The organism is Bacillota bacterium, from assembly GCA_012839765.1.
Taxonomy (GTDB): domain Bacteria; phylum Bacillota; class Limnochordia; order DUMW01; family DUMW01; genus DUMW01.
In genome coordinates this window covers 1-44,832 of record DUMW01000098.1, presented here as the reverse complement: position 1 = coordinate 44,832, position 44,832 = coordinate 1, and the positions used below count along the sequence as shown (strand labels likewise).

Annotated in this window: 39 protein-coding genes and 1 other annotated feature; of the genes, 32 read left to right on the top strand and 7 right to left on the bottom strand. The window is 55.4% G+C overall.

All coding sequences use genetic code 11. The features are described 5' to 3' along the window. The 19 genes from GXX57_09850 to GXX57_09760 form a co-directional block, all read left to right on the top strand. A partial coding sequence (locus GXX57_09850) for a hypothetical protein (GenBank protein ID HHV44951.1) occupies positions 1–705 on the top strand: 705 nt, incomplete at its 5' end. 688 nt (positions 706–1,393) lie between these two features. Further along, positions 1,394–2,965, top strand: coding sequence for a HAMP domain-containing protein (locus GXX57_09845; GenBank protein HHV44950.1), 1,572 nt, complete (start codon positions 1,394–1,396; stop codon positions 2,963–2,965). Positions 2,966–3,165: 200 nt separating this feature from the next. Next, positions 3,166–3,936 (top strand): GntR family transcriptional regulator, encoded by a 771-nt coding sequence (locus GXX57_09840; protein ID HHV44949.1) that lies wholly within the window; start codon positions 3,166–3,168, stop codon positions 3,934–3,936. A gap of 128 nt (positions 3,937–4,064) precedes the next feature. Beyond that, positions 4,065–4,318 (top strand) — a binding site (T-box leader). An 86-nt stretch (positions 4,319–4,404) separates the two neighbouring features. After that, positions 4,405–6,081: a biosynthetic-type acetolactate synthase large subunit gene (ilvB, locus tag GXX57_09835; GenBank protein HHV44948.1), complete on the top strand. Its 1,677-nt coding sequence runs from the start codon at positions 4,405–4,407 to the stop codon at positions 6,079–6,081. 2 nt (positions 6,082–6,083) lie between these two features. Continuing rightward, positions 6,084–6,560: an acetolactate synthase small subunit gene (gene ilvN, locus GXX57_09830; protein ID HHV44947.1), complete on the top strand. Its 477-nt coding sequence runs from the start codon at positions 6,084–6,086 to the stop codon at positions 6,558–6,560. A gap of 45 nt (positions 6,561–6,605) precedes the next feature. Further along, a complete protein-coding gene (ilvC, locus tag GXX57_09825) occupies positions 6,606–7,607 on the top strand; it encodes a ketol-acid reductoisomerase (GenBank protein HHV44946.1) in 1,002 nt (333 codons plus the stop codon). Positions 7,608–7,681: 74 nt separating this feature from the next. Continuing rightward, on the top strand, positions 7,682–8,830 hold the full coding sequence (locus GXX57_09820; GenBank protein HHV44945.1) for an alanine--glyoxylate aminotransferase family protein: 1,149 nt from the start codon (positions 7,682–7,684) through the stop codon (positions 8,828–8,830). Beyond that, on the top strand, positions 8,824–10,416 hold the full coding sequence (locus tag GXX57_09815; protein HHV44944.1) for a phosphoglycerate dehydrogenase: 1,593 nt from the start codon (positions 8,824–8,826) through the stop codon (positions 10,414–10,416). The genes GXX57_09820 and GXX57_09815 overlap by 7 nt, the downstream gene beginning before the upstream one ends. A gap of 28 nt (positions 10,417–10,444) precedes the next feature. Continuing rightward, positions 10,445–11,992 carry a 2-isopropylmalate synthase gene (locus GXX57_09810; GenBank protein HHV44943.1) on the top strand — a complete coding sequence of 516 codons (1,548 nt, stop codon included), beginning with the start codon at positions 10,445–10,447 and terminating at the stop codon, positions 11,990–11,992. 5 nt (positions 11,993–11,997) lie between these two features. Beyond that, positions 11,998–13,263 (top strand): 3-isopropylmalate dehydratase large subunit, encoded by a 1,266-nt coding sequence (gene leuC / locus GXX57_09805; protein ID HHV44942.1) that lies wholly within the window; start codon positions 11,998–12,000, stop codon positions 13,261–13,263. Positions 13,264–13,275: 12 nt separating this feature from the next. Beyond that, on the top strand, positions 13,276–13,770 hold the full coding sequence (locus tag GXX57_09800) for a 3-isopropylmalate dehydratase small subunit (GenBank protein ID HHV44941.1): 495 nt from the start codon (positions 13,276–13,278) through the stop codon (positions 13,768–13,770). 24 nt (positions 13,771–13,794) lie between these two features. After that, on the top strand, positions 13,795–15,369 hold the full coding sequence (locus GXX57_09795) for a citramalate synthase (GenBank protein HHV44940.1): 1,575 nt from the start codon (positions 13,795–13,797) through the stop codon (positions 15,367–15,369). 342 nt (positions 15,370–15,711) lie between these two features. Further along, complete coding sequence (locus GXX57_09790; GenBank protein ID HHV44939.1) at positions 15,712–17,061, top strand: phosphoglucosamine mutase; 1,350 nt, start codon at positions 15,712–15,714, stop codon at positions 17,059–17,061. Positions 17,062–17,086: 25 nt separating this feature from the next. Next, a complete protein-coding gene (gene acpS / locus GXX57_09785) occupies positions 17,087–17,464 on the top strand; it encodes a holo-ACP synthase (protein ID HHV44938.1) in 378 nt (125 codons plus the stop codon). Positions 17,465–17,475: 11 nt separating this feature from the next. Beyond that, a complete protein-coding gene (locus tag GXX57_09780) occupies positions 17,476–19,056 on the top strand; it encodes an NAD(P)H-hydrate dehydratase (GenBank protein ID HHV44937.1) in 1,581 nt (526 codons plus the stop codon). Continuing rightward, a complete protein-coding gene (locus GXX57_09775; GenBank protein ID HHV44936.1) occupies positions 19,037–20,173 on the top strand; it encodes an alanine racemase in 1,137 nt (378 codons plus the stop codon). The genes GXX57_09780 and GXX57_09775 overlap by 20 nt, the downstream gene beginning before the upstream one ends. 86 nt (positions 20,174–20,259) lie before the next feature. Continuing rightward, positions 20,260–21,570, top strand: a complete 1,311-nt coding sequence (locus GXX57_09770; GenBank protein HHV44935.1) for a glycosyltransferase family 4 protein — start codon at positions 20,260–20,262, stop codon at positions 21,568–21,570. Positions 21,571–22,235: 665 nt separating this feature from the next. Beyond that, entirely contained in the window at positions 22,236–22,769 is a 534-nt protein-coding gene (locus GXX57_09765; protein ID HHV44934.1) for an accessory gene regulator B family protein, read from the top strand. Further along, entirely contained in the window at positions 22,697–23,401 is a 705-nt protein-coding gene (locus tag GXX57_09760; GenBank protein HHV44933.1) for a GHKL domain-containing protein, read from the top strand. The genes GXX57_09765 and GXX57_09760 overlap by 73 nt, the downstream gene beginning before the upstream one ends. A 2-nt stretch (positions 23,402–23,403) precedes the next feature. Here GXX57_09760 and GXX57_09755 read toward each other — a convergent pair whose 3' ends face one another. The 4 genes from GXX57_09755 to GXX57_09740 form a co-directional block, all read right to left on the bottom strand. After that, complete coding sequence (locus GXX57_09755; protein ID HHV44932.1) at positions 23,404–25,017, bottom strand: DUF1957 domain-containing protein; 1,614 nt, start codon at positions 25,015–25,017, stop codon at positions 23,404–23,406. A gap of 17 nt (positions 25,018–25,034) precedes the next feature. Continuing rightward, positions 25,035–25,862 carry a DUF4912 domain-containing protein gene (locus GXX57_09750; protein ID HHV44931.1) on the bottom strand — a complete coding sequence of 276 codons (828 nt, stop codon included), beginning with the start codon at positions 25,860–25,862 and terminating at the stop codon, positions 25,035–25,037. 152 nt (positions 25,863–26,014) lie between these two features. After that, on the bottom strand, positions 26,015–26,779 hold the full coding sequence (locus tag GXX57_09745; GenBank protein HHV44930.1) for a sporulation protein: 765 nt from the start codon (positions 26,777–26,779) through the stop codon (positions 26,015–26,017). 191 nt (positions 26,780–26,970) lie between these two features. Next, complete coding sequence (locus GXX57_09740) at positions 26,971–27,255, bottom strand: response regulator transcription factor (GenBank protein HHV44929.1); 285 nt, start codon at positions 27,253–27,255, stop codon at positions 26,971–26,973. Between the two features lie 91 nt (positions 27,256–27,346). Here GXX57_09740 and GXX57_09735 point away from each other — a divergent pair, with 91 nt between their 5' ends. The 5 genes from GXX57_09735 (at position 27,347) to GXX57_09715 (ending at position 33,788) form a co-directional block, all read left to right on the top strand. Further along, positions 27,347–27,811: a SpoVA/SpoVAEb family sporulation membrane protein gene (locus GXX57_09735; protein ID HHV44928.1), complete on the top strand. Its 465-nt coding sequence runs from the start codon at positions 27,347–27,349 to the stop codon at positions 27,809–27,811. Between the two features lie 21 nt (positions 27,812–27,832). Next, the gene (spoVAD, locus tag GXX57_09730; protein HHV44927.1) at positions 27,833–28,843 is read left to right on the top strand and encodes a stage V sporulation protein AD; all 1,011 of its coding nucleotides are present in this window, start codon (positions 27,833–27,835) and stop codon (positions 28,841–28,843) included. Continuing rightward, positions 28,840–29,190: a SpoVA/SpoVAEb family sporulation membrane protein gene (locus tag GXX57_09725; GenBank protein HHV44926.1), complete on the top strand. Its 351-nt coding sequence runs from the start codon at positions 28,840–28,842 to the stop codon at positions 29,188–29,190. Before spoVAD ends, GXX57_09725 begins: the two co-directional genes overlap by 4 nt. A gap of 335 nt (positions 29,191–29,525) precedes the next feature. After that, positions 29,526–31,949 carry a DUF3794 domain-containing protein gene (locus GXX57_09720; protein ID HHV44925.1) on the top strand — a complete coding sequence of 808 codons (2,424 nt, stop codon included), beginning with the start codon at positions 29,526–29,528 and terminating at the stop codon, positions 31,947–31,949. 498 nt (positions 31,950–32,447) lie between these two features. Next, positions 32,448–33,788, top strand: coding sequence for a DUF3794 domain-containing protein (locus tag GXX57_09715; GenBank protein HHV44924.1), 1,341 nt, complete (start codon positions 32,448–32,450; stop codon positions 33,786–33,788). A 387-nt stretch (positions 33,789–34,175) separates the two neighbouring features. Here the strand turns inward: GXX57_09715 and GXX57_09710 are convergent, their stop codons facing one another. From GXX57_09710 to GXX57_09700, 3 genes are all read right to left on the bottom strand, one after another. Then, on the bottom strand, positions 34,176–35,288 hold the full coding sequence (locus GXX57_09710; GenBank protein ID HHV44923.1) for an O-antigen ligase family protein: 1,113 nt from the start codon (positions 35,286–35,288) through the stop codon (positions 34,176–34,178). 84 nt (positions 35,289–35,372) lie between these two features. Next, entirely contained in the window at positions 35,373–36,338 is a 966-nt protein-coding gene (locus tag GXX57_09705; protein ID HHV44922.1) for a glycosyltransferase family 4 protein, read from the bottom strand. A gap of 426 nt (positions 36,339–36,764) precedes the next feature. After that, positions 36,765–37,169: a hypothetical protein gene (locus tag GXX57_09700; protein HHV44921.1), complete on the bottom strand. Its 405-nt coding sequence runs from the start codon at positions 37,167–37,169 to the stop codon at positions 36,765–36,767. A gap of 276 nt (positions 37,170–37,445) precedes the next feature. Between GXX57_09700 and GXX57_09695 the strand changes: the two genes are divergently transcribed. From GXX57_09695 to whiA, 8 genes are all read left to right on the top strand, one after another. Further along, complete coding sequence (locus tag GXX57_09695; protein ID HHV44920.1) at positions 37,446–38,549, top strand: glycosyltransferase family 1 protein; 1,104 nt, start codon at positions 37,446–37,448, stop codon at positions 38,547–38,549. 61 nt (positions 38,550–38,610) lie between these two features. Continuing rightward, positions 38,611–39,576 carry a hypothetical protein gene (locus tag GXX57_09690; protein HHV44919.1) on the top strand — a complete coding sequence of 322 codons (966 nt, stop codon included), beginning with the start codon at positions 38,611–38,613 and terminating at the stop codon, positions 39,574–39,576. Between the two features lie 30 nt (positions 39,577–39,606). Next, entirely contained in the window at positions 39,607–40,338 is a 732-nt protein-coding gene (locus GXX57_09685; GenBank protein HHV44918.1) for a PHP domain-containing protein, read from the top strand. 61 nt (positions 40,339–40,399) lie between these two features. Then, a complete protein-coding gene (gene rapZ / locus GXX57_09680; protein HHV44917.1) occupies positions 40,400–41,266 on the top strand; it encodes an RNase adapter RapZ in 867 nt (288 codons plus the stop codon). Between the two features lie 20 nt (positions 41,267–41,286). After that, positions 41,287–42,570 carry a YvcK family protein gene (locus GXX57_09675; protein ID HHV44916.1) on the top strand — a complete coding sequence of 428 codons (1,284 nt, stop codon included), beginning with the start codon at positions 41,287–41,289 and terminating at the stop codon, positions 42,568–42,570. 39 nt (positions 42,571–42,609) lie between these two features. Then, a complete protein-coding gene (locus GXX57_09670; GenBank protein ID HHV44915.1) occupies positions 42,610–43,029 on the top strand; it encodes a protease complex subunit PrcB family protein in 420 nt (139 codons plus the stop codon). An 18-nt stretch (positions 43,030–43,047) separates the two neighbouring features. Continuing rightward, positions 43,048–43,896, top strand: a complete 849-nt coding sequence (locus GXX57_09665) for a hypothetical protein (GenBank protein HHV44914.1) — start codon at positions 43,048–43,050, stop codon at positions 43,894–43,896. Between the two features lie 11 nt (positions 43,897–43,907). Beyond that, positions 43,908–44,819: a DNA-binding protein WhiA gene (gene whiA / locus GXX57_09660; protein HHV44913.1), complete on the top strand. Its 912-nt coding sequence runs from the start codon at positions 43,908–43,910 to the stop codon at positions 44,817–44,819. Positions 44,820–44,832: the final 13 nt, after the last annotated feature.

Below are 44,832 nucleotides of genomic sequence, written 5' to 3'. Positions count from 1 at the left end.
TTTGTGGTGAATCTGCCCGCCGGTGAGTACCGGATTCGGATGCTGGACACCGAAGGAAACCTGGTGCCGGATAGTGAGCGGAAGTTGGTTGTTTACAGCCATCGGCGGACCGGGTTGGGCTATCAGACAATCCCTGAACCGGCGGATAGCCGAAGTTCAGTGGACGATGACGATGCAGGGTACCAAGTCTACGACGACTTCGAAAGTAGCAACAGCCTGTGGACTACATGGGACAATGCCACTTGGGAAATCGCTAATGGCCAGTTGCAGTTAAGGACCCCGGGGGAGACGGTCACCTTGGTGGCCACGGAAGTGATTGACGGTGAGGATTATACAATTGAAGCACGCCTGTTACACCTAAGTGCCGGCCAGGCATTTCTCGGATTGCAACATACGGCATCGGGGGCCTATGTTCGCTTCTGTGTGACGGACACCGGTGCGGTTTACGTGGACACCACCGCCGACGGGTATTTTGATCGCTTCTTTATTGGCAATAACGTGGTGGTTCCCGGAAGACCGGTTACCATGAAGCTCAGCCGCACAGGCTCCCTGTTTCGTAGCTATGTGGATGACAGTCTAGTCACAGAGCGGGACATCGAAAGCTTCCCCTTGGGTGCGGTACGGATATTCCTACAAACCTGGGCGCCAGCGGGTTCTACATCAACCAGTACGTGGGACTGGGTGCGGACGAGCACCGGGTTCTAACAACGGTTATCTACTCACCGCAGCTTCGTTAGCGAGCTGCGGTGAGTCCTATTTCTGGGGGGAGCCTGTGGGGGAGAGGATTATTGGCTTGGAACCCGTCCAAATCCTAACAACCCAGAATCGATATAGTACCCATTGACGTTACCGATAACCGCCTGCCGTCCGTTGACACCGGGTCCGTTGACCGTTGGTCCTTTTGTCCTAGAAACCGGTCGTTTGGGCTATCGAACAGAATAGAGCCCTTTTATTAAAGTGCTTCAAAGGCATATACAGTTAACCCGGTCCCATGGTTTCCACAGACGAGGACCTTCCACCACCATGATGCTTCATCTTCGCCACGCCTTAAACACTTCTCACCCCATTACCGACAATATAAATATGGGCTGCTTCCCTTTGTCATGCTTTCCTGTCTTTTGCCATCAACCGTTGCTTTTACGATATGGAAAGTTTTCCTGTCCGGGAAAAGGGGAAAACCGTATTCTTGGGATCGGGAAGTACACTAAAAGCGGTATTCATAGTGGTCGTATACCGTGCCTAATCTACACTGCAACTTTCTTTCCCCCTCCAAAGGACGGCTACCTGTTTTAGGAAACGATGTAAATTCCTGCGCTCCAAGCAGGAGTTTGACATCTTTTCCCGAATGCCATTCAAAATCACTGATAGCCTATGCGCAAGAAGGGAGATCTCTATGAGGTGGGCGAATTTGAAGATCGGGACGAAGATTGGTTTGAGTTTTTCACTTATCTTAGGCCTGTTGCTGGCTTTAAGCATATTCAACTTCATTGGCGTCAGTAGGGTCTACCGCAGTGGTCGGGAAGTATTGAATACGGGGAACCTGATGAACACCCTCACCCTCAGGGAGATCGATCATCTGCTTTGGTCCGAGCGCCTGAACGAACTTGTGGACTTGGGGGATCCCAGTGAATTTGATCTGGAGCTAGATCCCACCCGCTGCCGCTTGGGTCAGTGGCTGAATAGCGAAGAGCGGCGGCAGGTGGAAGAGCTGTCCCCGGAACTGGCGAAAACCCTCCAAGAACTGTCGGAGCACCATGTCCACATGCATGGTACCGCCGCCCGGATCAGGGACGTCTTGGAGACTGCCCAGGCCAAGCAGATCTTTTGGAACGAGACGAAGCCTGCTTTGGAAGAATTAAGGGCGCGGCTTACGAAAACCCGGACCTTGCTTGAGGAATACCGGTTAGCAGCCGCAGACCAAATGAGCCACTTTACCCAGCAATCCCGGGACCGGAGTATCTATCTTCCGGTAATCGCTTTAGTACTAGGAGTGGTGTTCTCCGCCATCATTGGCCGGGGGATAACCAAACCCATTGGCCTACTTACCGCCACCATGGCCAAAGCAGCTGCCGGGGATCTTACCGTCTCCGTGGATTACCAGGGCCAGGATGAGATCGGTGTGATGGTAGACTCCTTCAATAGGATGTTGGGGGCACTTAAAGAGGTGGTGGCTGCTTCCCGAAAGGCGGTGGCGGAAACGGTCTCCGCCAGTCAGATGGTGGCCACTGCCAATGAGGAGCTCAGCGCATCGATTGACCAGATCGCGTGTAGCGCCACCGAGTTTGCCGATAGCTCCGTGCGGATCAGCCAAAAGATCATGAACATCAATCAGGCGGCCCAAGAGACCGGGGAATTGGCTCGTACCGGTTCGGCGAAGATTAATTCTTGCCTCGAATCCATCCAAAGCATCGAGGGCGCTTCCGAAGAGACTGTCACCGCGATGCACCAGCTACGGGAGGCGGCCAAAGAGATTGTCACCGTGGTTAACGTGATCAGTGAGATTGCGGACCAGACCAATCTGCTCTCACTGAATGCCGCCATTGAAGCGGCCAACGCGGGTGAATACGGACAGGGCTTTGCGGTGGTGGCGGATCAGATCCGCAAACTGGCGGTCCAGACCAAGGCGAGCCTGGAGAAGGTGGATGATCTGGTCAGCAATCTGCATGCCTTGATGGATGTGGCGGCAAACTCCACCAATCTCAGCCGGGAAAAGGTAGCCCAAGGGGCCATCACCGTCAAAGAGTCCACCGAATCCCTCAATGCCATCGTGGCCCGGGTGGCGGAGATTATTGACCAGGTGCAAACCATTGCGGAAATGACCCAGCAACAGGCGGCCACCAGCCAGCAGATCGCCGCGGCCACCCAGGAACAGTCGGCCCTGACCCAAGGATTAGCCGATTCTTCCCACCAGTTGGCCAACATTGCCCAGCGCCTGGAGGAGATTATCAGCCAGCTGTCGGTATAGCTTACTTTCCATGGGTCGGTGGATGTTTCACCGACCCATGGGTTCCCCGTCTCCTATCAACCGGCCTAAACCAGCTAGGCGGATCCTAAGCTTGCCCGTGCACGAGAAAACATTGATATCTCGTGGAAACTCCCCTTGACAAGCCCACTGTGGCCTGCTAAAATCCTGGTATATACCGGTATACACGGAGGCTGATGTTGGTGGGAAGCTCATACCTCTATATGCGGGTGGCCCAATATATCCTGGACCTGATAGAGTCCCAGGAGCTCAAACCCGGAGACCAACTGGATTCGGAGCGGAACCTCAGTGCCCGGCTAGGAGTGAATCGCCTGACGGTGCGCAAGGGAATCGAGATGCTGGTGGCCCAAGGGGTGCTCCGCCGGGTGCCCAGCAAGGGGACCTTTGTGGCGGATCCCAAGATCGATCAGCGGGCGGACCAGGTATTGGGCTTTTCGGACCAGGTGCTCAGCAGCGGGTTGCAACCGGGAGCAAAGGTCTTGGATGTGGTGGTGGTTCCCGCCACAAAGCAGATTAGCCGGGAACTGAAAGTGGAGGTGGGCACACCCCTTTGGTGTATCCAGCGTTTGCGCTTTGCCAACGGGGAGGCGGTCTGTATTGAACATAGCCATTATCCCACCAGTGTGTGTCCGGGTATCAACGAACATGATTTATCCCAATCCCTTTACCGGATCTTCAAGGACAAGTACAATTTCGAGATCAAGTATGTCCGCCAGACCTTGGAGGCGGTGGCTGCAACCCACACCGAGGCGGAGCTTTTGCGGGTGAATGTGAAGGATCCCCTGATGCTGGTGGTCCGGGTGGGATATGACCAAGCCGGTCAACCGGTGGAGTTTGCCAACGAGTGGTATCGGGGGGATCGGTGTCGGTTTGTGATCCTCGGGGAGGGACCGGCGGATACCCAGCCCTCCCGAGATGCTTTTGTAGCCAAGGATTTCCTTCGCAAGTACTAGACAAGTCCCTGGGGTCGGTGCCTCCCCAGACCGAGTTTGTCCCGTTCGAGAACCGCCGGCCGAAATTAGGTATTGTAGGTTCTTGACACAGGGGGTAAACTCAGGTATATTTATGGCAATATAATTCCAGAAAGGCGATGAAAGGGAGTAGTAGAACGGCTTTAAGGCTCCAGAGAGTTACCGGGTGGTGGGAGGTAACGCCGATGTCGTTCGAACTCGCCCTGAAGCCGTGTTGCCGAAAGACCAGTAGGCAGCACCGGGTTGGCCCTTAAAGGGTGCATCCGTTATCGTGCAGATCTTATCCACGCATAAGATCATTCGAGGGCAGCCCTTGGGCTGCTGAAGCTGGGTGGTACCACGGGAGAATCCTCTCGTCCCAATCGCGGGATGGGAGGTTTTTTTTCAAGTGGTAACAGTTTCCGAGGGAAGGGAGTGAAAGCGTCGTACTTCGGGTATGGACGCACGACTATGAAGATGACCGGCGCACAAGCACTAATTGAATGTTTTATCAGGAAAGGTGTGGAAGTAGTCTTCGGCTATCCCGGCGGAGCAGTATTGCCCATCTATGACGTACTCTATGATGCTCCGATCAGGCACGTTCTCACCCGCCACGAGCAAGGAGCGGTCCATGCGGCCGATGGTTACGCGCGGGTGACGGGAAAGCCGGGGGTCTGTATTGCCACCTCGGGACCCGGTGCCACTAATCTGGTGACGGGCCTGGCCAATGCTTACATGGATTCGATTCCCATTGTTGCTGTCACCGGTCAGGTGGCCACCAACCTCATTGGCCGCGATTCCTTCCAGGAGGCGGACATTACCGGGATCACTACCCCGATTACCAAGCATAATTACTTGGTCAAAGACGTACGGGATCTGCCTCGGATTATCAGTGAAGCGTTCTATATCGCTACCACCGGCCGGCCTGGCCCTGTGCTCATCGACTTGCCGCGGGATGTATCCTCCGCCGAGTTTGATTTCGTTTACACCGATAAGGTGGACCTGGTGGGGTATAAACCCACCTATAAGGGTCACGTGAAGCAGATCGAGGAGGCCGCCGCGGCCATCAACGGGTCCCGCCGGCCAGTGCTTTACGTGGGGGGTGGAGTCATTTCCTCCGGAGCCCATCGGGAGCTTTTTGCGTTGGCGACTAAGGCCAACGTGCCTGTCACCACCACCTTAATGGGTCTAGGGGCTTTCCCGGGGAATCATCCCTTGTCCTTGGGGATGCTGGGCATGCACGGCACCGCCTATGCCAACTACGCTGTGATGAACAGTGATCTCCTCATCGCGGTGGGTGCCCGCTTTGACGATCGGGTAACGGGCAAACTAGATGTCTTTGCCCCTCAGGCCAAGGTGATCCACATCGATATCGATCCGGCGGAAATCGGAAAGAATGTGGATGTGGATATCCCCATCGTGGGTGATGCCAGGAACGTGCTTTCCTCCTTGGTGGAGCGGGTTCAGCATGTGGAGCGGACCGAGTGGTTTGAAAAGATCGCCGGGTGGAAACGGGACTATCCCCTCGCCTATGAGGAGAGGGACGATGAGATCGCACCCCAGTACGTGGTGGAACAGATTTACGAGATCACCAAGGGCCAAGCGATCATCGCCACCGAGGTGGGACAGCATCAGATGTGGGCGGCCCAGTATTACCGGTTCGACGAGCCCCGGTGCTTCGTCAGTTCTGGGGGCCTTGGCACCATGGGTTACGGTTTCCCCGCGGCCATCGGTGCCCAGGTGGGACGGCCCGATCGCACGGTGATCGATATCGCTGGGGACGGAAGCTTTCAGATGAACATCCAGGAGCTGGGGACTGTCGCCAGTAACCGGATTCCCGTGAAGGTGGTCATCTTGAACAATGGGTGTTTGGGCATGGTGCGGCAATGGCAGCAGTTGTTCTACAAGGAACGCTACTCCTACATCGATCTCCGGGATAACCCGGACTTCGTCCAGATTGCCGCCGCCTATGGCATTAAAGGTCGACGCATCACCAAGCGGGAGGAGGTCCGCCCGGTGCTGGAGGAAATGCTGGCCTTGCCTGAACCGGTGGTCATTGATGTGCAGGTCTGCCGGGGGGCTAACGTCTATCCCATGGTGCCGGCGGGCGGAGCCCTCGATAAGATGCTTGGTCTAGGGAGGGAATAGCCGTGAAGCATACCTTGGCAGTACTAGTCCACAATCGTTCTGGTGTCTTGGCCCGGGTGGCGGGACTGTTCAGTCGTCGGGGCTACAATATCCACAGCTTAAGCGTGGGGATCACCGAGGATCCCAACGTGTCTCGCATGACCATTGTGGTGGAAGGCGATGCGGACATCATCGAGCAGGTGAGTAAGCAACTGCACAAGTTGGTGGACGTGATTAAGATCAGCGATATCACCAGTGATCAGGTGGTGGCCCGAGAATTGGCCTTGGTGAAGGTGACGGCTACCTCCGCTAACCGTTCGGAGATTTTAGAAGTGGTGAACATCTTCCGGGCCCAGATCGTGGATGTGCATCCTAAGTCCCTGGTCATCGAGGTCACCGGCGATGCCGACAAAATTGATGCCATGGTGAACATGCTCCGGCCCTACGGGATTAAGGAGATGGTCAGAACCGGGCGCATTGCCATGTCCCGAGGCAGCTGAGCAGGAAAGTCTATAGAGCATACAAGCCAGAAAGGGGTAAGACAGATGGGAGTAAAGATTTATTACGATCATGATGCAAATCTCGATGCACTGAAGGGAAAAACCGTGGCGGTAATTGGGTACGGCAGCCAAGGGCATGCCCAGGCCCAAAACCTACGGGATAGCGGTGTCAACGTCATCGTTTCCAACCGGCCCGGCAGTGCAAACTATCAGCGGGCAGTGGCCGACGGGTTCACGCCGGTGAGTGCCGAGGAAGCGGCCCAACAGGCCGATGTGATCCAGATGTTGGTGCCCGACGAGGTCGCGGCGAAGGTATACAAAACCTCCATTGAAAAGCACCTGACCCCAGGGAAGGCCCTTGTCTTTTCCCACGGCTTCAATATTCACTTCGGGCAAATCGTGCCGCCGAAGGATGTGGACGTCTTCATGGTGGCCCCAAAGAGCCCTGGTCATCTGGTCCGCCGGATGTATGTGGAGGGCAAAGGGGTTCCTGGGCTTATTGCCATCCACCAGGATGCCACCGGCAACGCCCGGGATCTGGGCTTGGCCTACGCGAAGGGTATCGGCTGTACCCGGGCCGGGGTGATCGAGACCACCTTTGCCGAGGAGACGGAGACGGACCTGTTTGGTGAGCAGGTAGTGCTGTGCGGTGGGCTCACGGAGCTCATCCGGGCGGGCTTTGATACCCTAGTGGAAGCAGGATACGCGCCTGAGATTGCCTACTTCGAATGCCTGCACGAGATCAAGCTCATCGTGGACCTGATCTACGAGGGTGGCATTTCCCATATGCGCTACTCCATCAGTGACACTGCCGAATATGGTGATGTCACCGTTGGAAAGAAGATTATCACCGAGGAGACCCGCCAGGAGATGAAACGTGTGCTGGCGCGGATCCAAAACGGTGAGTTTGCCAAGGAATGGTTGCTGGAGAACCAGGCCAACCGGCCCGTCTTCAACGCCATCCGCAAACGGGAGCAGAACCACTTGATTGAGCAGGTGGGCAAGACGCTCCGCAGCATGATGCCCTGGATCAAGAAAGAAGACTAAGGAAGAGTACATCCGCAGCCTTCCGGTCCCCCCAAGCCGGGACTGCGGTGGAAACTGCTATCGAGGTGATGATCATGTACGACGAGAAGAAAGCACTGTTGATCCCCGGCCCGAGCCCTGTACCTTCCCGGGTGATGCGGGCCATGGCAAGACCCATGATCGGGCATCGGAGCAGCGATTTCATGGCGTTGTTCTCCGAGGTTGCGGCCCGGTTGAAACCTTTGTTTGGCACCGAGGAAGACGTGATGGTGATTACCGGCTCCGGAACGGCGGCCATGGAAGCGGCGGTGGCCAATACGGTTTCCGCCGGGGATAAGGTCCTGGTCTGTGTCGGCGGCAAGTTTGGCGAACGGTGGGCGGAACTAGCCCAAAGCTATGGGGCGGAGGTCATCGCCTACAGCTATGATTGGTCCACCCCGGCGGATCCCCAGGTGATTGCTAATTATCTGGAGAAACATCCGGATATCAAGGTGATTTTCGCGACCCAAAACGAGACTTCTTCCACCGTACTTAATGACATTCCCGGTATCAGCAAGGCCCGGGGCAATTCCTCTGCTTTGCTGGTGGTGGACGCAGTCAGTTCCCTGGGCGGTGTGGAATTTGCGATGGACGCCTGGGGTGTAGATATCGTGGTTACCGGTTCTCAGAAATGTTTAATGCTGCCGCCGGGTCTGGCTTTCATTGCCTGCAGCCAGCGGGCCTGGGAGGTTATTGAAAAGAACACCTCACCCCGGTATTATTTCGATCTTCGCGCCTACCGGAAGGGGCTCCCCAAAGGTCAGACGCCCTTCACACCCAACGTACAGTTGATCTTTGGGTTGGAGACGGCGTTAGATCAGATTGAGGTGGAGGGCTTAGCCAATGTCTTGAAACGGCACCGGGTGATGCAGAAGATGACCAGGGATGCTTTTACCGCCTTGGGACTGGAGCTGTTTGTGAAGGATGAGGCCTATGCTTCACCCACGGTAACCGCGGTGTTGGGTGAAGGTAAGTTTGATGTGGAGAACTACCGTAAGGTCTTGAACAAGGATTTTGGCGTGGTGGTGGCCGGTGGCCAGGACCACCTGAAAGGCAAGATCTTCCGGATCGGTCACATGGGGCAATGGACTCCTGTGGATATGTTAGGTGTGATCGCCACCATGGAAGTGGCTTTGGTCAAAGTGGGTTGTGACATTCCCCTTGGTGCGGGAGTCCGGGCTGCCCAGGAGGTGTTGGTATCATGAAGGTTTTGGTCAGCGACAAACTGAGCAAAGAGGGTATCGACAAACTCCTGGAAGCGGGTATTGCCGTCGATGAGCGGCTAGATCTTTCGGAAGATGAATTGGTGGAGATCATCGGTGATTATGACGGCCTTTTGGTCCGCAGTGGCACCCAGGTGACCAAACGGATAATCGAGGCGGGGCGGAAGCTGAAGGTCATTGGCCGGGCCGGCGTCGGGGTGGATAATATCGATCTGGCGGCAGCAAGCCAGCGGGGAATTGTGGTCATTAATGCCCCCGAAGGCAATACCCTGGCGGCTGCAGAGCACACCATTGCAATGCTTCTAGCTTTGGCTCGGAACATCCCCCAGGCCCATCTTTGTTTGACGGTGCAGCGGAAATGGGACCGGAAGAATTTCATGGGTGTGCAAGTGGAGGGAAAGACCCTTGGCGTGATCGGACTGGGGCGGATTGGGAAACTGGTGGCCGAGCGGGCCCGGGCCCTGAAGATGCAGGTGGTGGGTTACGATCCCTATCTGTCCGCCGAGGTGGCCAAGAAACTTGGGGTAGAGCTTTTGGATTTTGAGCGGGTCCTGGAACGGGCGGATTTTCTCACCTTCCATATCCCCAAGACCAAGTCCACCGAGAATATGATTGGGCCCCGGGAATTTGGCCTGATGAAGCAGGGTGTGCGGATCGTTAACTGCGCCCGGGGTGGGATCATTGACGAAGATGCGCTTTACGAGGCGATTCGAAGTGGCAAGGTGGCCGGTGCTGCCCTGGACGTGTTCTGCTGTGAACCGCCGGAATTGGATCATCCGCTTTTCAGTTGCAGCCAAGTGGTGGTTACACCGCACCTGGGTGCTTCCACCTCGGAAGCCCAGGTACATGTGGCGGTGGATGTGGCAGAGCAAGCCATCCGCGTGCTGAAGGGGGAGCCATTCAAGAACGCGGTGAATTTACCCGAATTCCGTCCCGAACTAATGGAAAAATTGGCTCCTTATATGGATTTGGCCGAGCGGTTGGGCAGTGTCTACACCAATTTGGTGGGGGGCAACCATCAGAATATTGAGGTGGTTTATCGGGGCAGTATTGCCAATTCTGAAGTGGGTCCCTTGACTACGGCGGTGTTGAAGGGTATGCTGGAACCCATCCTCCATGGCGAGGTTAATTATGTGAACGCTCCGCTTTTGGCCAAGGAGCGGGGGATCCGGGTTGCCGAGGTCCGGGAGGCGGAGAAGAACGGCGAGCACGGGGTGATCGTGATTCGGAATACCACCGCTGGAGATAAGGAAGGGCGGATGGTGGCAGGGAATCTCACCCTCAATGGCGTGCCACAGCTGACCAGGATCGACGGTTACCCAGTGAATGTGTTGCCCGCGGATCACCTGTTGGTGGTATACCATATCGATAAGCCCGGGATTATTGGGCAGGTGGGTACCTTGCTTGGTCAGCGGGAGATCAATATTGCCGCGATGCAGGTGGGCCGCACTGCCATCTCGGGCAACGCGGTGATGGTCCTCAGTGTGGATTGTCCTGTTCCTGAGGATGTGCTCGCCGAGATTATGAAACTTCAATATGTCACCGAGGTTTATATCGCCCAGTGGTAAAGAGAAGGTCTTTTAGGGGGGAGACGCCATGCAGAGAGTAATTCAGTTCTTTGACACTACCCTGCGTGACGGAGAACAAACGCCGGGAGTAAGTTTGAACGTACAAGAAAAAGTGGAGATCGCCAAACAATTGGCCCGGCTGGGCGTGGACGTAATCGAAGCGGGATTTCCCATTGCATCTCCCGGGGATTTCGCCGCGGTGCAAGCCATTGCCGAGCAGGTGGAGGGTCCAGTGATTGCCGCCTTGGCTCGGGCCTTGCCGAAGGATATCGATCGGGCCTATGAGGCCTTGAAGGCTGGAAAACGGGTCCGCATCCATACATTCCTGGCCACGTCCAAAATTCATATGGAGCATAAACTCCGTAAGACTCCGGATGAAGTGTTGAAGATGACCGCCGAAGCCATCCGCTATGCCAAGGGTTTGGTGCAGGATGTGGAGTTTTCCGCGGAGGATGCCACCCGCAGTGATCCGGCCTTCTTGGCCGAGGTCTTTGCCACGGCTATCGAGGCCGGTGCTACGGTGATCAATATTCCCGATACCGTGGGCTATGCCATGCCTAGGGAGTTCGGACGCCTGATTCAGTACCTGTTTGACCATACCCCCGGCATTGACAAGGTCACTGTCAGCGTCCACTGTCACAATGACCTGGGTCTGGCGGTGGCAAACTCCCTAGCGGCGGTAGAGCAGGGCGTCACCCAAGTGGAATGCACCATTAACGGTTTGGGAGAACGGGCGGGGAACGCAGCCCTGGAGGAGTTGGTCATGGCGCTGCAGACGCGGTCCGACTATTTCAACGTCCAAACCAACATCAATACCAGGCAGATCTACCGTACCTCCCGGCTGGTGTCGAGCCTCACCGGGGTGAATGTCCAGCCCAACAAGGCCATTGTGGGCGAGAATGCCTTTGCCCATGAGTCGGGGATCCATCAGGATGGTGTCTTGAAGGAACGGACCACCTACGAGATCATGACCCCCGAATCCATTGGGCTGAGCCAAAGCCGGCTGGTCCTGGGGAAACACTCCGGTCGTCATGCCTTCAAGGCCCGACTGGCGGAGCTTGGCTACTCCTTGAGCGACGAGGAGATCGAACGGGTCTTCCAGCAGTTCATTGAGCTGGCCGATAAGAAGAAGAATGTCTCCGACCGGGACATTGAAGCCATCATTGAGAATGAGATCATTGATACTCCCGAAGTGTTCCAGTTGGAGTATCTCCATGTGACCGGTGGCAGCAGTGCCGTACCCACCGCCACGGTGCGGGTCCGCAAGGACGGTGTGGTGCAGGAGGAAGCCGCCTGTTGCGGTGGCGGGCCCGTGGATGCGGTGTACAAAGCCATCGACCGGGCTTGTAATGTGGCGGTGAAACTGGCTGGGTATTCCCTCGAAGCCGTCACCGAAGGCAAGGATGCCATTGGTGAGGTGACGGTGCGGATCGAGGATGAGAATGGTGCCATTTATCTGGGGCGGGGGATGTCTGTGGATGTCATCGAGGCCAGTGCCAAGGCCTATATCCATGCCCTGAATAAGTGGGCATATGAACAGAGTAGGTTTCTCAACAAGACACAAAGTGAGGGGTGAGTAAGATGGGCATGACCATTACGGAGAAGATCCTGGCGAAAGCCTCGGGGCGCAAAGGGGTAAAGCCCGGAGATCTAGTCTTTGCCAAGATCGATGTGGCTTTAGCCAATGACGTTACCGCTCCGGTGGCGATTAAGGAATTTGCCAAGATGGGCGCAGAAAAGGTTTTTGACCGGGAACGGGTGGTTTTGGTCCCGGATCACTTTACACCTAATAAGGATATTGCTTCCGCCGAGCAGGTGAAGCTCATTCGGGAATTTGCTAGGAAGCAGGAGCTGGTCAACTACTTCGAAGTGGGCCGGATGGGGATCGAGCACTGCCTGCTTCCGGAGCAGGGTCTGGTCCTGCCCGGTGATGTGGTGATCGGTGCCGACTCCCATACCTGTACCTACGGTGCCCTAGGGGCCTTTGCCACCGGTGTGGGCAGTACCGATCTGGGGGCCGGCATGGCTACGGGGGAGGCTTGGTTTAGGATTCCGGAGACCATCAAGTTTGTCTACCGGGGCGAGCTGCAACCGTGGGTAACGGGCAAGGATCTGATCCTTTATACCATTGGACAGATCGGCGTGGACGGAGCCCGCTATTGTGCCATGGAATTCACCGGCGAAGTGATCGCTAATTTGGATATGGATGGCCGCTTCACCATGGCTAATATGGCCATTGAAGCCGGCGCCAAGAACGGGATCTTTGCCCCGGACGAGAAGACCGTCGCCTATGTGCAGGATCGGGCCAAACGGGACTATGAACTGGTGGAAAGCGATCCCGACGCCAACTATGCTAAGGTTTACGAGTGGGATGTCAGCAACCTGGAGCCCCAGGTGGCGTTCCCCCATCTGCCGGAAAACACCCGGCCTCTTAGTGCAGTGGGAGAGGTCCCCATTGATCAAGTGGTGATCGGATCCTGTACCAACGGTCGCCTGGAGGACCTACGCCTGGCGGCAAAGGTGCTACAGGGACGCAAAGTGCATCCCCATGTGCGGGTGATCGTAATCCCCGGTACCCAAAGGATTTACCAACAGGCCATGGCCGAAGGACTCATTGATATCTTCCTTGATGCGGAATGTGCGGTAAGCACGCCCACCTGTGGTCCCTGTCTTGGTGGCCATATGGGGATTCTGGCCAGCGGTGAGCGGGCCGTATCCACCACCAACCGGAACTTCGTGGGGCGGATGGGCCATCCAAAGAGTGAGGTTTATCTAGCCAGTCCTGCGGTGGCAGCGGCCTCTGCGGTCTTGGGCCGGATTGCAGGACCTCGGGATCTTGGTTTGTAAGGGAGGATAACCATGATTATTGAAGGTAGGGTGTGGACCTTTGGTGACGATGTGGATACCGACGCGATCATCCCGGCACGGTATTTGAATACATCGGATCCGCAAGCCTTGGCTGAACACTGTATGGAAGATGCGGATCCCGATTTCCCCAATAAGGTGCAGCCGGGAGATATTATCGTGGCAGGCAAGAACTTCGGTTGTGGTAGCTCCCGGGAACATGCACCTATTGCCATTAAAGCCGCAGGGGTTAGCTGTGTGGTGGCACCTTCCTTTGCCCGGATCTTCTTCCGCAACGCGATTAACATCGGGTTGCCCATTTTCGAGTGTCCGGACATCGAAGCCAAGGAAGGGGACATTCTCCGGATCGACATGAATAGCGGCGTGATTGAGAACACCACGCAGAACAAGACCTTCCAGGCGGTGCCTTTCCCGGAGTTCATGCAGGAGTTTATCCGCCTAGGAGGGCTTACCCCCTTTATTCGCAAGCGATTGGGGGAAAGCGGCTAAATTTAGGTGGAGAGGAGTGGTTCTGTGCGGCAGATCGAGATCTATGACACGACCCTGCGGGATGGGACGCAGCGGGAAGGTATTTCCTTTTCGGTGGAGGATAAGATCCGCATTGTGCGGAAACTAGATGAACTGGGCTTTCACTTTGTGGAAGGAGGCTGGCCTGGCTCCAACCCGAAGGATATCGAGTTCTTTGAGCGGATGCAGAAGATTCCCCTGAAACGGACCGTGCTCACCGCCTTCGGTAGTACCCGGCGGGCGGGAATCACCGCAAAAGACGACCAAAACGTCCAGGCCATCATAAGATCAGGAGTGAAAGTGGCCACCATTTTCGGGAAAGCCTGGGACTTTCACGTAACCGACGCGCTGCGGACCACCTTGGAGGAAAACCTCAACATGATTTACGACACCGTCTCCTATTTGGTTTCCCAGGGTCTACAGGTCAACTTCGATGCAGAACACTTCTTTGATGGATACAAGCGCAATCCCGATTATGCTTTGGCGACATTGCGAGCCGCGGCCCGGGCCGGAGCCCGGTGCTTGGTCTTGTGTGACACCAACGGGGGGACGCTGCCCCACGAGGTACAGCGGATTACGAAAAACGTGATTGACCAGTTTGACCTCCCCATTGGTATTCATGCCCACAATGACTCGGGGGTAGCGGTGGCCAACAGTCTGCTGGCGGTGGAAGCAGGGGCCAGTCAGGTTCAGGGTACCATCAATGGCTATGGAGAGCGCGCGGGTAATGCGGACCTATGTGTGATCATTCCTAGCCTACAGCTGAAGATGGGTTTCCAGGTCCTGACCGATGAGGATCTGGGGCAACTTACCCAGATGTCCCATTACGTTAGCGAGCAGGCCAACATTGTCCCCGACGATCATCAACCCTACGTGGGACGCAGTGCCTTTGCCCACAAAGGTGGGATCCATGTCAGTGCCCTTTTGCGCCATCCCCAGACCTACGAGCATATCTTGCCGGAGCTGGTGGGGAACCGGCGTCGGGTTCTGATTTCGGAGTTGGCGGGAGCAAGCAATATCATCTACAAGGCGCGGGAATGTGGTATTGAGCTGGATAAAGACTCCGACAAGATGCGGGAGATCCTCAGCACCATCAAACAACTGGAACACGATGGTTACTATTTCGAAGGGGCGGAAGCTTCCTTTGAAATGTTGCTCAACAGAGTATTGGGGCTATATGAGCCCTTCTTTGAACTGGTGGGCTTCCGGTTGATCACCGATCGGGCTAACGGCGATCTAGAGGCCCGCTCCGAGGCTACCATCAAGATCAAAGTCCATGATCGAATCTACCATACGGCCGCGGAAGGAAACGGACCGGTGAATGCCTTGGACGGTGCCCTCCGTAAGGCCTTGATCGAGGTCTATCCTCAGGTGGAACAGATTAAGCTCAGCGACTACAAGGTGCGGGTCCTTGACGAACAGTCCGGCACCGCCGCGAAGGTGCGGGTCTTGATTCAGTCCACCGATGATGGGATGAGCTGGGGTACCGTAGGAGTCTCTCCGAATATTATCGAGGCCAGCTGGATCGCTTTGGTCGACAGTATTGAATACGGACTGCTTAAGGCGAAAGCAGGACAGTAGTTCCTTTGCCCCGGGTTTTCCCCGGGGTTTTTTCCTGTCCTCTGGTTCCTGAGCAGAAGGGTTCGGGCACGTATTCCTTCGGTTCCTAGCTACACGTCCGGCGACTGTCACAAATCCCCCCGGCAGGCAAACCACCATAGCTACGATAGCATTCCCGAACAAATATTCACCTTCCCTGGTCTTGATGTACCCATAATCTTCGCTATCTCCCCCTGGCGCAGGGGTGATATCTAAACCCCAGTATCCCCAAATCTGGGTGAAGGGATCCGTCAGACTGATCACGAATTTATCCTGTATTACCTGTTCCTAGATGGGTGAGCTTGCAAAGGAGTGTGATCGCCTTTGGGTAGACTATTTGGTACCGATGGTGTGCGGGGCATTGCAAATCAGGAGTTGACTCCCCTTTTGGCCTTCTACTTGGGCCGGGCGGCGGCCGCGGTCTTGGGTAAGGGACAAAAGGGTGTGGCAATTCTGGGACGGGATACGCGTCTTTCGGGTTCTATGCTGGCCGCGGCCTTGACCGCGGGCGTTACCTCCACCGGCTGTGACCTTTTGGATGCCGGTGTTATCCCTACGCCTGGGATTGCTTATCTGACAAGAAACCTTGGGGCCACCTTCGGGGTGGTGATTTCCGCTTCCCATAATCCCTTTGACGATAATGGCATCAAGTTCTTCTCCCAAGAGGGAACAAAGCTTCCCGATGAGGTGGAGGACGAGATCGAAGCTTTGGTCTTGACTGCCTTGGCGGGTCAAGTGGCAGACTTCCCCACGGCTACCGGGAGGGAAATCGGCCGGGCGGAATCACTGGCCGACGCCCATGAGCGCTGGATGGGTTTTCTCACCGGTACTGCCACCGAAGATTTGAGTGGGCTACGGATCGTGGTGGACTGCGCCAACGGGGCCGCAAGTTCCGTTGCTCCCCAGGTGTATCGCCGGTTGGGGGCTGAGGTGATCACCATTAACGCAGAGCCCGATGGGGTGAATATTAATGCCCAGTGCGGTTCAACCCATCCCGCCGCCCTTTGTCAAGCGGTGGTGGCCCACCAAGCCACGGTGGGGTTGGCCCATGATGGGGATGCGGACCGGGTTATTGCGGTTGATGAGCAGGGCCGGATCGTCGATGGTGACGGGATCATGGCCATCTGTGCCCTGGACTTGTTGGAGAAGGGAAAACTGGCCAAGGGGACCTTAGTGGCCACCCAGTATAGCAATATGGGGCTGGCTGACCTGCTAAAAAGACAAGGGGCCCAACTACTTTTTGTGGAAAACGGGGATAGATATGTGTGGGAAGCGATGGTCCAGAACAGACTAAACCTGGGAGGGGAAAAATCCGGGCATATTATCTTTGCCGATCACAGTACCACTGGTGATGGTATCCTGACGGCCATCCAGTTACTCAGTGTGCTCAAGAAGAAGGGAGTACCCCTGTCCCAGCTTGCCTCGGTGCTGCAGTTCTACCCCCAGAAACTAGTCAATGTGCCGGTGAAGGATAAGAACTTCGCCCAAAACCTGGAGGTAAGCGGTGCCATCGCACGGGCCCAAGGCCTCTTGGGTGAGGAAGGCCGGATCTTTGTGCGGGCCTCGGGTACCGAGCCTTTGATTCGGGTGATGGCCGAGGCCAAGGACGAACAGGTACTGGAAGAAGTGGTGAGCCTGGTGGCGGAGGTTATCGCGGCCCAACTGGGCGCGTAAGTTGTAAGTTTGGAGATGAAGGCCATTGGTGAAGGGTGTGGGTATAGATATCGTGGAGAACCAAAGGATCCGGCGGGCCTATGCCCGGTTTGGCCAGCGTTTTCTGGAACGCATTTTCTCCCCGGCGGAACTGGCCCAGTTGGGGGTATCGCCGCCGCTTAACCGGCTGGCCGCTCGTTTTGCGGGCAAAGAAGCGGTTTATAAGGCTTTGGGCCCAACGGCCTTCGGAATCCGCTGGCAAGAGATCGAGATTCTAAGGTGTCCCGCGGGGCAGCCGGAGGTCCACTTGAGTGGACAAACGGAGCAGTGGGCCCAGGCCCGGGGGATCACCCAGGTGCATCTTAGCCTGACCCATGAAGTCAATTACGCGGCGGCTTGTGCTGTGGCCGTCGGTGAATCATAGGAGGGATGAGTATGTGGGTGGTCACCGCCAAGGAAATGCAGACCATTGATCGTCGAGCCATCGCCGAGTACGGGATTCCAGGGATTGTGTTGATGGAAAATGCTGGCCTGGCCGTTGTTCAGCAGGTGAAGAAGATGTTTCCCGACCTCAAAGGGAAGCGGATCAACATCTTCGCGGGGCCGGGAAACAATGGCGGTGATGGTTTTGTGGTGGCTCGCCATCTCCATCAACTAGGAGCGCGGGTGCGGGTCTACTTGACCTGTGCCCCGGAGAAGATCACCCAGGATGCGGCGGTCAACCTGGGGATCGTGCATAAACTAGGCATTAGTGTCTACCAGGTGGAGGAGCAGTTCCTGTCGAAGTTGCCCATCGCCCTGCGGATGTCGGATCTGATTATTGACGCTATCCTCGGGACCGGTGCCCGGGGACCCTTGGCGGGGATCTACCCGGAACTGGTGCGGGTGATTAACGACAGCGGAACACCGGTGGTCGCGGTGGATATTCCCACCGGTGTGGAAGCCGATACCGGTGCTGTCTGGGGGGAGGTCATCAGGGCCGATGTCACGGTGACCTTTGCTTTGCCCAAACGGGGGCTCTTGCTTTACCCGGGAGCAAGCTTTGCCGGCCGGTGGCACGTGGCGGACATCGGTATTCCCCTCGAACTTACGAACCCGGACCAGGGTATGCTTACCCTCATTGATGAGGCTTTCGTAAGAAGTCTGCTGCCTAAGCGTCGACCGAACCAGCATAAAGGCGATTTCGGGCGGGTATTAATTGTAGGGGGGAGCCGCAACCTGGGAGGCGCCGCCTGTCTGGCTGCCTATGCCGCGGTACGGGCGGGGGCTGGTTTGGTGACCCTCGGGGGACCGGCTAGTCTCCAGGGGATCTTCGCCACGAAACTTACCGAGGCCATGACCATGCCTTTGGCGGAGGAGGATGGTGCCTTGGCCGGGGAGGCGGCGCTGGAGATCCTTGATTTCTGTGGCCGGGCCAATGTACTGGCTATTGGTCCGGGGCTTTCCACCGCTTCCACCGTGGGGGAAGTGATCGCAGCCTTGGCCGAAGGAGTACAGATTCCCACCGTTTTGGACGCCGATGCCTTGAATCTATTGGCGGAGAACCCCAAGCTCTTGGTCCAGTGGGCCGCCCAAGCCCCGGTGGTGATTACTCCCCACCCGGGAGAGATGGGGCGTTTGTTAGGCTGTAGCATCGAGGAGATCACCACGGATCCCCTTGGGCATGCCCTCAAGGCCGCGGCGGCTTTCCGCTGTGTGGTGGTGTTGAAGGGTACGCCGACGATTATTGCCGTACCCGAGGGCCGGGCTTGGATCATGAACCGGGGTACGGTGGCCATGGCCACCGGCGGCAGCGGCGATGTACTTACCGGCTGTATCGCGGCCTATATGGGCCAGGGGCTTGGGCCTTTGGACGCGGCTATCTGCGGTACATTCTTGCATGCCATCGCCGGTGAGCGGTGGGCGGACCAGCATGGCCCCGCGGGCCTGCGGGCCCAGGAGCTCGCGGATCTTTTGCCCAGGGCTTACTTAGCGGTGACCAACGGCAACAAAGGAGATGACTGGGTTGGACGGTGAATGTGAACGAACCTGGGTGGAAGTGAACCTAGGGGCGATTGAAACGAATGTGGCTTATCTGGAAAGGATAATTGGTCCCCGGACCACCCTGATCGCGGTGGTGAAGGCCGATGCCTACGGCCATGGGGCGGTGGAGGTTACAAAGGCCTGCCTTAAGTCTGGGGTGCGGCAATTTGCGGTGGCCACGGTGGGCGAAGGGGTGCGGTTGCGGCGGGCTGGGATCTGTACGCCCATCCTTGTTCTGGGGGTGTCCGGTCCCAAGGACTGGGAGAACCTGTTTCGCTGGAACCTGACGGCTACCGTTTCCGATTGGAAAACGGCCCAGCGCCTCTCCCACCTGGGGATGAACTATGGTCAGCGCCTACCTGTACATGTCAAGGTGGACACCGGCATGGGCCGCCTGGGCGTGTTATATACCCAGGGGGCAGAGTTTGCGCAGAAGGTGGCAGAGCTTCCCGGCTTAGTGGTAGAAGGGATGTACAGTCATCTTTCCTGTGCCGAGGAGGACGCGGCCCAGACGGAAAGGCAGCTCAGCCGCTTTCGGGGTGTGATGGAGGCCCTCCACAATCGCGGTTTACGGTTTTCCTGTTATCACATCGCCAATTCCGCAGGTACCCTCAAGTATCCTGAGAGCAGGTTAGATGCGGTGCGGGTGGGCCTGGCGCTATATGGTCTATACCCAGATCCTGGATTAGTCCCTGTCCTCAGCTGGAAGGCCAGGGTTTGTGAAGTAAAGGAAGTGCCTGGGGGTTGGGGGATCGGCTATGGTCACCTGTATCGTACGGCGTGCCGAACGAGAATCGGGGTGATCCCGGTGGGGTATGCCGACGGGTATACCCGGCGCGTCGCGGGCAAGGCCAAGGTCTTGATCAATGGTCAGCTTTTCCCCGTGGTGGGGAATATCTGTATGGATCAGCTGATGGTGGAGTTGGGGGATGCCCCGGTGGATGTGGGGGATACGGTGGTGCTCATCGGCCGCCAAGGGGAACAGGTCATCTCAGCCCAGGATCTGGCCACCTGGTCCAACACTATCTCCTACGAAGTGGTTTGTGCCATTGGCCAACGGGTTCCCCGGTGTTACTCCCACTCCCTGCCCGCGGCACCAAGTCCCGCTTAGGCCAGTCTGTATAAAGCCTTCTTTGGTGGACAATCTATAAATACGTGCTGACTTGCGGCAACAACACAACTAAAGGGGGCACCACAATGCGCATCATGATGTTGACCTGGGAGTTTCCACCGCGGGTAGTGGGGGGATTGGCCCGACATGTGTCGGAGCTGTCCATTGCCTTAGCCCGGCTCGGCCATGAGGTCCATGTGGTGACCATCCAGGATCCCCAGTGTCCGCCCCAGGAGAACTACTACGGGGTGCGGGTTTGGCGGGCCACACCCCGGGGACCACGCCATGATGGTCTGGTGCAAGATGCCCTGCAGATGAATCTCAATCTGTTGGAGACGGCGGTAAGTGTGATGGGCAAAGTGGGGCCCTGTGATCTTTTCCATGCCCATGACTGGCTTGTGGCCCACAGCGGTGTTGCCTTGAAACATGCCTATCAGCGGCCGTTGGTGGTGACCATCCATGCCACCGAGTGGGGCCGCAACGGTGGACTGCACAACGATCTGCAACGCCAGATCAGTGATGTGGAATGGTGGCTTTGTTACGAGGCTTGGACGGTGATCTGTTGCAGTCAATATATGTATGGGGAACTGCAAGGGATCTTTCAAGTCCCCAGCGACAAGCTCCATGTCATTCCCAATGGGGTTAACGGCGTCTTGCCTTTCCTTCCTCCGGAGGAATTGGCGGCCTTTCGGGCTCGCTACGCGGCGGACCATGAGCAGGTGGTCTTTTTCATGGGCCGCCTGGTGCGGGAAAAGGGGGTACACATCCTCCTAGATGCTTTGGCTCAGGTGGTAAGACTCTATCCGAATACGAAACTGATCGTTTCCGGGGAAGGACCGGAAAGGGATTTCCTGCAGAACAAGGTGAGTGAACTGGGCTTGCAGGAACGGGTTTGCTTTACGGGGTTTATCAATGACGAGTTGCGGAACCGGTTTTTGGGGATCGCGGATGTGGCGGTCTTCCCCAGCACCTACGAACCCTTTGGGATCGTGGCTTTGGAGGCCATGGCCGCCCGTGTGCCGGTGATCGTCAGTAATGTGGGTGGATTCGATGAGATCATCCAGCACGGAATCAACGGCTTGAAGTTCTACAGTGGTGATGCAAACTCCCTTGTCGACAATCTCCTTACCCTCTTTGGTACACCCAACTTACGCTCCCGCCTGATCCAAAGGGCGCGGCAGGATGTGTTGGAGAAATATAACTGGCAGACCATCGCCCAAAGGACCGCGACGGTCTATCAACAGGTGCTGGAGCGTTATCGGCAATCTCCCTGGGCCCATCAGGAACCGGCTACCCGAGATTGGGCCAGTATGGTGGGACGCTGGCTTTCCCCGCGGCTTCCCAGTCGCTATCAAGAGACGACTGATACAAAACCAATGCCTGTGCCCCAACATTAATCCCTGGGGCCAAGCGGACGTGGTTAAAGCTTTCGAGATCCGGGGGAAGGAGCTTGCGAAGGTCTAGGATTAGATTGTGCAAGGTCAATGGGAAAAGGGTTCATTAAATCTTAAACTCCGTCCGGAAAAGAACAATAGCTGGTCCTCCCCCGTCAACAATCGCCTTAGTACCCTGATGGAGCCACAGAATAAAGCAAGGTGGCTAGCGAAGTACCAGAAGGCGCCCATTTTTTTAAGTATCGTCCTATGGATTGAGGGTTCGAAGTAGCAATCCCCGGCCTTTTTTCCTTCCTTATCTTTCGACCAGATATGCCTTCAAAATGTGCTCTGCTTCGGTGCAGGGGCGGGATAACTCGTCGATGAACGATGGATCAGTTGTACAAAGGGCCCTATTTATCTACTGGTTTGTTCTTCTTAGTGTCACTGTTTCGTTGACGAGGATTAGTGTCTCTGCTTAGTTATCTTCTGGGATTTTCGTCCAGGCAGGAGAGACTGTCCCCACGGCAAGATCGGGATTGGACAACCCTGGGTTGCCCTGTCAGGTTTAGTATAATAACAAATTATGTCCGACTAGGTAAATACAGGAAGGAATTTTTGGTTGTTAAGTCGAAATATTGTATCTAATACGGCTAAGGTGACGTTGAGTCCTCTGGGGTGATTCAACGATGGACAAGCTAGCCCACTGGATTGTAGAGAATATTGACCGAGAATTTCAGTTAGATGCAGACAAACGTGAACAGGTGGAGTTTGGTTTAAAGTGTCTGCTAACATTACTGTTGTCCTACACTCTCATCATTGTCAGTAGCTGGGTCCTGGGTCTGTTTCCTGGTGCCCTCATTGTGGCTGGTGCCCTTGGTCTTCTGCGCAGTTTCTCCGGAGGAGCCCATGCCAGCACAAGCCTTCGGTGCGCTGTAATCGCCATTATGTATACCAATTCCTTGGCTTATGTAGGTTGGTGGCAGCCATGGGCAAAAAGCAACAAAGGACAGGGCAGGTGGACTGGTACATTTTCCTCCTGGTCTTCATCGGCACTGCTTTGGTTGTGCTCGCGGAGATGCGCTGGACCAGGCAGACTTGGCAGAGCGCCGAGCAATGGCCTTATCTCATCATCCTTGGGTGTTTGTGCGTGCTGGGCGCGGTGGTCTGGGCCGGTATCAACTATATCTCCAACGTCCGTTCGGACTCGGAGCTACGGGTGAAATTACAACGGCTGAAAGGGCAACAGGAGTTGGTGGAGCAGCTGGCGGCCCAGAGCCATGAGTTTCAGAACCAGATTACGGTAGTCTACACTATGCTGCAGATGGGCAAGCTGGAGCAGGCCCTCGCCTACATCGAATCCATTAGCGGTCGGAATCGGGTCACCGTAGGTCCCGGCGGCAGTGCCTTCTTCAGCCTACTCAGTGCCAAGATGACTAGGGCCCACTACCAAGGGGTCCAATTTGCGGTTCAATTGGGGGTCAATCCGGTGGCCTTGAACCACAGGGACGATGATCTAGTTTGTATTCTGGGCAACCTCTGTGACAATGCCATTGAGGCCGCCGCCCTAGAGGAGGACGGGCAGGGCCTGGTAAAGCTGAGCTTAGTTCCTGCCCCCCAAGAGGGGAATATCCTGGTTGAAGTCTGGAACAACGGTGCCTACATTGACTCCACCAGCCTGAAGGATATCTTTCTGCCTGGTTTCACCAATAAGGGGAGTGCTGGACACGGTTACGGCCTGTGGCTGGTCCAATCCAGGGTGAAAGCCCTTGGCGGCACTGTCTCTGTAGAAAGCTCCAAGGAAACCGGTACCCTCTTTCGCCTGACCCTGCCTGCCTCCGGGGATCTGGCGTAGGGTCAGCCCAGTTGGACCAGGACCTGCGGCTGGTAATCGGAACGGTATACCTCCGGATCCAGTTCCGGGAAGATGTTGTTTTTCCACTGCAGTTGGTGGAGGAAGTCCTGTTCAATCTCTCCCCTTTGGATTTGTCCATAGAGGCGGTTGAAATTGGCGATATGTTCCCTGGTCCGTTGTCTTGCGTAGGCCACCATGGTGCCGGTCTTCATGATGAAGGCCCAGTCGCTGCTTTGGGCCAACAGCAGTTCCCGGGCACATTGTTTAATAGCTTCGGTGGTTAAGGGATCCCCAGGCCAATGGTGGTGGACCAGCTCAGTCATCCGTTCCGCCATGATGTGCAAATGGGGATAGATCCAGTCGTTGCTGCCCTCCAACCAAACCTCATTATAGCCTTTGTATCCCCAGGAAGACGCGGAAGGGATGCATACTTGGTTCTTCGGATACAGCTTCAGGTAGTCGCCGGGGGTGATCAGGCGCACCTGATCTTGATCGTGGTGGATTTTGCGGATAAGAAAGTCCAGCCATTGGGGGCCTTCGTACCACCAGTGACCGAAAAGCTCCGTATCGTAGGGAGCCACCACGATGGGTTTCCGATCTTCCATGTTGGCGGCCAACCATTCAATCTGCCGCTGCCGGTTAAACATGAAATTCCCCGCGTGGACGGCTGCCTTCTCCCGGGCCCGGTCCGGATCGTATAGTTCCTTGTGCCCATTGTCTTGGGTAATCCGGTGGTACTTGATTCCCGTCTGATGCCGGATGTCTCCCACCAGATGGGGAGCAAGATAGTCGAAATCCAGTTCATGGCCGATGTCCCGGTAAAACTCCCGGTAGTCCCAATCCCCCGGGTAACCCTCCTGGGCGCTCCACACTTGCTTTGAGGACTCCCAGTCCCGTCCGAAGGCGGCCACCCCCGAGGGGCAATAGACCGGGGCGTAGACGGCATATCGGGGCCGAGGTTTGCTGTGGAGGATCCCGTGGGAATCCAAGATAAAGTACTTGATTCCCCCCGCGGCCAGGTACGTGTCGATCCCCGGTACATACCCGCATTCGGGAAGCCAAAAACCCACTGGCGCCACGCCGAAGGTTTGCTGGTAAAAATCAATGCCCAGTTGAATCTGGGCTCGGATGGCCTCGGGATGGATCATCAAGGGAAGATAGCCATGGGTGGCCGCGGAGGCCAGGATCTCGATGAGGCCTAACCTTTGAAAATGACCGAAGGCGTCGACCAGATCCCGGTGGTATTTATGTACAAAGTCCTCTTTGGTTTGGGTAAAAATTCGGTGATACATCCGCGCCAACCGGTTTAGCTCCGGCCACAACGCCGTGCGCTGGATCTCCTTTTCTGCAAGGCTGATGCGGTTTTCCAGGTACTTTTCGTACCGCTCCAGTAGTAGTTCGTCCCGCAACATGGAGAGCAAAGGCGGGGTGAGGGACATGGCCAGGCGACAGGCGACCCCGTCGTGGTGCAACCGCCCGAACATATTTAGTAGGGGAATATATGACTCAGTGATGGCTTCGAAGAGCCAATGCTCCTCCAGGAAACGCTCCTGTTCCGGATGGCGGACAAAGGGTAAGTGGGTATGCAGGATGATGGATAAATAGCCTTGTTCCAAACTCGTCACTCCCTGGCCTATTGTGTACTCTTGGTGATGATCGGGGTAATGGTGATGGACTCTTCTCCCGAGGCTGCTTCCGCAACGATGGGCAACTGTAGTTGACCATCGGGCAGGACGTAGCGGGCCACAAAACTGCCGTCGGGTTGGAGGCGGATGGGTTGCCCCTGGATCCATACCGAAGCGGTGGGTTCCGTCTGCCCGTAGATCACCAGCTCCGTGTGGGTCACCAGCCAGAACTTCCGCGGTGCTTTCCCCGCCGCCATGGGACTTGCGGCATAGGAGGGGGAACTAATGTGTTGATCCAGTATGCTGATAGCGCGAAACAGGGCCGGAGAGCTTTCCCCTTGGGGCAGACCCGCATAGATCCGGTAGAGTTCTTCTAGGGTCATCCATCTTTCGTCTACCAAGTCCGAGACTTCCCCAGGCGGTGTGGTGACGATGTTGGACTCTACAAAGGTGATGAAGGTGCCATCGGGCAGCAGTCGTCCCAGAGCAAGGCGAAAGCTGGTATCCTTGCGCCCCACATAGACGTACCAGTTACGGGCTTTTAGGTCTACGGCCACATCGAAAAGGTATCTCTTGTCCGGCTCTTGATAGATCCTAAGCACTGTTCGGCCGTGATCCCACTTCCCCGGGACCTGGGCCTGTTTTTCCGAGAGGAGGGTATCGGTAATCTCCCAGTAGGTGAAGACCCACAGGGGATCTTTCACTAAGGCAACAATGCGGTCTTTACCGTAACCGTGGGGAATGTCGTGGTCGGTTAGACATCCGGTTTGGGTAAAGGGGAAGTCGGGGGCATTGTTGCCGCTGGTAAAGCCGTCTTTGGCTTGGCTGGTGTTCACGACCCGTTTCCTCCTTTCAACGGTCCTCGGCCCGACGTAATTCCCTTATAATATTTCTCATCTCCAGGGCCATTATTCGACGAACTGCCACCGGGGAAATGGACAGAAAAAGGGGCAGGCCCCTAGGCCTGCCCCGGCAGAAGGCTTGTCCACTATCTACCCACAAAAAGCTGGGTGATCATCATCCCATAGGGGCCGCCTTCCACGATGCCGATCCCCACATGGGTGTACAAGGGGTTGAGGATGTTTTGCCGATGACCTGCGCTGGCCATGAGGTTGCTGTGAGCCGAGCTTACGGAATAGGCACCGGCCAGGTTTTCCCCCGCGTATTTGTAAAACACGCCGAAACTACGCAGCATGTTGGCTACGGTTCCGTAGGTGGGGGAGGTGTGGGCAAAGTAGTTGTGGACAATCATGTCTTTACTCTTTAGCCTGGCGATCTCCACCAGTTGAGGATCCAGCTGCAACGGAGCCAATCCCCGCATCAGCCGCTCCTGGTTCACCAGATTGAAAAGCTGCTGCTCCTTCGCAGTAAGTACCGGTGAAGTAGGTGGCTGTTCCGGTGTGGGTTCCGGATTGGGTTTAGGATCCGGTTTGGGATCGGGTTTTGGTGTGGGATCGGGTCTGAATACCCAGGTGTTACCATTCTTGCTTCCTGACCAGCTGCCACTACCACTGTTTGAGCTACCGCCGCCGGTAGGTGGCTCCCCTGGCTTTTGGGGCTCTTCCACTGGCTTTTCCGGTGGTAGGTTGGGTTGCTGAGTACCGCCGCCGGTATTGCCGCCGGTGTCAGGTTTGAAGGTAAAGGTTTTTCCGGTATTGACGCGGATGGTGGCTGCCCCCGCGGCCACCGATGTGCCCAGGAGGGCAACGATGACTAGAAAGATGAGGAACAGTTTGTGTCTCCGCAAATTCATAGCTAGCCTCCCAAAACATGGTTTAGTGTAAGGGTTGTTGTGGTGACCTCCTTCCCAACAACCTCCATGTTTGCAGAGTCTGCGGATCCATCCACAAATAATGTTGTATGTACAAGTTTCTACAAAGAATGGGGAATTCCTACGCTAAGGCCGTGGCAATATATGTAAAGGAGGCCGGCGGCCTCCTCGGATTAGGAATCGATAATTCCGTGCTGATGAGCCAAGAGCGCGACCTGAGTTCGGTCGGAAATGCCAAGTTTCTTGTAGATGTTATAAATATGATTTTTCACCGTATGCTCGCTGATGAACAACTTGCTGGCAATCTCTTTATTGCTCATTCCCTTGGCGATCAAGCTCACCACTTCTTGTTCCCGTGGGGACAAATTGCCAAAGGGATTGTTTTCGCTCATATCTAGACCTCCCTCCAGGAGTCTGTACACCGCGTCCAGTGAGGTGAAGATGGCCCTTCCCGTCATAATCAATGTATTCGAGGGATGTGCTTGTGTGCTATGTCCGCCAAGTATAATGCTTCCCTGGGGATTGAATACTAGGATGGGAGTGATCTTTATGACGAACAAGGCTCAACTGGAGCGGGAAAAACAATACCAAAAAAGGGTGCAGGAAGAGGGGCCCAAGCCACCGCTGCTGCGGAATTTCCTCCGGGCCTTCCTGGTGGGGGGAACCATCTCCCTCATTGGCCAGGGGGTCTACGATCTCTTTTCTCTGATCGAGACCACCCCCGGGGAAACCGCCGCCACCACCCTGGCGGGAATGATCTTCTTGGGTGCGGTGGCCACCGCCCTTGGTTTTTACGATGACTTGGGTGAATTCGGTGGTATGGGAGCTGCCGTACCGATTACGGGCTTTTCCAACTCGGTAGTGTCCGCCGCCATGGAGTTCCGCCGGGAAGGTTTTCTTCTGGGCATTGGCGGTAAGATCTTTTCTGTGGCGGGACCTGTGTTGGTTTTCGGGATCCTTTCCGGTTTTGTTGTGGGATTGGTGAAGGCCCTGGCCGGAGGCTATCTTTTCTAGCGAAACGGGGTTGGTGCGACCATGGCAGATAAACGGATCGGATTACAAACCATTCGCCTGAACACCCCTCCGGTGATCACTGCCCGGGCCACCGTGGTGGGGCACCGGGAAGGGGAAGGCCCCTTGGGGGAATACTTCGATCATATTGTCACTGACGATCTTTGGGGTGAGGCCACCTGTGAACTGGCCGAAAGGAAGATGATGGAGGAAGCCATCCGACGGGTCTTTCAAGCCAGTACACTAGAACCGGAAGAGGTGGGCTTTTTTATCGCCGGAGATCTTCTAAACCAGATCATTACTTCTAGTTTCGTGGCCCGGGGGTTGGGTCGTCCCTTCCTAGGCATTTACGGTGCTTGCTCTTCCATGACCGAGGGACTAGCCCTCGGTGCCTTGTTGGTGGATGGGGAATATGCGGACCATGTGCTGGTTGCCACCTCCAGCCACTATCAGGCGGCAGAACGGCAGTTTCGGTATCCGGTGGAGCAGAACATCCAACGCAGTGGGCGGGCCCAGTTCACGGTGACGGGCTCCGGTGCCGCCATCCTGTCCAAAGAGGGGCGCGGTCCCCGGATTACGGAAGTGACCTTCGGCAAGGTGATCGATTTGGGCATCACCAATCCCGAGGATTTGGGGTCCGCGATGGCCCCTGCCGCCGCAGACACTTTGCTGCAGCACTTTCAGGACACGGGCCGGGATGTGGGGGATTATGATCTCATCATGACCGGTGATCTAGCTAAGGTGGGAAAATCCATGTTTTCCGGCTTGATGCAGGATGCGGGGCACAGTTTGGGAAACAAGCACATTGACGGTGGAGCCGTGATCTACGGGGATAATCCTAAGTTCAAGGCGGGAGGTAGTGGTTGCGCCTGCTCCGCGGTGGTCTTTTTGGGCTACGTCATGCGGCTTTTGGAAGAAGGTCGCCTGCGGCGGGTTCTTTTCATGGCCACCGGTGCGCTGTTCAGTCCCTTAAGCTATCAACAGGGAGAATCCATTCCGGGCATTGCCCATGCTGTGGTGGTGGAAGCACAATGACCTACGTCTTGGCCTTTCTTTTTGGAGGTCTCATTTGTGGCCTTTCTCAGCTGGTCTTCGATCGCTTCAACCTGACACCGCCCCAGATCCTGGTTTCCTTGGTGATCATCGGGGCGATCTTGGAGGGGTTCGGGGTGTATCAGTCGCTGTTTAACTTGGGTGGTGCGGGGTTTTTGGTGCCAGTCTGTGGCTTCGGTAGCTCCATCACCCGGGGGATTATTAGCGAGAGTAAACGCCTGGGCTGGGAAGGTCTGTTTACCGGTGCCTTTGAGATCACAGGCTTAGGTGTGACCGCAGCGGTAGTCTTCGGCACCTTAGCCGCTTTGCTGAGCCGACCCAAGGATTAAAAAGAGGGTGGCTTTTGCCACCCTCGCCCTCAGTGCCCAATCTGCGCTAGTTTTCCCATCTATTAAATTGATAAATCACATGAGTCCAAGTTCAGGGGGGTACTGTTTTTTGGGGAAAGACGTCTTTCCTGTTATAGTCTATGTACCGGGAGTAAAATGTGTCACAGTCTCCCTTCCGATTCGGCCTCCCAGGTACTAGGTTACCTATCTTTACGCTCGCCAGCCGTCGGGCTTCCTATCTGGTGAAATAGGATACACTGGCGAAATCAAGCGGAATATATTGAAACTAGGCAAGATAAAGTGCTGCCTAGTTAGTGTGAAGGAGGTACCTGTCCATGGCGAAACCAAAAAAGGCCTATATGGTCAGGAATAAAAAGAAAGCACCCATGAGCATCAAGAAACGGAAAATTGATGCTCAAGTTGCCATGGGGATGCCGGTGCATGTCAACGTACCGCAAAAAAGACCTCCGAGAAGATTTCAGCCAACCTTAGCAAAAAAAGAGCTTAGCATAGAACAGGTAACCCCCCTGCAACAGCCCATCGTGGCCATCAAGATCCGGGAAATTCGGGCGGAAGTGCGGGATATCACCACCGAGGTGATCCCGGATAAGGTCATCATCCAAGGAATTCTGCACAAGCAAATCTTCTTCGTGGGCACCGATGACCTGGTCCACCATCAGCCCGAGGACATTCCCTTCAGCACCTTCATCGATCTTCCCGGCGCCGAACCGGGTATGAAGGTCCAGGTAAATGTGGTGGTCGAGCATATTACCTTTAGTCTCATCAACGGCGGTACCGTCGTGCATCAGAAGGTGATCCTGGAGATCTTTGTGAAGGTATTGGATGAAGAGCAGATTCTCATCGAACCCGGTGACCTGCAGATCCTGGGCCGGCCGGTGGTGGGCGAGGGAACAGTGCAGGAACTGATCCAATCCACCTTTACCCTCCCGGTGGCGGCCATAAAGATCTCGGAGATTCGGGCCACCATCGAGGATCTGGAACCTACGGTCATTGAAGACAAAGTCTTGATCCAAGGTACGTTGCACAAGCAGATCTTCTTCGTGGATACCAACAACCTGGAGCGGCACGTGGCGGAGGATGTGGAGTTCAGCACCTTCATCGACATCCCCGGTGCCGAAGAGGGTATGCATGTACAGGTCACACCCACCATTGAAAGTGTGGACTTCGACCTGGTGGACAGCACTACCCTGGAGCAAACGGTGGTGGTAGAGTTCTTCGTTAAGGTGACGGATCTAGAGATCATCGGCGTCACCGCTGGAGAAGGGGAGCCCCTCTTCCAGGTGAATCGGTTTGTGGTGGAGGAAGGCATTCAGTTCATCCTGGAGGAAGAGGTTATCCTGCCCTTGCCGGCGGAAAAGATCGACGAGATCGTGGCCACCTTCGAAAACCTGGAGACCGAAGTCATCGAAGACAAGGTGATCGTCCAAGGTACGGTTCATCAGCAAATCTTCTTCATCTCCGAGGGAGTTGCGCATCACCTGGCGGTGGATCTGGACTTCAGCCGCTTCATCGATGCCCCCGGTGCGGAGCCGGGCATGGATGTGTTCCTCACCCCAGAAGTGGAAGACATCATCTTCGAACTGATCACGCCTACTCTGCTGCGTAAGCGGGTGATCGTCTCCATCGACGCCATTGTGACCGAAGCTTTGCAGATTAACCTGGAAACCGGCGAAGGTCCCTTGCTGAAGCTGGACGAAGTCATCGGAGAAAATACCCGGCAGATCCTCATTGAACGGGATGTTCCCCTAGTACCTCCGGGACCAGTGCTCCCCGAGGTGGTCCCCGCGCTGATCAAGATCGAAGAAGCGGAAGAGTTCAGCGAGCAAGAGGTCATTCGTAACGAAGTGACCCTGCCCACCGCGGCTTTGAAACTACGGGAAGTCACTGGTACGGTGGAGGTCACCGATGTGACCGTCCTGGACAGCATTGTGATCATTGAAGGTAACGTCATCAAGGAGATCGTCTTCGTCGACACCAACAATGTAGTGCAGGAGTTTACAGAGATCGTACCCTTTACCATAGAGGTAGAACTGCCCGAACCCGTAGGGGATCAGCAAATAGAAGTGAATGTGGAGATCGAGAAGATCATCGCTAACCTCATCGACTGCATCACCGTGGAACAGACCATCGTCCTTGAGGCGACGGTGAGTATCGTCTCGGAACGGCAAGTGGAAGTGATTACCGATGTCATCGGCGAAGGCATCGTCCTGGAGCGGATCCTGGTGGAGACCCTGCTAGTTATCAATGAGAACACCATTGAAGTGGAGATCCCCAGTGTTGTGGAACTTGATCCGCCTGCGGCTTCCATTGAAGAGATCACCCTCAACATCCTCGATGCCACCCCGGTGGTGGTGGAGGATGGAGTGGAAATCACTGGAACCATCCAGAAACTAGTCACCTATCTGGACGATGAAGGAGAGACCCAGACCGAGGAAGAACTGGTGCCCTTCGAGTTCGAAGTACCGGTACCCGGTGCTACACCGGATATGGGTGCCCAGATCGACCTGGAGATTGTGGATCTGGAGATCTCCCTGTCCCCCGATGGCACCTTGCTGACGCAGAATATCACCCTGGAGGCCTTCGCCAAGGTACACCTGTTGGTGGAGCTGTTCATTGTTACCGAGGTCTCGGGTCCGGGCATCGAAGAAGTCATTACCGAAGTCTTAACCCTGCAAGTGGTGGGCGAACCGGCACCCCGACCTGTGGAAGTTGTGGTCGCCGTCATCACGTCACCTTAAGATTTGGGGGCTGCTTGGGCAGCCCCTTGATCCCTTCGTTTTCTTTCCTTTATGTATGGACAAGCACCCAAAACCCCCTATGCTTCATAGTCTACTAGTAACTAGGAAAGGGATTCCCTTTGTCACACCGACGTCCTAGTACATATATTGTAGTGACTGAGGGAATATCCCCACTTTGAGCAAAGTGGTGGATGCCTTTCCAGGGAGGGGGGCATGCTGGGACTTCTTGTTATTGGCGTTGTGTTGATCCTCATTGGGTGTTTTGGTCTATATCTGGTTTGGGCCATGGGCCAAAGACAAGGAAACCGTGACTCTCGTTCGGCATCCCAAGCACAGGAATTACCCACCCATTATGCTACCAACCCCGTCTATTTCTACCAGTGTCTGCTCCAACCGAGCGCGGAGTCCCCGGTGACTAAACATTTAACTCCAAGGAGGCAAGACCAGTCAGCAAGGGTAGAAGGTGCTGAACCGGCACCGGAAAAAGGGGGGTACAGTTTGGCTGCTTGCATTAAGGCACAGGTTGTTATTGGTGAGAACACCAGACAGGTTCTTTTGGAAAACGTGTTGGATCTAGGGGCTAACGCCCTAAAGGTTCGCGAGATTCGTGCTGAAGTGAAGGATATATGTTGTGACGTCATCTGTGATAAGGTGATCGTCCAGGGTATCATCCACAAACAGATTTTCTTCGTCGGGGAAGACAACATGGTCTACCACCGGAGCGAAGACGTTCCCTTCTCCACATTCCTGGATATCCCCGGCGCAGAGCCCGGCATGAACTGCCATGTGGAAGTATGCATCGAACACATCGTGCACCATCTTCTGACACCGACGCTGCTCCAACAAAAGGTAATCTTCGAGGTCTTCGCGAAGGTTACCGACACCCAGAATCTGCAGGTCACCATCGGTCCAGGACCTTTGGTGGTCATCGATGAAGTGGTGGCTAAGGTTACTGGGCAGCTCTTGGAAGAGGAAACGGTGGAACTGGAGGTGCCGGCACGGAAGATCAGTGAGATCCGGGCCAAGATCAAGGACATCACCTTTGAGCCCATCTGCGATAAGGTAATCATCCAGGGGATCATACACAAACAGATCTTCTTCATCGACGAGGACAATATTGAAAGACACCAGTCCGTAGATATTCCCTTCAGTCACTTTGTGGATGCCCTTGGAACCATGGAGTTCCATGATGTGCAGGTATGCGCCGAAGTGGTCCACATCAGCTACAAGCTGATCTTCCCGCCAGGGGCAGAGGTGACCACCACCCTGCACGAAAAGGTGGTGGTGGACCTGTTCGTGGAGGTGACCAACCCCAGGCAGGTAACGGTGGTCCTTTCAGAGACCGGAACTCCGGTGAAGTTGGAGCAGGTCTGTGGCGAGAATACCGCCCAGTTCTTGCAGGAGACCAGTCTGCAATTACCTATGCCTGCGGTGAAGGTCAGGGATATCATCGCCAAGATCGAGGACCTGGAGACGACGGTTATCGACAACAAGGTCCTGGTCCAAGGTGTAGTTCACAAGCAGGTGTTCTTTATCGGCGACGACGATCTGGAGCACCATCTAAGTGAAGATGTGCCCTTTAGTGTGGCGGTGGATGTGGAGAATGCCCGTCCAGGCTGCAATGTACGGGTTATGCCTTGCATTGAGCACATCTCCTTCGAGCTGCTCAATGATCTGACCCTGCACCAAAAGGTGATTGTGGCCCTCTTTGTGAAGGTCACCGAGACCCAGCAATTGCTCCTCGTGGTGGAAGGGCCATGCCCGGTACCGGAACCTGAGCCGGAGCCGGAACCAGAGCCCGAACCAGAGCCCGAGCCGGAACCGGAACCAGAACCATAAACAGGACGAGAAGAACGGGTTAGCGCCCGTTCTTCTCATTATGGTGTGTCCGGCATGGGTACTGTCATAGGGTGAGAGTTGCAAAGGGTGAAGGGAGCCGTTAGCGTAGCAGGTGGCTGGAACCTGAAGAAAGCTAGTCTGGTAGGAAAGACTGTCCATTGGTGATCAAGGAGCGAAAGAATTGAATTGGGACGGTTGATGTGTTTGCCGTTGCAGAAGACAACACTGACCTGAGCGCAAAAAGGTGAGCTTGGGTCAGCGCCCCGGGTCTGAGCCCTTGATATGCAAAACACTGGGAGTATGTGGCGGCCAGAGTGATTGCGCCTGTTCCTGGAAGGGTATCGTGTCCTTGACCTGCTGACCCACCCAATCGTTGGCGTCCGAAGCCTAGTTGCGTTCTTCCACGCTTTCCTGCAGGGACACGTACTCTGCGAAAATCAAGCCAAACACGAACCATAGGAAGCTTGCAAGAGCAAAGCCCGAAGTGGTGGCATCAAAAAGCTCCCTTACTACAACCGCAAGCAGGGCGGCACTAACAGGAACGAAGTATGACTTACGCCTACTAATTCTGAAGCACATGTACACTGGGGTGCAGTAGATGAGCGTGCTCAGCACAAAGGCTACAGGCCCGAGCTCGGTGCCAAAGTACAGAAAGATGTTGTGGGCATGGGCCAGCGGTTTTTTACCTTCTTCCAAGTAGGTTGCGTGTGCCTCCGGGAAATGTCCGAAGCCCACGCCGAAGAAGTTGTCCGCCATCATGGAGATCGAAACCCTATAGACATTGATGCGGGCGGAATTCTCGCCCAAGTCAAAGATCGTCAGGAACCTGCGCACCCAATAGTTGTTGGTAGCTACAAACAGGCTGAAAACCAAAGCACCAAGGCAGATGATGATCAGAACCTGCCGACTCCTTGCCGCAGCAAGGAAGAGCACGGCTAAGATTACGATTACACCGATCCAGGCTGCTCTAGACGCGGTGAGGATGATCCCGACAATCGCCAAAAGACTTGCCAAAAGATACAGCCACCGATATGCGGACCTTTCCCGATAAAAGGCGGCGAGAAAGACACCCACAGCGCCGAGAAGGAGGGTACCGGCTGCATTGCAGCCCAAAAGAAGTTCCGCCCTCTGGTGTCCGATGATGTAGTAATCGTAGAAGATATACAAAGTGGCAAGACACGCCCCTAGAATAAAGCACCACCACAAAAACTTCGGACCGAGCCTACGGGCGCAAACTCCCGCGAAAAAGACCGGAAAGATCACCAAGATCAGGCGAAGGACTGTGCTCCATGCGATAAGGCTTTTGGGGGCGGCGACTAAAGTTGCAAGTACAGCCCAAAGGGCCATAAGAAAGGTGAGTCTCGTGAAAAACTGTTTACTGGGCTTGGTATTCCTCGCTTCGGTGAGGAGGTCTTTGCTAAAGGGTGGATACACCAACGAGATAAGAAGGAGCGAAAGCCCTAGCAGGCTTCCACCGATACTTCCTAGTACAATGATCAAGAATGTTATTATGCCCAACCAAATCTCTAGCCGTTTTTCCAAGGACCGCCAAGCTCCTTCCCTGTTGTCTTGCCGAGGCTAAGTTTACACGAGCGACAGGTACAGTCCCTCGGTTTCTCGAATCATGCGTTCTTCCGTATAGTACCTTAAAAACCTCTGTCGCGCCCTTTCCCCTAAGGTTTCCCTGAGATCGCTTTTCTGAAGAGCTTCTTCCAGGGCTTCCCCAAGGCGACTATGGGGTGCTGTAATCCCGGCGTCACCTAGAATCTCACCCAGACCGCACACATCGGCCGCCACGCAGCAGAGTCCCTGGCTCATGGCTTCAATCAAGGCCAGCCCGAAGGTTTCCGTCCTGGAGGGAAGAACGAAGATGTCTAGCGAGTTCAAGAAGGAAAAGGGCTCTTGAAAGCCAAGAAAGGTCACCGGTAGATTAAGCGCGGCGGCGAGAGCTTTAAGCTTCTTTTCTTCCTTTCCTCTTCCGGCAATCCAAAGCTCGTAGGGTGCTTGCACCTTTACTAGTTCCCGAAAGAGAAGGTCCAATCCCTTATCCTTCGTAAGTCTTCCCAGATAGCCGATCCGCGGCGGTGTGTTGGTCTGAGGTTTCCTGAGGAGCGGAACTTCTTCTAGACCGTTAGGAATAACCGCAAGTTTACCCAAGCCCAGGCGCTGCAGCATCCCTTTTTCCCATTCTGTAAAGCAGATAACGGTGGCACTTTGCGCACAAAGCCTGACCGCAAAGCGGTCTAAAGCGTTGTAGTAGCTGTGGGGGGTGAAGACCACAGGTCTATTGCAGCTTAAAACCAGCTCCCGTGCTGCGTGGATATGCACTAGATCAAAAAACGGCGCCATCCTTCTTATCCGGGCGCGCCTTTGCCATGGGCTATCGGGCAATCGTTCCCATTTTAACCCGTCGAAATAGATATGGCCTGGCCCAGTTGGAGTTAAAACCAAAACCTCATGCCCGCGCTGCACAAGTCCTCGGGAGAGGGTGCCTACGGCCTTTTCCGTTCCGCCGAGTTCGGCGTAGGGAACTACCTGTAGAATCCTCATGGTTCACCACCACTTGCGGTATATAAGCTAATAATAGCCTACCCGGGACAAGATTACAAGGATTCGGCCCTGCCGTCTCTTCTCTAAACCGGTCAGTTCAAAACATGGCAAGCTACCGGGGGGTCGGGGCCTGCATGTGTCCGCAGGTAATGCCAGTGCTCAGTGCGCAAAACCCTGCGACCTGCGGTTCCTTCCCGGTCTATTTGCCAGATTGTCGAATAGGATTGAATAAGGCTAGACTACAAAGGGCCCTTGTATGGTCTTTGGTGGTTTTGCGCATGGTTTAAATGAAGAGGGTATTAAATGACTCCGCTAGATTTCCCTCCCGGGACAAGTGGAGCGGGGGCCGCGGTGACAGGAATTCTAAAGGTCAGGGGAGGGCTTGGCCCAGGGCGAAGCAGGGTAATGCGGAGCATTACCCTGGTTTTAAAGGGAAAGGTTATACCAAACCTGTAGTTCGCCATCCAGATCGTAAAGCTGCCAATGTAGCTGGTCTTTATAGAAATACCGGCGGGTTACGGAAAAGATGTGGTAGCGGGTGGGATCTAGTCTGGCAAACATCACCACTGTAAAACCGCGATACTTTATCTCCAATACTTCCGCACCCATCACCGCCACCACCAGCGAGTTGGTAAGGTCAATCCAGTGATTCTTAAGACCGAGGGTTTCCTGTAATTTGGCGTACTCCGTAGGATCCTTGATTACTGTTAAACGTAGGCTACCTTCTTTTTGGTTTCCCTTGGCAATGGGATGGGGATATAAGGGTATATATTCCACCGTGGGGTGTTTGAGTACCTTTTTCCTGGCTTCCCGTAGATCAGGGGTGGACATAAGCCATCCTCCTTTATGGTTTTCTACTAGCTAATTATATGCGGCAAAACTCCTGGGGTTTACGCGGAGGCAAAGGAGAGATTCCTCGGTTGGGTCGGTAACACAATTCTCATTCTATCAACCCTTGGTGGTTGTGCATGGGTCAAGGGAGGGCAATGGGGCAAAGCTTCCTTTTTGGGAAACCAAGTCACGTTTCCTATGATTATTGCATATTAATATATGTGCTGAGCTTGTTCCCCAACGGACGGCTGGGTAGGTGGAAGGGGGCGGCAGCCGTTGAAATGGTTTACCAGGCACCATCCGAGGAGTCTCATTCCCAGGCTGTTGTATGTGGCCAAGGTCCCTTGGGATCCCCAATCCCGAACAGGACAACTGTTGTGGCACGTGGCTAGTCTGGGGTGGCATGTGGATCTTCTCTATGAGACCGAGACTCAGGAAGTTAAGAAGATAACTGATACTCTATATGTTTACAGCCATTGGTCTTTGTTGCTGCGGACAAAATATGGTGTGGTGTGGACCGAAAAGCTCGATCCTTTGCCCCGGCGATTCCGGGCCCTGGTGGTTCAGGAGTGTCATGATCCTGCCCTGCCCTTGCATCCTGATGCCCAGCTTCTCATCTGCACAGACCAACGGTCCTTCGAAGTCCTTTCGGAAAACCACCCCCACGTGCTACTGTTGCCAGACGGGTGCACCGGGGATTTGGTCAAGACGCCACAACCAGCACCCCAGGAGTTTGCCCACGTCCGACGACCCATCCTGGGCTATGTTGGTTCTTTGGAGGATCCTGTAGCCCTGGAACTGCTGAAGCAAGCAGCTACCTATTACCGCTACTGTTCCTTTGCCCTGATCGGTCCCTTGGGGACCGGCTCCATCAGCCTGCCACCCAATGTCCTGGTGTTGGGACCCCGCTCCCGGCAGGAGCTGCCGGCCTATGTGCAACATGTGGACCTTCTTTTACTCAATGTGGAAGACGGGCAGCTTTTCCCCGAGGTATATGAGTACCTGGCTTTGGGGAAACCCCTCATTGTCTTTACCGGGGAGGATTTGAGCTCCCTTGGGCTCCTAGCCTGGGGAAGTATAAAGTGGGAAGGGCTCCAGTCCCAGTTAGAGCAAGCTTTGGAAGAGTTGGGGGTGGTCCCAGACGAAGGCAACCTGGGTTTGGCCTGGGGAAAACGCACTGTCTCTCTCAGTGATCTGAAGCAACGGCAACGGCCGGCCCGTAGTCCAAAACGATCCCAAGGTGTGGCTGCCGCGGAACTTGCGGAAAAGCGCCGAAAGCTGGCTTTCCAAAATACCTGGACCGAGCGGGCCCGACAACTGCTGACGGAGATTCGAAGGGCCTTTGAGGTCCAGGAACAGCAGACACGCAGGTGGTTCTAAGCAGGGACTTTGGGCTTGTCGACGAATTAGTAGGTGATGTCATAGAAAAGGTTGGCTGCCCATGGTCAGGAAGATTGTATCTTTTTTCATCGTTGTGTTCCTGCTTTTTTCTACCCCCGCCTTCGGTAAGCGGATTCTTTGGCAGGCGGAGGGTTATCTGCTGGAAGCCATTCTCCAGGTGGAAGCAATGGATGTGGATGGCGATGGGCGGGATGAGCTCATCGTGTTGGGTCGCAACTATGAGGCCCGGGAGGTTTTCATTTATACTCTTACCTGGAGCGGATCTGAATGGCTGGTACTTTGGAAGAGTCCCAACTTGTATGAAACCGCCAGTCCCGTCGCCATTGCGGTGGGCAATTTCCGGGGGCAGGGCGTGGAGTTGGTCGCCCTGACAAATACCCTTTATAGACTCTACCAGTGGTCATCCCAAGGTTTTGTGGAAGTGTGGCATGGCGCCAACCCCTTTCCGGTAAGACTGGCGGTGGGGGTGTCCGCCTCTGGGCCACAGGATTACCTGGTACGGACCAAACTTGCCCGCCAGACCGATTGGACCGTTTTCGATCAGTTGGTGCTCCTGGTTTGGCAGGAAGGCAAGGGGTTTGTGCAGGTGGCCAGCTCTGCGGAGATTGGCCACGTGCGGGGCATTACCGCTGTGGACTTGGAACCTGACGGAGCCATGGAGGTGGTGGTAGAAAAGGGAGATGTTATGGCCAGCGGCGAGGTGCAAGTTTGGCAGATCCGGGACAACGCCCGCTTCCAGCGGACCTATGCTACCACCCTCAGTAGTTCTCCCATCTTTGCCCTCGGGGGTGGAGAATTCTTGGGAAGTCCTGTTCTGGTGGTGGGGGACAACACGGGACGGGTGAATACTTACGGGTTTACCGGCGGACAACTGAGCGTGACCGGCGACCAACTACGGGTGGGCTACGGCCTGGTGTGGGCAGCGGTGGGCCGGTTTACCGGCAACCCTAATAACGAGATCGCCCTGGTACGGTATCCGGCAGAGTTGATGTTAATCACCGATTAGGTGGGGTATCCTAGGGTCGGGGGCTTGCTTATGCATGTGTTCGCTGACCTGCATACCCATACACGTTTCAGCCACGGCCGCGGCACTGTGGAGGACAATGTCCGGGCGGCGGCCCAACGAGGGCTTTCCCAGGTGGCCATCACCGATCACGGACCGGCCAGTTTCTTCACCGTAGGAATCAGGAACTTCAGTGTGCTGGACGAAATCCGCCGGGAAGCCCGGCGGTGCGCCAAAAAGTACGGGATTGAGGTGCTGGTGGGCCTGGAAGCCAATGTCATTGACCCTTGGGGGACCATCGATGTTCCTCCCGAGGTGGTCGCAAAACTGGATTTGCTCTTGGTGGGCCTCCATCTGCATATTGTACCGAGACGGTTCACCGGGGCGGTGAGACTCCTCTTCCCCCATTATTGGACCCGTTTTACGGGACTGGGCCGCCAATGGACCAGGGGACACAATACCAAAGCGCTTATCTTGGCGGTAAAAGACAATCCTGTGGACATCGTTACCCATCCTGGTTTATCATTAGATATAGACACAAAGGCCCTAGCCGAAGCTTGTGCGCAAAAGGGTGTGGCTTTGGAGATCAATACCAGCCATCTGAAAAGCGGTCCTGATTTCCTCAGGGTCGCCAAAGATACGGGGGTTAGATTTGCCATCTGTTCTGACGCCCACTCTCCCGAGCGAGTGGGAGACCTGGCTTTGGGGGTGCGGAGGGTGCAGGAGGCGGGCGTGCCGCCGTGGCAGATTGTAAACGCCCGGTAGGCTAACTGATGTGGTAGAGGGGAGGTAGCACTGTCACCGTTAGAGCGGCGGTGTAAATGGGATGGGTAACTGCTTAGGGGAGAAACGACTGGTAATTATTACTGGACTATCGGGCGCGGGGAAAAGTGAAGCCATCCGTTCCTTCGAAGACCTAGGTTATTTTTGTGTGGACAACTTACCCCCGGTGCTCATCGTGAAATTTGTGGAACTGTTCTGCCACTCCGATGGCAGGTTTGCGGGAGTGGCCATCGTCTGCGATATTCGCGGCGGCCAGTTTTTTGATGATCTTTTTGTTGCCTTCCAAGAACTGGAAGCATTGGGGTACAAGTACAATATCCTGTTTCTGGAGGCTTCCGACGAGGTTCTAATCCGGCGGTTTAAGGAAACCCGTCGGCGCCATCCCCTCGGTCCTGAGCGGGGGATCGCGGAAAGCATTTCCGAAGAACGCCGTCGCCTTGGGGAGTTGCGGGGACGGGCCGATCGGATCATTGATACTTCCTCCCTTACGGTGGCGGAGCTAAAGAAGCAGATTACCGCCTATCTGGAAAAGACAGAAACCGATCGGTTGACAGTAACCTGTATGTCCTTTGGTTTTGCCAACGGTATCCCCTTGGATGCGGATTTGGTTATAGATGTACGTTTCTTGCCAAACCCCTTCTATGTGGAGTCCCTGAAGAATCTCACCGGCAATGACAAAGAAGTGGATGAGTATATCTTTAAATGGCCCATTGCCCAACGTTTTATGGACAAGTTGCTGGACTTTGTGGGTTTTCTTACCCCCCAATACGTCTCGGAAGGGAAGACCCATCTGACCATTGCCATCGGATGTACCGGCGGTAGACATCGCTCTGTGGCGATGGCTAACCGGTTAGCTGAATATGTGAGGAGTCAAGGGTATAAGACTGTCCTGGAACATCGCGATATATAAATTGGGCAGGGGGCGTGGTCATGCGCGCGTGGAAATGGTTGTACCCCGGTATGGGGGTGAAAAGATGGGTGGTTCTGATCACCCTAGGTGTGTTTTTGTTAGCCCTGGGTCTTGGCGGAATCTTTCATCTTTCGGGCTGGGCCTTTCCCTACCAGTTGGAGGCCGTTGAGGTTCTTGCCCCGGCGGTGGGGCAACATTTGGATGTGGGCTTTGCCGTTGCCTTTATCCTGGCCGGGGGAACCCTTGTAGTCATAGGGATCCGCCGGGTGGTTTTGTCTATTACCTGTGTCCTCAGTCCCTGTCCGGCGAAGGACATTGTGGATGTGGTGTACCGGGAGCGGCAGCTGAACCGGGGCCCGAAGATTGTGGTGGTGGGGGGCGGCACGGGGCTGAGTACTATGCTCCGGGGCTTGAAGGAGTATACCACCAATATCACGGCCATTGTCACTACCACCGATGATGGCGGCAGCTCCGGCCGGCTTTCGGAAGAGTTGGGGGTTCTTCCGCCAGGGGACATCAGAAACAACCTGGTGGCCCTAGCGGATACAGAACCCCTCATGGAGAAGCTATTTCAATATCGGTTTTCCCAAGGCAATGGATTAGCGGGTCACAGTTTTGGTAATCTCTTTTTGGCGGCCATGACCGACATTACCGGGGATTTTCAGGAGGCCATCAGGCTTTCCAGTCGGGTCTTGGCGGTACGTGGTCTAGTGTTGCCGTCCACCCTGAACCGGGTGGTGCTGGAGGCGGAGTTTACCGATGGCACGCGGGCCAAGGGTGAGTGCAACATTGTAGCGCAAAGAAAACAGATCAGACGCTTGCAGCTTGACCCGCGGCCAGAGCCAACGGAACTGGCGATTTCGGCCATCCACGAGGCGGATCTCATCATCCTGGGCCCGGGTAGCCTGTATACCAGTGTCTTGCCTAACCTATTGGTTCCGGAGATCACCGATGCCATTGCCCAGGCCTCCGCGTTGAAGCTGTATGTCTGCAACATCATGACCCAACCGGGGGAAACCGACGGCTACAAGGCTTCGGACCATGTCCGTGCTGTTTTTGACCACGTGGGCTTTCCCATCGTTGAATACGTGGTGATTAACAATGAGTCCCTGAGTCCGGAACTGGCGGCTCGTTACGCCAACGAAGGGGCCTATCCGGTAGAGGTGGATGTGGAAGCTTTACGTGCCTTGGGCTGCAAACCGGTGGTTTCTCCCCTCCTTAACGGCCGAGAATTGGCCCGTCATGATCCTGGTAAATTGGCGCAGATCATTATGCACATTCTATTTAAGTCCCGGGACGAATAGAATGAAAAAGGGGATTCATGCATAGGAGTGATCATGGCGATGGCCTTTCGGTCTTCCTGGCGGATTCCGCTGGGTGATGTGTGTAGGGTGGGTGCCCGGAAGAACTTTTATAGGGTAGTTACCTCCCGGGCCCAACTGGAGGATCTGTGGTCGTACCTTTGGCAGCCCGGTCCGTTGCCAAAGGTTGATTTCGACCGGGAAGTGCTTCTGGGTGCCTTCCTCGGAGAGTGCGCCACGGGAGGGTATGACATCCGGATCCACCGGATATCCAAGCGCCGTGGCCAGTTGATTGTCCACATCAAAATCCAACGGCCTCGCCCCCAGGATCTGGTGACAATGGTGGTGACCTATCCTGGACATATCGTTTCCATCCCCAGGGAAACCTTGGTTGGCGTCAAGACGGTAATCTTCCAGAATCAGAATCGGGAGTTGCTGGCTGAGGTTCCCTTGTGCAAATAACGATCGTGGGGTGGCAAGATGGCTAGGACAGTGTTCACGGTGATCACACCCCGGGAGATCAGGCTGGTTGTTATACCCTTGCTCACCTTGGTTCTCCTCGGTAGTGTCGTGCAGCGGGTGGAACGGTTGTTATACGGTGTAAGACCTGGGGTAACCCTGGAGGGACAGCCCATGGGTGGGTTGTTTCCCCACGAAGTCCGGCGCATTGTGGAGGATCTGGCAGAAGTCCACAGCACACCGCCGGTGAATGCACAGATCGACAAAGCCACCGGTGAAATCATCCCTGGACAGATGGGACGCATGGTGGATGTGGACGGAACGGTGCAAATGGTCCTGCAGGCTAGTCCTAGGGAGAGCCTGAAGCTGGTATACACCGAGGTCCGTCCGGAGATCACCTTTGAAATGCTGGCTAGCCTTCACGATGTGCTGGGGGTCTTTCATACGGTCCTGATGGGTAGTCCTGGCCGTATACAGAACATTCGGTTGTGCATGACCGCCATTGATGGGACGGTGGTGGGGCCGGGGGAGGTTTTTTCCTTTAATCAGGTGGTGGGGGAACGTACCTATGAGAAAGGGTACCGCCCAGCGCCGGTCATCGTGGGTAGCTCAGTGGTGGATGATGTTGGAGGTGGCGTTTGTCAGGTTTCCAGTACCCTCTACAATGCCGTGCGACTGGCAGGTCTGGAGATTGTAGAGCGGCACTTGCATAATATGTCCGTCACCTACATTGCCCGGGGGATGGACGCCACCGTGGCGTGGCCCGATGTGGACTTCAAGTTTCGGAACAATACCCCGTGGCCAGTGATCATCTCAGCGGTGGTGGATGGTGGACAGGTGAGAACTGCCATTATTGGCAGAAAACAGTGAGGAGATGCTGAATGGCTGATACCTTTTCCCGCAGAGTGAAAGCAGAGCTGGCTACCTTGCCCGTGGATAGGAAATGTTGTGTGGAAGCGGAGTTAGGTGTGCTGGTGGACTTGACCGGCCGACTGACACCGGGTACCACCGAGGGAAGGCAATTCGAATTCTGGTTTGATCATCCCTCGGGTGCCAAGCGGGTTTTCATGTTGCTCAAACAGTTGGGGGTCAATGGTGCCTTGGAAGTGGTGCACACGGGACGACCCAGGCGGTCAAAATATGTGATCCGTATCCCTGCGGAAGTCTTGGGCTTGCTTTCGGAAGGACCCACCAATCTGGAAAATAGCTGCTGCCAGCGAGCCTGTCTGCGAACCTATTTTCTCTGTACAGGTTCCATCACCGATCCACAGCGGGGCTATCATCTGGAGATAAGCCTTACGGATCGGAACGAGGCGGATCTGGTCATGGGTTATCTGAAGCAGCTGGGGATTGAAGGTGCGGGGTTGGTTTACCGCAACCGTAGTCCCGTGGTTTACCTGAAGCGGGCCGACAGTATCGCTGATTTCCTCCGGTTGGTGGGGGCTAGTGTGGCAGTGATGAGATTTGAAGAGGTCCGTGTCCAAAAGAACGTGGTGGGACAGGTGAATCGACTGGTGAACTGCGAAACCGCCAACATGGACAAAACAATCAAAGCCGCTATGGAACAAGTGAACGAGATTAAGCTTATCGAGGCGAGGATGGGCCTGCATAATCTGCCCGATGGCTTGCTACAGGTGGCCTTAGCGCGACTAGAACATCCCTATGTCAGTTTGGCGGAGCTCGGCCGCTACCTGGATCCCCCCCTTACCAAATCGGGGGTGAATTACCGGTTGCGAAGACTTAGTGCCATCGCCGCTGAGCTGTCAGACCAGGAGGATAAGCAACTGGGTTAACGGGGTCAACCCG

Coding starts and splice junctions, on each gene's coding strand:
- GXX57_09845 (HHV44950.1), top strand. CDS start 1,394: ATGAGGTGGGCGAATTTGAAGATCGGGACGAAGATTGGTTTGAGTTTT.
- ilvB (HHV44948.1), top strand. CDS start 4,405: ATGAAGATGACCGGCGCACAAGCACTAATTGAATGTTTTATCAGGAAA.
- ilvC (HHV44946.1), top strand. CDS start 6,606: ATGGGAGTAAAGATTTATTACGATCATGATGCAAATCTCGATGCACTG.
- GXX57_09820 (HHV44945.1), top strand. CDS start 7,682: ATGTACGACGAGAAGAAAGCACTGTTGATCCCCGGCCCGAGCCCTGTA.
- GXX57_09810 (HHV44943.1), top strand. CDS start 10,445: ATGCAGAGAGTAATTCAGTTCTTTGACACTACCCTGCGTGACGGAGAA.
- leuC (HHV44942.1), top strand. CDS start 11,998: ATGGGCATGACCATTACGGAGAAGATCCTGGCGAAAGCCTCGGGGCGC.
- GXX57_09800 (HHV44941.1), top strand. CDS start 13,276: ATGATTATTGAAGGTAGGGTGTGGACCTTTGGTGACGATGTGGATACC.
- GXX57_09780 (HHV44937.1), top strand. CDS start 17,476: ATGTGGGTGGTCACCGCCAAGGAAATGCAGACCATTGATCGTCGAGCC.
- GXX57_09775 (HHV44936.1), top strand. CDS start 19,037: ATGACTGGGTTGGACGGTGAATGTGAACGAACCTGGGTGGAAGTGAAC.
- GXX57_09770 (HHV44935.1), top strand. CDS start 20,260: ATGCGCATCATGATGTTGACCTGGGAGTTTCCACCGCGGGTAGTGGGG.
- GXX57_09765 (HHV44934.1), top strand. CDS start 22,236: ATGGACAAGCTAGCCCACTGGATTGTAGAGAATATTGACCGAGAATTT.
- GXX57_09745 (HHV44930.1), bottom strand. CDS start 26,779: ATGAATTTGCGGAGACACAAACTGTTCCTCATCTTTCTAGTCATCGTT.
- GXX57_09740 (HHV44929.1), bottom strand. CDS start 27,255: ATGACGGGAAGGGCCATCTTCACCTCACTGGACGCGGTGTACAGACTC.
- GXX57_09735 (HHV44928.1), top strand. CDS start 27,347: ATGACGAACAAGGCTCAACTGGAGCGGGAAAAACAATACCAAAAAAGG.
- spoVAD (HHV44927.1), top strand. CDS start 27,833: ATGGCAGATAAACGGATCGGATTACAAACCATTCGCCTGAACACCCCT.
- GXX57_09725 (HHV44926.1), top strand. CDS start 28,840: ATGACCTACGTCTTGGCCTTTCTTTTTGGAGGTCTCATTTGTGGCCTT.
- GXX57_09720 (HHV44925.1), top strand. CDS start 29,526: ATGGCGAAACCAAAAAAGGCCTATATGGTCAGGAATAAAAAGAAAGCA.
- GXX57_09705 (HHV44922.1), bottom strand. CDS start 36,338: ATGAGGATTCTACAGGTAGTTCCCTACGCCGAACTCGGCGGAACGGAA.
- GXX57_09700 (HHV44921.1), bottom strand. CDS start 37,169: ATGTCCACCCCTGATCTACGGGAAGCCAGGAAAAAGGTACTCAAACAC.
- GXX57_09690 (HHV44919.1), top strand. CDS start 38,611: ATGGTCAGGAAGATTGTATCTTTTTTCATCGTTGTGTTCCTGCTTTTT.
- GXX57_09685 (HHV44918.1), top strand. CDS start 39,607: ATGCATGTGTTCGCTGACCTGCATACCCATACACGTTTCAGCCACGGC.
- rapZ (HHV44917.1), top strand. CDS start 40,400: ATGGGTAACTGCTTAGGGGAGAAACGACTGGTAATTATTACTGGACTA.
- GXX57_09675 (HHV44916.1), top strand. CDS start 41,287: ATGCGCGCGTGGAAATGGTTGTACCCCGGTATGGGGGTGAAAAGATGG.
- GXX57_09670 (HHV44915.1), top strand. CDS start 42,610: ATGGCCTTTCGGTCTTCCTGGCGGATTCCGCTGGGTGATGTGTGTAGG.
- GXX57_09665 (HHV44914.1), top strand. CDS start 43,048: ATGGCTAGGACAGTGTTCACGGTGATCACACCCCGGGAGATCAGGCTG.
- whiA (HHV44913.1), top strand. CDS start 43,908: ATGGCTGATACCTTTTCCCGCAGAGTGAAAGCAGAGCTGGCTACCTTG.